Below are 56,735 nucleotides of genomic sequence, written 5' to 3' on the forward strand. Positions count from 1 at the left end.
TCTTGCGGCGACGGTCAACGCGGAAATACAGGATGTCTTTCGGATCAAACTCAAAGTCGAGCCAGGAACCACGGTAGGGGATGATGCGCGCCGAGAACAGCAATTTGCCCGAACTGTGCGTTTTGCCCTTGTCGTGCTCAAAAAACACGCCAGGTGAGCGGTGCAACTGCGACACGATCACGCGCTCGGTGCCGTTGATGACAAAGGAGCCTTTGTCGGTCATCAGGGGCACTTCGCCCATGTAAACCTCTTGCTCTTTGACCTCCTTCACCACCTTGTTTTGGGTGGTGGACGATTCGCGGTCATAAATGATCAGTTGCACCTTGGCGCGAACGGCAGAGGCATAGGTTAAGCCACGGGTTTGGCACTCACGCACGTCAAACGCTGGTTTGGCCAGGTTGTATTCGAGATACTTCATCTCGACAAAACCATTGTGGGAAACGATCGGGAAGGCAGCGCTGAACGCGGCTTGCAGGCCTTCGGTCGAACGCTTTTTGGGCGCTACATCAGACTGGAGAAACGCGGTGTAGGCGTCTTTTTGCATCTGCAACAGGTAAGGGATTTCCAGCACGCTGTCGCGAGTGCCAAAATTTTTACGAATTCGTTTGCGTTCGGTGTATGAGTAAGCCATGAAATCTCCGGGCAACTGAGGAACCTGGTGGGTCCTGGACGACTATTTCTTGGTGATTGGCCGCTACCAATCTATGGCGGACAGTTGCACATTGCATGCAACCCGAACCAAGGCATCTTCTTCTGTCGGGATGAGAAGACACTGAAAAACGTTCAACTACAACGTTTTGCGGTGTGTTCTATAGAAACACCAAAGGCTGGAGGCCTGTCGTGGCGCTCCAGCCCTTTGACTCAGCTCAATTACTTGAGTTCAGCCTTGGCACCAGCGTCAATCAATTTCTTCAAAGCTGCGTCAGCGTCAGCCTTGGAAACGCCTTCTTTGACGTTCTTCGGTGCGCCATCAACCAAGTCCTTGGCTTCTTTGAGGCCCAGACCAGTGATTTCGCGCACAGCCTTGATGACCTGCACTTTTTGAGCGCCAGCTTCAAGCAGAACGACGTTGAATTCGGTCTTTTCTTCCACCACCGCAGCAGCAGCACCGCCGCCAGCTGCGGGGGCCGACATAGCGGCAGCGCTCACGCCAAACTTCTCTTCGATGGCTTTCACCAAGTCGTTGAGTTCCATGACCGTCATGCTGTCCAGCGCGGTCAAAAATGCGTCTTTATCGAATGCCATTTTGATTTCCTACAGTTAGTTGGGGACAGAGCTTCGCTGCGCTTCGGGCTGTCCCACAAGTTTTCACACTAATTACTTTTTGCTGCGAGCGGTCAGGCTGCAACTGCTTCTGCGGGCTGGTCTGCGGGTGCTTCTGCACCGCCACCACGTTGCTCTGCCAATGCAGCCAACACACGCGCGGTGCGCGAGATAGGGGACTGCATCAAGCCCAGCAATTGCGCCAGCAGAACTTCCTTGGAGGGAATACTGGCCAACTGCTTCACGCCCTCGACGTCCAAAGCTTTACCGCCGTATGCACCAGCGCGAATGACCAACTTGGCGTTGGTCTTCGCGAAATCCGCCACCACTTTCGCGGCAGCTACTGCATCTTCGGAAAAGCCGTAGATCAACGGGCCGGTCATCTGGTCAGACACAACTTCAAAGCTGCTGCCGGCAACAGCACGGCGGGCCAAGGTGTTTTTCAACACACTCAGGCTCACGCCATTGCTGCGCGCGGTGGAGCGCAATTTGGTCATGTCGGCAACCGTGATACCCCGGTACTCCGCCATCACGAGCGTTTGAGCTTTAGCGGCGAGGCCAGTCACATCACTGATGACCGCTTCTTTCTCACTGCGATTTAAACTCAAGGTCAACTCCTTCTAAATGTGTCTTTCAGTGGCTACTTTGTTCGCCACTTCCATTCACGCCATATTTAAGCGACCAACTGTTAAGAAACCTATCGATTTATTAGCAGCGGGGTCGCCATCTGCGTTGGCGGCTAACTCATTAAGTGCAAATTCTGCAAAGCAGTGATGCACACCAACGGTCTTGGATGGCCTGCCAGCACCAGAAGGTGCCAGCAACCCACCACGTCAGGCACTCTTTGCAGAGCGCCCAATTTCTTGCATCAAGCGGCGATGGTTTGCAGGTCGACGCGAACACCGACACCCATCGTGCTTGACAGTGCAACTTTGCGCAAATACAAACCCTTGCTGGTTGCAGGCTTGGCTTTGGCCAGAGCATCCACCAAAGCAGCCAAGTTGCCCTGCAACTTGTCGTTGTCAAACGAGCGACGACCAATGGTGGAGTGAACAATACCGGCCTTGTCGACACGGAACTGCACCTGACCCGCCTTGGCGTTACGCACCGCTGTTGCCACATCAGGCGTTACGGTGCCAACCTTCGGGTTAGGCATCAAACCACGCGGGCCGAGAATTTGGCCCAAGGTGCCCACAACACGCATAGCGTCTGGGGCCGCGATGACCACGTCGAAAGGCATGTCGCCCGCCTTGACCATAGCCGCCAAATCGTCCATGCCGACAATGTCAGCGCCAGCAGCGCGGGCTTCTTCAGCCTTGGCACCTTGGGCAAACACGGCCACACGTTTAGTCTTGCCAGTGCCGTTGGGCAGAACAACTGCGCCACGCACCACTTGATCAGATTTCTTGGCGTCAATGCCAAGTTGAACCGCCACGTCGATGGATTCGTCAAACTTGGCGCTGGCGCATTCTTTGACCAGACCCAGTGCGTCGCCGATGGGGTACAACTTGTTGCTGTCGATCTTGCCTTGGAAGGACTTTTGTTTTTTAGTCAAGCGGGACATTTACACACCCTCCACATTCACGCCCATCGAGCGGGCCGAACCTGCGATTGTCCTGACGGCTGCATCCATGTCAGCAGCAGTCAGGTCTTTCATCTTGGTCTTGGCGATTTCTTCAAGCTGAGCGCGTGTGATCTTGCCGACCTTGGTCTTAAGCGCGTTGGCCGAGCCCTTGTCAATCTTGACCGCTTTTTTGATCAGGATGGTTGAAGGCGGTGATTTGATGACAAAAGTGAAACTCTTGTCAGCAAAGGCGGTGATCACCACGGGCAAGGGCAGACCGGGCTCTATACCTTGGGTTTGCGCATTAAATGCCTTGCAAAACTCCATGATGTTCAGGCCGCGTTGACCCAACGCGGGGCCAATCGGGGGGGATGGGTTGGCTTTGCCTGCTGGTACTTGCAGTTTGACAAAACCGACGATTTTTTTCGCCATGCTTTACTCCTTTCGGGTGCTAACGCCTTGGTTTGAGTTCAACAAACTCGGGCTCCCCGGTGTGAACGACTCATTTGACAACATTCGCACCGAGTCGGAAAGTGCGAACAAATGCGTTGGGGCAGACAGGGTTGAACCATCTGCCGCGCCTTGGAAACGTTAAGTCTTTTCGACCTGTGAAAACTCGAGTTCCACCGGGGTAGAGCGGCCAAAAATAGTGACGGCCACGCGGACCTTACTTTTGTCGTAGTTCACTTCTTCGACTGAGCCATTGAAGTCCGCAAACGGGCCTTCCTTGACACGCACAAACTCGCCCACCACAAACTCGACCTTGTGACGCGGCTTTTCAGTGCCTTCCTGCATCTGGCTAACGATCTTCATGACCTCAGCTTCAGAAATGGGTGACGGTCGTGTCTTGCCACCACCCACAAAGCCGGTGACCTTGTTGGTGTGCTTGACCAAATGCCAGGTCTCGTCGTCCATCACCATCTCGACCAGCACGTAGCCGGGGAAAAATTTGCGCTCAGTGGTCTTTCTTTGACCGTTTTTGATCTCAACCACTTCTTCCATGGGGACCAGGATACGGCCGAACTTGGCCTGCATGCCAGCGCGGTTGATTCGCTCAAGGACGTTGCGCTCCACGGCTTTTTCCATACCGGAGTAAGCGTGAACAACATACCAGCGCAAATCGGGGTTGGCCGGCGGGGCAGCCAAGGTTTGGGCGGCCGTCAGCGTGCCTGGCTGGGGCGTATCAGCAACTTCTTTTATCATTTTTTCCATCCCAGGATCAGGTCGTAAAAAAGCCACTCGAGCGTTTTGTCCGTCAACCACAAGAACAAAGCCATGACAAAGACAAAGCCGAACACGTACAAAGTCATTTGGATAGCTTCACGCCGAGCCGGCCAAACAACTTTCTTCATCTCGCGAACGGCGTCTTGACCGAAGGCGACCAGCGCCTTGCCAGATTCAGAGGTCAGAAAGACGACCACCGCCACTGCCAGCCCAACCAACAGCCCGAGCCACTGAAATAATGGACCTTGCTTGCCTAAAGAGTAGTAAGCAACTAAAGACAGGATCACCAAAACCGCAGTTGCTGCCAGTTTGGCCTTGTCTGCGGTGGTGTTAACGGTTTGAACTTGAGGAGTAGCCATTGTCAATTGTGTATACGCTGGTGAACCAGATGTTGCTTAAGGCGCCCTACAGACGCACAAGCCCGCCGTTTTCACAGCGGGCTTTTCGAGCCACCTTTTGACCAAATCAGGTGGCAGGGGCAGTAGGAATCGAACCTACAACCTTCGGTTTTGGAGACCGACGCTCTGCCAATTGAGCTATGCCCCTACTTTAATTACGCAAGAATCTTGGCAACCACACCGGCACCAACCGTCTTGCCACCTTCACGGATAGCAAAGCGCAGGCCTTCTTCCATGGCGATTGGGGCAATCAGCTTCACAGTGATCGACACGTTGTCACCAGGCATCACCATCTCTTTGCCTTCTGGCAACTCGATGGCACCAGTCACGTCCGTGGTACGGAAGTAGAACTGGGGGCGATAGTTGTTGAAGAACGGGGTGTGACGACCACCTTCATCTTTGGACAAGACGTAGATCTCGCCGGTGAAGTGGGTATGGGGTTTGATCGATCCCGGCTTGCACAGCACTTGGCCACGCTGCACGTCTTCACGCTTGGTGCCGCGCAGCAGGATGCCGACGTTGTCGCCAGCTTGACCTTGGTCCAGCAGTTTTCTGAACATTTCCACACCGGTGCAGGTGGTCTTGACGGTGTCGTGGATGCCGACAATTTCGATTTCTTCGCCGACTTTGACGATGCCGCGCTCAATACGGCCGGTCACCACGGTGCCGCGACCGGAGATGGAGAACACGTCTTCAACGGGCATTAGGAAGGCACCATCCACCGCACGCTCTGGCAGGGGGATGTAGTTGTCCAAGGCGTCAGCCAGCTTCATGATGGCTTCTTCACCCAGTGGGCCCTTGTCACCTTCCATGGCAAGCTTGGCGCTGCCATGGATGATGGGGGTGTCGTCACCTGGGAAGTCGTATTTGTCGAGGAGCTCGCGAACTTCCATTTCAACGAGTTCGAGCAGTTCGGCGTCGTCGACCATGTCGCACTTGTTCAGGAACACGATGATGTAGGGCACGCCAACCTGGCGCGCCAGCAGGATGTGTTCGCGGGTTTGCGGCATGGGACCGTCGGCTGCGGAGCAAACCAAAATAGCGCCGTCCATCTGAGCAGCACCGGTGATCATGTTTTTCACATAGTCAGCGTGTCCTGGGCAGTCCACGTGGGCATAGTGGCGGTTGGCTGTTTCGTATTCGACGTGAGCGGTGTTGATGGTAATGCCACGCGCTTTTTCTTCAGGTGCGGCATCAATTTGGTCGTAGCCTTTGGCGGTGCCGCCGAACTTGGCTGCCAGCACGGTGGTGATGGCTGCTGTCAGGGTGGTTTTGCCATGGTCAACGTGACCAATGGTGCCCACGTTGACGTGGGGCTTGGTGCGTGCGAATTTTTCTTTTGCCATTTTGTGACTCCGAAAAGTAAAGAACCGTCAAACTAAAAAAATCTGGTGCCCATTCCGGGAATCGGACCCGGGACCTCTCCCTTACCAAGGGAGTGCTCTGCCACTGAGCCAAATGGGCTGAATCTTTGCAAACCAGTCAAACTTCGCAGATGGTGGAGCGGGGTAGGAGAATCGAACTCCTCGCTTTAGCTTGGAAGGCTAAGGTATTACCACTATACGAACCCCGCACGGGCTAGGCCTTCAAGCTATCGCTACAGCGTTCCCACGCCCCTACTGCTATCTAAAAAACAATTTGACACTGGTGGAGAGGGGTGGATTCGAACCACCGTACTCGTAAGAGGGCAGATTTACAGTCTGCTGCCATTAACCACTCGGCCACCTCTCCAAGGTGAACGCGAGATTATGCCATGGAGTTGGGCCGTTGTCACCGGGCGCCTAAGTTTTTCAGCGATTTTGTTGGCAAAAAAATGCGTGTGCAGTTGTCAAAACCGGCGCTACTGGGCGGCTTGATGCGTTTCCCGCCACGTGCGCGCCTGCGAAAAATGCCCACATCCAATAAAAGGCACGGGCGGGCGCAGTGCCGACAAAGGCGACGGGTGGTTGGCGCACAACACCAAGTGGCGCGAGGCATCGATCAATACGCGCTTGCTCTGCGCATGGTTGCCCCACAGCATGAACACCACCGGCGTATCGCCTTGAGAAACCGCCTGGATGATGGTGTCGGTCAACACCTCCCAGCCTTTGCCAGAGTGGCTGGCGGGCTGACCCTCTTCCACGGTCAGGCAGGTGTTGATCAGCAGTACACCGTGGCGCGCCCAACGTACCAGACTACCGCCGGGCACCGGAAACGGCGGCGGAGGTGCGCCCAGATCGCGCTGCAACTCCTTGAAGATATTGCGCAGGGAGGGCGGAATCGCCACCTCGGGGGCGACAGAAAAAGCCAATCCTTCTGCCTGACCACGTCCGTGGTACGGGTCCTGGCCCAATATCACCACCCGCACGCTGGTCAGGGGCGTGAGTTCCAACGCCCGCAGCGGCTGGGGTGGGAAGATGTTGGCCCCAGCATGCAAACGTTGTTGCAAAAACGCGAGGAGTGCGCTGCCTTTTTCAGAATCAAAAAAGGGAGCTACCAGCGCTTGCCAGTCGGGGGCTACAGGCCAATTTAATGGGTCAACCGAGGTGAGTTGATCAGTGGCTGGCATGGTCAGGGTAGGCGACAGCGCGTAGGTAGAAAATCAATCAAACAACGCTGCCAGCACCTCGCCGGGCTCTTCGGCGCGCATGAACGCCTCGCCGACCAGAAAGGCATTCACGCCCGCAGCGCCCATGCGTAGCACGTCTTGACGCGTGTGGATGCCGCTCTCACAGATTAGCAGGCGGTCGGCTGGAATGTCCTTCATCAGGCTCAGGGTGGTGTTCAGCGACACCTCAAAGGTCTTCAGATTGCGGTTGTTCACGCCGATCAGCGGGGTTTTGAGTTTCAGGGCGCGCTGCAACTCATCTGCGTCGTGCACCTCCACCAGCACCGCCATGTCCAGGCCGCGGGCGATGCGCTCAAACTCTTGCATCTGCGCGTCGTCCAGGCAGGCGGCGATGAGCAGAATGGCGTCGGCACCCATGGCGCGTGACTCGTAGATTTGGTAGACGTCCACCATGAAATCCTTGCGCAGCACCGGCAACTGGCACGACGCGCGGGCCTGTTTGAGGTAGTCCGCGCAACCCTGAAAGTACTCGGCGTCCGTCAGCACTGACAAGCAGGCTGCACCAAACTCAGCGTAGCTCTGGGCTATATCGGCGGGAATGAAGTCAGCGCGGATGATGCCTTTGGAGGGGCTGGCCTTCTTGATCTCGGCGATCACCGCCGGTTTGCCAGCGGCGATTTTCGCGCGCAGTGCACCGACAAAGTCGCGGGTGAGCACCCGGCTTTCGGCGTCGGCGCGCACCAGCTCCAACGATTTGCGGTTTTTGGCAGCGGCGACTTCCTCGTGCTTGGTGGCCACAATTTTGTTCAGAATATCAGTCATTTTTGTTGGGTCTCGGTAGGGTCAGCAGCGGCGCTCTCGCTTTTTTTCAGGATATTCACAAACACACGTTTCATCACCACGCCGGCGATGATGAAAAGCACCGAGACGCCGATGGCGATCCAGGCGCCGTCGGTGTCGAGTAACTTCATCATGCTGCGCTGCTCAGGCTGTGGGCCAGCGTGACCAACTCGCCCAGCTTGGCTTTGGCTGCTCCTGATTCAAGAGCAGCTCGCGCATGTGCGATACCGGCTGCGACCGAATCAGCCACATTGGCAGCGTAGAGCGCCACACCGGCGTTGAAGATCACAATTTCTTTGGCTGGGCCGTCCGTGTTGTCCAGCACGTCCAGCAGCATGGCGCGTGACTGCTCGGGCGTTTCCACCTTGAAGGCGCGGCTGCTGGCCATGGCCAGGCCAAAGTCTTCGGGGTGAATTTCGTACTCGGTGACTTTGCCGTCTTTGAGTTCGCCCACCAGCGTGGCGGCACCCAGGCTCACCTCGTCCATGCCGTCTTTGCCATACACCACCATGGCGTGGTCGGTGCCCAGGCGCTCCAGTGCGCGCACCTGAATGCCGACCAAGTCAGGGTGAAAAACGCCCATCAAGATATTCGGCGCACCGGCCGGGTTGGTCAGTGGGCCGAGCAGGTTGAAAATGGTTTTGACGCCCATTTCGCGGCGAACTGGTGCGACGTTTTTCATGGCCGGGTGGTGGTTCGGCGCAAACATGAAGCCCACACCCACCTGTGCAATGCACTGGGCGATGGCTTCGGGTTTCAGGTTGATGTTGACGCCCAGCGACTCCATCACGTCGGCACTGCCGCTCTTGCTGCTGACACTGCGGCCACCATGTTTGCTGACCTTGGCCCCGGCGGCGGCGGCCACAAACATGGCGCAGGTAGAAATGTTGAAGGTGTGTGAGCCATCACCACCGGTGCCGACGATGTCGACCAGATGTGTTTTGTCAGCCACCTCCACCTTGGTGGAAAACTCGCGCATGACCTGTGCGGCGGCGGTGATCTCGCCGATGGTTTCCTTTTTCACGCGCAGGCCGGTAATGAACGCGGCCAGCATCACCGGCGACCATTCGCCTTGCATGATCTGGCGCACGATGTAGAGCATTTCGTCGTGAAAAATCTCGCGGTGCTCGATAGTGCGCAGCAGCGCTTCCTGCGGGGTGATCTTGAGGGTGTGCGTCATGATTTTCCTGAAATTGACAAGGTTGACAGGGCCGGGTGGGGGCGTGCGGGTCAGTGCGACGGATTGTCCATTAAGGCCAGTTTCAGCCCAAAACCGATGAACATTGCGCCCGCGGCGCGCTCCAGCCAGTGCAGACGCTGGCGAACCCAGACCCAGCGCGGTGACTGCGCGCCCGCAAAAGCCGCGCCCATGGAGGCCCCGAGCCAGCCGTAGCCCAGGTTGACCCACAAGCTGTTGAGGTTGAACACCAGACCCAGCATGAAAAACGCCAGCGTCTTGTGGGATGCGTCAGGGGCGATGAATTGCGGCACAAAGGCCAGAAAAAACAGCGCCACCTTGGGGTTCAGCGTGTTCGTCCAGAAACCGTTGATAAAAATAGTTCTTAAGCTTTGTTGGCCTGCAGCCCTTGACGCATATGCGTGAGTAGCTATTGTTTTTGCTGCCCTCTTGGTGCGCAACATGCCCCAGCCCACATAAGCCAGGTAGGCCGCGCCAAGCCATTTCAGTGCGGTGAAGGCGGTGCTTGACGCGGCCAGCAGCGCGCTCACACCCAGCGCGGCGGCGGTGATGTGCACACAGCAGCCCGCCACAATCCCCAGCGCTGCCGCACTGCCAGCGCGCGCGCCGCTCTTGGCACCTTGCGCCAGGATGTAGAGCACATCTGGCCCCGGTGTGAGGTTCAGCAAAATGCCCGCCGCGACGAACAAGCCCAAGTGGTCAATGCCCGAGGCCGCTAGCACAGCGCGCGCAGCGTCCATCAGGCCTTGTCTTCAAAAAAGGTACGGACCAAGGTCACCGCGCGGTCAATGCCGGCGGCGTCTACATCGAGGTGGGTGACAAAGCGCAGCCGGTACAAGCCGGTGGCCAGCACGCCGTGAGACTTCAAATAGGCGAGCAGCCCAGGCGCTTTGGCCTTGGCTTCACCGACGACATCAATGAACACCATGTTGGTTTGTGGCGGCTCCACCAGCACGCCGGGCAGGCCTTGCAGGCCAGCGGCTAGCCGCGCCGCCAGCGCATGGTCGTTGGCCAAACGGGTGAGGTGATGCCCTAACGCGTAGCTGCCGGCCGCGGCCAGCATGCCGGCCTGACGCATGCCGCCACCGGCCATCTTGCGGATGCGGTGTGCGCGGGCGATCAGGTCTGCGTTGCCACACAGCACCGAACCCACCGGCGCGCCCAAGCCTTTGCTCAGACACACCGACACGCTGTCAAAGCATTGGGCGATGCGGCGCGCTTCAGCGACGATGGCGGCTTGGCTGTGCAAGGCGGCGACGTTGAGCGCCTTGGCTGGGTCTTTTAGTGCAGCTACCGGGGCTGCTTGAAGTGTTGCACTTCGTTTTGCGAAATCATCAGAATGAATAGCTACCTGCGCACGTTCAATAAGGGTTGAAGACTGATTTGATACATTTTTTGCAACGAGTTGCACGGCCTGCGCCACCGCTGCGTTGAACAGCCGTGCGCCGTCCAGATGCCGCCCCAGCCCGTGTTGGCGCGCCAGATCGGTGGCGGCTTGCACATAGTCAAACGGCAGCAGCTTGCCGCCCAAGGTGTTTTCCAGCGTCAGCAGCCGGGTTTTGGCAAAGTGCGCGTCGTCAGGCTTAATGGCGGCTTCGATGTCTTGCAGCGCCAGCGTGCCGTCGTCCTGATGGGCCAGCGGCTGCGGTTGGATGCTGCCCAGCACCGCTGCGCCGCCACCTTCCCAGCGGTAGGTGTGCGCCATCTGGCCGACGATGTACTCGTCACCGCGCTGGCAATGCGCCATCAGCGCGCACAGGTTGCTTTGCGTGCCGGTGGGCACAAACAGCGCTGCCTCAAAACCCAGCATGGCTGCCAGCTGGTCTTGCAGGGCGTTGACGCTGGGGTCGTCGCCAAACACATCGTCACCGACCGGGGCGGCAGCTATCACGGCGCGCATGGCGGCGGTGGGTTGGGTGACGGTGTCGCTGCGCAGGTCGACGATTTTCATCATGCTTATATGCATTTTTACCCTCTAGCCCTTATGGAATAAGCGTGAGTAGCTATTGTTTTAAGAGCTTCTGGACTGCAGGAAGTTGGCCAACATCGCATGGCCATGTTCGGTGAGGATGCTTTCGGGGTGAAACTGCACGCCTTCAATGTCCAGTGTGGTGTGTTTCACGCCCATGATCTCGCCGTCATCGGTCCAGGCGGTGACTTTCAGGCACGCCGGGCAAGTGGCGCGCTCAATCGACAGCGAGTGGTAGCGGTTCACGGTGAAATGCGCGGGCAGGCTGGCAAACACACCTTCTTGCGTGGTGCTGATCACCGAGGTTTTGCCGTGCATGAGCTGTTGCGCGCGGATGATCTTGCCGCCGAAGGCTGCGCCAATCGCCTGGTGGCCCAGGCAGACGCCCAGAATGGGCAGCTTGCCGGCAAGGTGCTCGATGGCTGCTACCGAAATACCGGCTTCGGCTGGCGAACACGGGCCGGGCGAGATCACCAGCCGGTCCAGTTGGCCTGCCGCCAGCAGCACGTCAATGTCGTCAAGGGTGATTTCGTCGTTGCGTGCCACGGTGACCTGCGCTCCCAACTCGCCCAGATACTGGACGATGTTGTAGGTGAAGCTGTCGTAGTTGTCGATCATCAGGAGTTGGATGGGTTTGCTCATGATTTACTCCAGCCCTTCTTCAACGAGTTCTGCTGCCCGCAGCAAGGCGCGCGCCTTGGCTTCGGTCTCGCGCCATTCAAGTTCAGGCACCGAATCGGCCACCACCCCGGCAGCGGCCTGCACATAAAGCATCTGGTCCTTGATGATGCCGGTGCGAATCGCAATGGCCACGTCCATATCACCGGCGTAACTCAGGTAGCCACAAGCGCCGCCGTAGAGGCCGCGTTTGGTGGGCTCCAGTTGGTCGATGAGTTCCATCGCGTGCACCTTGGGCGCGCCGGTCAGGGTGCCGGCCGGGAAAGTCGCTTTGAGCACGTCCATGCTGCTCATGCCGTCCAGCAAGGTGCCTTCGACGTTGCTGACGATGTGCATCACATGGCTATAGCGCTCCACACAGAACGCGTCGGTGACCTTGACGCTGCCAACGGTGGCGATGCGCCCAATGTCGTTGCGCGCCAAGTCGATCAGCATGACATGTTCGGCGCGCTCCTTGGGGTCGTTGATGAGTTCGACCTCAGCGGCTTTGTCCAGCTCGGGCGTAGCACCGCGCGCTCGGGTGCCAGCCAGCGGGCGGATCGTGACCTTTTGTAGCGTTTTGCCATCCTGCGTGACCTGCTCCTGGCGCACCAGAATCTCCGGGCTCGCCCCCACCACATGAAAATCAGCGCCGCCGTCCATGGCCCCGCTGAAGTTGTAGTAATACATGTACGGGCTGGGGTTGAGCGAGCGCAGCGCGCGGTACAGGCTCAGCGGGCTCTGGGTGTAAGGCTTCTTGATGCGCTGGCCGACCTGCACCTGCATGAAGTCGCCACCGGCAATCAACTCCTTGGCGCGCAAGACGGCGGCAATGTAATCGGCCTTGGCAAAGTCGCGCACAGCCGGCTGGCCAGGGCTCGGCAAGATCTCGGGCGCTTGCACGCTGCCGCGCAGCAGGACTTTCAGCTGCGCTAGTCTTTGAATAGCAAGATCATATGCATTGGCAAGGGCTGGGTCGACATAAACCATCAAATGCAGCTTGCCTGACAGGTTGTCGATCACCGCCAGTTCTTCACATTGGAGCAGCAGGATGTCGGGCGTGCCGAGCTCGTCGGGCGGGCAGCTGTGCTGCAGCTTTTTCTCGATGTAGCGCACTGCGTCATAGCCAAAATAGCCCGCCAGTCCGCCGCAAAAGCGCGGCATGTTGGGCTGCAGCGCCACTTTGAAACGCTTTTGGTAGTCGGCAATGAAGTCCAGCGGGTTGGCGCGGCTGGTTTGCACCACCCTGCCATCGGTCACCACCTCGGTCCGGGCATCGGCACCAAAACCGCTGGCGCGCAGTAGTGTGCGTGCGGGCAAGCCGATGAAGCTGTAGCGGCCAAAACGCTCGCCCCCCACCACCGATTCCAGCAAAAAACTGAAGGCGGCGCTGCGGGTGAGTTTGAGGTAGAGCGACAGCGGCGTTTCCAGGTCGGCAAATGCCTGGGCGGTGACCGGTATGCGGTTGTAGCCCTGCTGTTTGAGGGCAATGAAATCAGATTCAGAGATCACAGGAAGGTTCTTTCCATAAAGTGCTGACGGTTCTCAGGCGCTGTGTTGTCGCCAAAACAAGCGTGGAACTCAGACCAAATCAGCGGCAGCAAGGCGCTGCGGGAGGGTTTTTGAGCAGGCGCGCATTTGTGGTGCCGCCAGCGGCATCAGTTATGCCCGCCAGAGCCAGGCTCCCCGGCTGCTGCAACCCGTGATGTTGATTTGGTGGATGAACATTTTTTGAGTGTATCAAACAGCTTAAGACTTGCTGGGCCGCTCTATGATGTTGCTCATCCATTTGCACTTTCTCAACTTGATGCCATGAAACATTTGAAAATCTCCACCCGCCTGTTCCTCGGCTTTGGGGTCATTACGCTGGCTTTTTTGGTGCTCTCAGCCGTCACCGCGTGGCGCATGCAGCAGGTGTCGCAAGCCACAGCGCAGATGGAAACCGAGATGGTGCTGCTGGATCTGGCAGAAAAATGGCAGGCCGACGTTCGCCAAAACTCCGCGCGTTCTTTGGCTGCGGCCTATTCACCGGGGCCAGCCATGTTTGAGTTTTTCAAAGCTGACATGGCTGCCACCAGCGCCCAGACCACGGTGACGCAGAAGAAATTCCTGGAATTGAGCCAAGACGAGGCCGCGCTCAAGAAAGCCCAAGCGGTAGGAGACGTTCGCAAGACCTGGCTGGAGATACGCGAGCAGGCCAACGCCTTGAAAGCGACGGGTGATGAAGCAGCAACCCAAGCGCTGGTGCGTGACAAGTTCGTGCCCGCCACGGCGGATTACATCCGCGTGACCCAATCGCTGGTGGACGGTCAGCTCACCAGCGTCCGTGACACCCGCAAAGGCATTGAAGCCCTTTTCAATCAGATCTATCTGGTCGGCAGCGCGTTACTGGCGCTGTGTATCGGCATTGCGATTTTTGCCAGCTGGAGCATTTCCAGGGGCATTGCCAAAGGCATTGACATGGCAAGCACCGCCGCACAGCGCATTGGGGAAGGTGATTTGAGCCAAAACCTGCCGCAAGACGGCAAGGATGAAATTGGCCATCTGATGCAAGCGCTGGCCAAAATGCAAGCCAGCTTGGCAAATGTCGTGCACGACGTTCGCCAGGGCAGTGAGAGCGTTTCCACCGCCAGTGCTGAGATCGCCCAAGGCAACCAGGACTTGTCCAGCCGGACCGAGTCACAGGCCAGTGCGCTCGAGGAAACCGCCGCCAGCATGGAAGAGCTCTCGTCCACCGTCAAACAAAACGCCGACAACGCCCGCCAGGCCAACCAGCTGGCGGTGAGCGCCAGCCAGGTGGCCGAGCAAGGTGGCGCGGTGGTGGCGGAAGTGGTGGACACCATGCGCGGCATCAACGAAGCCAGCCGCAAGATTGCCGACATCATCAGTGTGATTGACGGCATTGCGTTTCAGACCAACATCCTGGCCCTGAACGCGGCGGTGGAAGCGGCGCGCGCCGGTGAGCAGGGCCGTGGTTTCGCGGTGGTCGCCAGTGAAGTGCGTTCGCTGGCCGGGCGCAGCGCAGAGGCGGCCAAGGAAATCAAGGCGCTGATCAACGCCAGCGTGGAGCGTGTGGAAACCGGCAGCGCGCTAGTGGACAAGGCCGGGGTCACCATGGCTGACGTGGTGACCTCCATCAAACGCGTCACCGACATCATGGGTGAGATCAGTGCTGCCAGCACCGAGCAAAGCCTTGGCGTGGGTCAGGTGGGTGAGGCCGTCATCCAGATGGACCAAGTCACCCAGCAAAACGCTGCGCTGGTGGAAGAAATGGCTGCTGCTGCGAGCAGCCTGAGATCTCAAGCGCAGGCGTTGGTGCAAACCGTGGCCGTGTTCAAGCTCGGCGCGGGTGACCACAGCAGCGCCAGCCCCTTGCCCCCAGCCGCCGTGCGGGCGCATCCGCCCAAAGCGATGGCGTTCAAAGGTGTTGACCGGCGCGCAGGCGGCGTGCCCAAAGGGGCGGCTGCGCGCGGTGCTGCGCCTGCGCAGCCTCGGCCAGCGAAGGCTGCGGCGGTTCCCTTGGCGGCGCCAGTTGCCAAAGCACCCGTGCCCGCCAGCGGCACTTCTGACGCGGATTGGGAGACCTTCTGATAGTCGGCTTTCCCGGTATAAATCTGCGGCTCGCCTCAAGTGCCGGGGCGTAGAATTTGACGCTGTTTAGAAGGAGATTGCCCCATGAAGTTCAGCTCCCGCATTGCCGCTTTTGGCATCATTCCTTCGGTCATTTTCATCGTTGCGCTGGTTGCAAGTATTGGCGCCTTGATCAATGCGCAGCGCGAGTTTGACCGCTATATCCGCACCGAGCAAGCGGTGGAGCAGTCGCTCTCTGACATGTATGCCCAGGGCCTGCAGATGGGTCAGGCCATGCGCAACATCTTGCTCGACCCGCAAAACCCCAAGGCCTTTGACAATCTGAAAACGGCTCAGGCCGACTACGACAAGGCTTTTGCCCGTGCCCAGCAAGCTGCCAAGGGTGGTGAGCTTGACGCCGCCTTGACCAAGCTGCCTGCCCTGCGCGCCACGCAGCAGCAGGCGCAAGAGAAAGTGCTGGCGCTGGTGGCTGCCAGCGCCGATGCCAAAGAGGTCATCAATACAGAGGAAACCCCGGCTTGGCGCGCGCTCAAGGCGGAGTTGCTCAAGCAGGGTCAGGCGGCGTCCAAGACTTCGCAGGACACCTACCAGGACTTCACCCGCTCGATCAGTCTGGCGGTGACCGTCTCCGGCACTCTGGCACTGCTGGCGGTATTGATCACGCTGGTGCTGAGCCTGCGCATGCGCGCCACCTTGCGTCGTGAGCTGGGCGGCGACCCGGCGGACGCGCGAAGCGCCCTGCACGCTATTGCCAAGGGTGACCTCGCGGTCAGCCTGCCGAACCAAGGCGGCGCCGACAGCCTGATGGGTGTGATGGCCGAGATGGATGCCGCGCTGAAAAAGCTGGTGACCGACGTGCGCGACTCTGCCGAGGGCATTGCCACCGCCAGCGCCGAGATCGCCCAGGGCAACCACGATTTGAGCAGCCGTACTGAGAGTCAGGCCGCTGCGCTAGAGCAAACCTCTGCCAGCATGGAGCAACTCAGTGACACGGTGAAGCAAAACGCTGAAAACGCCCGCCAGGCCAATCAACTCGCGCTGAATGCCAGCAGCGTGGCGGTGCAGGGTGGCGCGGTGGTGTCGCAAGTGGTGGACACCATGCGCGGCATCAACGATGCGTCGCGCAAGATTGCCGACATCATCAGTGTCATTGACGGTATTGCTTTTCAGACCAACATCCTGGCCTTGAACGCTGCCGTGGAAGCTGCCCGTGCGGGTGAGCAGGGCCGTGGTTTTGCGGTGGTGGCCAGCGAGGTGCGCTCTTTGGCCGGACGCAGCGCTGATGCAGCCAAAGAGATCAAGACGCTGATCAGCGCGAGCGTGGAGCGGGTGGAGCAGGGCAGTGCGCTGGTGGACCAGGCAGGCAGCACCATGCAAGACGTGGTGACCTCGATCAAACGCGTGACCGACATCATGGGCGAAATCAGCGCCGCCAGCACCGAGCAAAGCCAGGGCGTGAGCCAAGTGGGTGAGGCGGTCTCGCAGATGGACGAAGTGACCCAGCAAAACGCTGCGCTGGTGGAGCAAATGGCCGCCGCCGCCAGCAGCTTGAAGGTTCAGGCGCAAGAACTGGTGCAAACCGTGGCGGTGTTCAAGCTGGGTAACGCCAGCAGCGCAGGCCCGTCTGGCGTGGGCGGTTCGGGTGCGGGTTTGTCGGTGGCGCGATCGCGTGCCCACCCGGCCCGACCCAGCACTTTCAGCGGTGTTGACCGCCGAGCAGTGGGCGTGCCTCAAGGGGCTGCCGCGCGCGGTCGCGTCAAGCCACAGGGCCAGGCTTTGCCAGCCGCGCCTACCACGCCGCCTGTCAAAGCCCCTGCGCTGCCGACTCCGGCGGCGGCCACCGGTACCAGTGATGCGGACTGGGAAACCTTTTAAAATGCTGCGTTATTTATAGCTGCTGGCGCTTATTGAATAAGGGCTAGAGGCTGTTTTGGCCTATAAATTAGGGGCTGAGCGCGCCCTCAATCACTTCCAGCACCGCATCACCATAGGCTTCGAGCTTGCGCACTCCCAGGCCACTGATGCCTTGCAACTCCAGCCGCGACTGTGGTGCGGTCTGGGCGATGGCCACCAGTGTCGCATCGTGAAAAATCACATAGGCGGGCAGGTTGTGCTCCCGGGCCACCTCGGCGCGCCAAGCTTTCAGCGCGGCAAAACGCTGCTGCTCGGCCGCATCCAGCACGGCAGCCACCTTGGGCGCGGGCACCTGGCTGGTGCGCCGGGTTTTGCGCGCAGCGGCTTTGGGTTGCGTCACGCGCAGGGTGATGGGCACCGCGCCTTTGAGCACCGCACGCGACACCTCGGTGAGCGCCAGCGTGTTGAAGGCCTGCGCATCCACCGCTACCGCGCCAATCGCCAGTAACTGACGCAGTACGGCGCGCCATTGGGTCTCCGACAAATCGGCACCAATGCCAAAAGTGCTCAGGGCCTGGTGCCCGCGCTGGGCGACCTTCTCGGTGACCTTGCCGCGCAGGATGTCGACGATGTGACCGGCGCCAAAACCGAAACCGCTCATCTGCTGCACCCGGTAAACGGTGGACAGCAGCTTGCGTGCGGCGTCAGTGGCGTCCCAGACATCCGGGCTTTGCAGACAGTTGTCGCAATTACCGCATTCCGTGCTGGCTTCATCAAAGTAGCGCAGCAGGCGCACGCGGCGGCAGTCGGTGGCCTCACTCAGGCCCAAGAGCGCGTCGAGCTTGCCGCGCAGGCCTTGTTTGAAGGCTTCTTCGGCGGGGCTCTCATCAATCATGCGGCGCTGGTTCACCACGTCTTGCAGGCCGTAACACATCCAGGCGTCGGCTGGCTCGCCGTCGCGCCCGGCGCGGCCGGTTTCCTGGTAATAGCCTTCAATGTTTTTAGGCATATCCAAATGCGCCACAAAGCGCACGTCGGGCTTGTCGATACCCATGCCAAAGGCGATGGTCGCCACCATCACAATGCCTTCGCTGCGCAAAAATTGGTCCTGGTTGGCCTGGCGCACTTTCACGTCTAACCCGGCGTGGTAGGGCAGGGCGGCAATGCCGTTGTCGCACAGCAGGTCGGCGGTGTCTTCGACCTTTTTGCGCGACTGGCAATACACCACACCGGCATCGCCCATGTGCTCGTCCTGGATGAAGCGCAGCAGTTGCTGGGTGGCTTCACGCTTTTCAACAATCGTGTAGCGGATGTTGGGCCGGTCGAAACTGCTGATGAACAGGCGCGCTTCCTGCAGTTGCAGGCGCTCAATAATGTCGGCGCGCGTCAGCGCGTCGGCGGTGGCGGTTAGCGCTACCCGCGGCACGCTGGGGTAGCGCTCATGCAGCAAGGTCAGCGCGCGGTATTCAGGCCGGAAATCATGGCCCCACTGGCTAACGCAATGCACCTCGTCAATGGCAAACAGGCTTAACAGCCCGCGTTCGAGTAACGAGTCCAACTGCGCCAGAAAACGAGGTGTGTTCACACGCTCTGGTGCGGCGTAAAGCAGGGTGATGTCGCCGGCCAGCAGGCGCCGCTCGATCTGGCTGGCTTGCTCGAAAGACTGCGTGGAGTTTAAAAACTCGGCCTTGACACCGGCCTCATGCAGCGCGCCGACCTGGTCGTGCATCAGCGCGATCAGCGGCGAGATCACCAGGGTAATGCCCTGACCTGCCTGCTGGCGGGCAATGGCGGGAATCTGGTAACACAGGCTTTTGCCGCCGCCGGTGGGCATCAGTACCAGCGCATCGCCGCCAGCGGTCACGTGCTCGATGATGTCTTGTTGCGGGCCGCGAAAGGCTTGGTAGCCAAAGACTTCGGCAAGGATGGTGTGAATGGACACAATTATGTTGCTACTTAAATAGTAGCTTTAACCGCACTGTTTATAAGGGTTAGAAGGTCAAATGGCATGATATTGTAACCACTTGGCGGCTTGCACATCAGGCCGCTTTAAAGCGCCAGCCTTGTCAGTCATTACCCAAATTGTGGCATTGCAAAAGTGCGAGAATCCGCGCCGCGGCAGCTTCTAGACACCTTAGGATATCTCCATGACCTTGTTAACTTTTCTGGCTGGACTGGCGCTTCTTGTCCTGGGTGCCGAACTGCTCGTTCGCGGCGCCTCCAAACTGGCGCTGTCGTTTGGCATATCGCCCCTAGTGGTGGGCTTGACGATTGTGGCGTTTGGCACCAGCGCACCCGAGATGGCGGTATCCACCGGCGCCGTGCTCGACGGCAAGACCGACCTGGCGTTGGGCAACGTGGTCGGCAGCAACATTTTTAACATTCTGTTCATCTTGGGCCTGTCCGCGCTGATCACCCCGCTGGTTGTCAATGTGCAACTGATTCGCCAAGAGGTGCCGGTGATGGTGGGTGGCGCGCTGCTGCTGCTGGCGCTCAGTCTGGACGGCCAGATTGGCCTGGCCGATGGCGCCATCCTGATGGGGCTGATGCTGGCTTACACCGCGTTTTTGGTTGTCCAGTCGCGCAAGCAAGTCAATCAAACGCAAGGCGACTATGCGGCTGACAGCGCACCGGCGGCACCGGGTGGCTGGGACGCCAAGCTGCCCGCCCAACTCGGGCTGATTGTGGTGGGCCTGGGGCTGCTGGTGCTGGGGTCGGAGTGGTTAGTAAGTTCGTCGGTCATTTTTGCCAAAGCCTTGGGCGTTAGCGACCTGGTCATTGGCCTGACCATCGTGGCGGCGGGCACCTCCATGCCTGAGGTGGCCACCTCCATCATGGCTGCCCTCAAGGGCGAGCGTGACATTGCCGTGGGCAATGTGGTGGGCAGTTGTACCTTCAACACCTTTGGCTGCCTGGGTCTTGCGAGTTTGGCGGCGGGTGATGCCGGTCTGATGGTGCCAGCGGCGGTGCTCAACTTTGACCTGTGGGTGATGATTGCCGTGTCGCTGGCCTGCCTGCCGGTGTTCATCACCGGGCGTGAAATTGCCCGCTGGGAAGGCGGCGTTTTTCTGGCCTACTATCTCGCGTATGTCACCTACTTGGTGCTGGCCAACCAGCGTCATGATGCGCTGAGCGCGTACTCTTGGACAATGATGAGCTTTGTCATCCCCCTCACGGTGATCACGCTGGTGGTGTCGCTGCTACGCAGACCCATCACGGCCCAACCCACCAAAACCAACTGACAAAATTCCGCCATGACCAAACCTATCTACACCCGCGCACAGGCGCTGCCCGCGCTTCTTGAGCAACGCATTCTGGTCCTTGACGGTGCCATGGGCACCATGATTCAGCGCTTTAGGCTCACCGAGGAACAATACCGGGGCGAGCGCTTTAAAGACTTTGGCAAAACCCCAGGTCAGCACAAAGACGTGAAGGGCAACAACGAGTTGCTAAGCCTGACCCGCCCGGAGGTCATTGCCGACATCCATGAGCGCTACCTGGGCGCTGGCGCCGACATGATCGAGACCAACACCTTTGGCGCCACCCGCGTTGCCCAGGCGGATTACGACATGGCGGATTTGGCATTTGAGATGAATCTGGCCTCGGCCAAGCTGGCGCGCGCTGCCTGCGACAAGTTTTCTACCCCCGAGAAACCGCGTTTTGTGCTGGGCACGCTAGGGCCCACACCCAAAACCGCCAGCATCAGCCCCGACGTGAACGACCCCGGCGCGCGCAATGTGACTTTTGAAGAACTGCGCGCCTCGTATTACGAACAGGTGGAGGCCCTGGTGCAGGGCGGCTCCGACGTGCTGCTGGTAGAAACCATTTTTGACACCCTCAACGCGAAAGCGGCGCTATTTGCCATTGACGAGTTTTTCGAAGCCAGCGGCGAGTGCCTGCCGATCATGATCAGCGGCACCGTCACCGACGCCTCCGGGCGGATTTTGAGCGGCCAGACGGTCACCGCCTTCTGGCACAGCGTGCGCCACGCGCAGCCGCTGACTATCGGCCTGAACTGCGCGCTGGGCGCCGCGCTGATGCGTCCGTATATTCAAGAGTTGAACAAGTGCGCCCCCGACACCTTCATCAGCTGTCACCCTAACGCCGGCTTGCCCAACCCGATGAGCGAAACCGGCTTTGATGAAACCCCAGAAGTTACCAGCCGACTGGTGGGCGAGTTTGCGGCGGACGGTTTGGTCAACATCGTCGGCGGCTGCTGCGGCACCACGCCGGATCACATCGCTGCCATTCACGACAAGGTGGCGCCGCTGGCCGGCCGCAAATTACAACGGGCGTTTTTCTATAAAGAGGCGGCTTAACGGAAAAATAGGATAATGCTCGTTTTTCACCAACTCGCCGGAGCCCATTCATCATGGCCAAAGAATTTCGTACCGAAGCTGAGCGCAAAGCAACCCCTCGTCCCGCGGCCCCCAAGGGCGTCTGCTTTACTGCCCCCCGCGGCCAAAAGCGCAGCCTCGAGCGCGGCCTGGCCACCAACAGCAAGAAAAACCCCGGCAAGCGCTGCGGCCAAGGCGGCTAAGTCGTCTTACGGCCGCTGTACGCGGCCTGCAATAAAAAAGGCCCGGTGAGGGCTTTTTTTATTGAGCTTGTGTGTTTTATGCCTCTAGCCCTTGTCTTGTAAGGGCTGGTAGCTATCGTAAAGACAGCAAATCGCCTTACATATTGCGCCGGTACTGCCCACCCACTTCGAAGAGTGCATTGGTGATCTGGCCCAGTGAGCACACGCGCACCGCATCCATCAGCACCTCAAACACGTTCTGGTTGTCGATCACCGCTTGTTGCAGGCGTTTGATCTGCGCCGGGCTTTCGGCTGCGTGGCGTGTGTGGAAGTCGGCCAGCCGTGCCAGTTGCGACTGTTTTTCTTCGTCGGTTGAGCGGGCCAGTTCCAGCTTGTCGTTGACCGGGTCGCCATGCGGGTTGCGGAAGGTGTTGACGCCGATGATGGGCAGCTCGCCGGTGTGTTTGAGCATTTCGTAATGCATGGATTCATCCTGAATCTTGCCGCGCTGGTAGCCGGTTTCCATGGCGCCGAGCACACCGCCGCGCTCGGTGATGCGCTCAAACTCCAGCAGCACAGCTTCTTCCAGCAGCTCGGTCAATTCTTCGATGATGAACGCGCCCTGTGACGGGTTCTCGTTCTTGGCCAGGCCCCATTCACGGTTGATGATGAGCTGGATCGCCATGGCGCGGCGCACACTGTCTTCGGTGGGCGTAGTGATGGCTTCGTCAAAGGCATTGGTGTGCAGGCTGTTGCAGTTGTCGTAAATGGCAATCAGCGCCTGCAGCGTGGTGCGGATGTCGTTGAACTGGATTTCCTGTGCGTGCAGGCTGCGCCCGCTGGTCTGGATGTGGTATTTCAGCTTCTGGCTGCGCTCGTTGGCACCATACTTTTCTTTCATGGCCACGGCCCAGATGCGCCGTGCGACTCGGCCCATCACGGTGTACTCGGGGTCCATGCCGTTGCTGAAGAAGAAGCTCAGGTTGGGCGCAAAGTCGTCAATGTGCATGCCGCGCGCCAGGTAGGCTTCGACAAAGGTGAAGCCGTTGGATAGCGTGAAGGCCAGTTGGCTGATCGGGTTGGCCCCGGCTTCGGCAATGTGGTAGCCACTGATCGACACGCTGTAGAAGTTGCGCACGTTGTGGTGCACAAAGTAGCTGGCAATGTCGCCCATCACCTTCAGGCTGAATTCGGTGCTGAAGATGCAGGTGTTTTGGCCTTGGTCTTCTTTCAGAATGTCGGCCTGCACGGTGCCACGCACATTGGCCAGCACCCATTCCTTGATCTTGGCAGCCTCGGTGTCGGTGGGGTCACGGCCGTTGTCGGTGTTAAATTTTTCCAGGTTCTGGTCGATTGCGGCATTCATGAACATCGCCAGGATGCTCGGCGCCGGCCCGTTGATGGTCATGCTCACGCTGGTGTTGGGGCTGCACAGATCGAAACCACCGTAAAGCACTTTCAGGTCGTCAATGGTGGCAATAGAGACCCCGGAGTTGCCGACTTTGCCGTAGATGTCCGGACGCGGATCGGGGTCGTTGCCGTAGAGCGTGACCGAGTCAAATGCGGTGGACAGCCGCTTGGCGGCCATGCCCGAGCTAAGCAGCTTGAAGCGCTTGTTGGTGCGAAACGGGTCGCCTTCACCGGCGAACATGCGGGTGGGGTCTTCGCCTTCGCGCTTGAAGGCAAAGGTGCCGGCGGTGTAGGGGTAGCTGCCAGGCACGTTGTCGAGCATCAGCCATTTCAGGATTTCGCCATGGTCCTCGTATTGGGGCAAGGCCACTTTGCGAATCACCGTGCCGCTCAAGGACTTGGTGGTGAGCGCGGTGCGGATTTCCTTGTCGCGGATCTTCACCACGTACACATCGCCTGCGTAGGCCTTTTGCATTTCGGGCCACTGGGCTACCAGTTTCCTGGCTGCCGGGTCCTGGTTTTGTTCGCGCCGCTGGGCCAGTTCGGTGGCGGCCTGCGCCGCATCACCCTGGCTGGGCTTGTCTTGCGTCAGCAGGGTGGCGGCACCGTGCAGTTGCTGAATCTCGCGGGCCAGGCGCGCCTGGGCCAGCGCGTTGCGTTTGTAGCCACGCACCGTGTCGCTGATCTCGGCCAGGTAGCGGGTGCGTGCGGCAGGCACCACCGGCATCTGGTTGGAGCTAAAGCGCACCGCCACACAGGGCAGAACACTTGTCTTGACCGGCATGCCCAGCGCCTGCAGACGTGCCAGCAAGGCTTGGTACAGCGCGGTGACACCGTCGTCATTGAAACGTGCGGCCATGGTGCCAAACACCGGCATCTCGTCGACGGGCGTGGTCCAGGCTTCTTTGTTGCGCTGCACTTGTTTGGATACATCGCGCAGCGCATCGCTGGCGCCCTTGCGGTCAAACTTGTTGATGGCGACAAACTCGGCAAAGTCGAGCATGTCGATTTTTTCCAGCTGGCTGGCCGCGCCAAATTCAGGCGTCATCACATACAGCGGCACATCCACATGCGGCACGATGGCCGCGTCGCCCTGGCCGATGCCGGACGTTTCCACAATGATCAGATCGAAACCCGCCACCTTGCAGGCGGCAATCACATGGGGCAGCGCGGCGCTGATCTCAGAGCCGAAATCGCGCGTGGCCAGACTGCGCATAAAAACCCGCGCGCCGGTATCGCCGTCGGGCCGCCCCAAGGCGATTCCAGCCCCCTCGGGGGGCAGCGAATCACACGCAGTGGGGAGCGTGGGGGCATGTTTTGTCCACGGCGTGATCGCGTTCATGCGGATACGGTCGCCCAAGAGTGCGCCACCGCTCTTGCGCCGACTCGGGTCGATGCTGATCACCGCCACCCGCAGCACGTCGCCTTGATCGAGCCTAAGGCGGCGGACCAGCTCGTCGGTGAGCGACGATTTGCCCGCACCTCCGGTGCCTGTGATTCCCAAAACCGGTATCTTTTTAGTAGCTGCTAGCGCTTGTATATCAAGGGTTAGCGCCTTAAAAGACTCTGAAAAATCACCTTTGTCGACGCCGGAGGCTTGTTCATTCTCCAGCGCAGTGATGAGCTGCGCCAGTGCGCGCCAGTTCTGGTCGGTGTGGCCCTGAATCGCCTCGATGCTGGTGGGGGCAAAGCCGCTGATGTCTGTGTCGCAGTGCATCACCATCTCGCCAATCATGCCAGCCAGACCCATGCGCTGACCGTCTTCTGGGCTGAAGATGTGCTGCACGCCGTAGGCATGCAACTCGGCGATTTCACTGGGTACGATCACGCCGCCGCCGCCGCCAAAGACCTTGATATGTTCGCCGCCACGTGCGCGTAACAGGTCCACCATGTATTTGAAATACTCCACATGCCCGCCCTGATAAGAGCTGATGGCAATGCCCTGCACATCTTCCTGCAAGGCGGCGGTGACGACCTCGTCGACGCTGCGGTTGTGGCCCAGGTGGATCACCTCCGTGCCCATGCTTTGCAGGATGCGGCGCATGATGTTGATGGCAGCATCGTGCCCGTCAAACAGGCTGGCCGCGGTGACAAAACGCACCTTATGGGTGGGGCGGTAGCTGGCGAGGGCCTTCAAATCGGTGGACAGGTCGGTCATGGGGTAGGTCTCTGTTGACTTGTTTTGCGAGGTTGACGTTGACGTAAACGTCAATGCAGGCGGCGATGTTAGCGGGTTTCGCGGCAAAAGGGGCGCAACTGCGCCCCTTTTGCCGAGACAGGTTGGCGCTGGCGCTATTTGTACAGAACCTGCGGCAGCCACAGGCCAATCGCCGGGAACAGGTACAACAGCACGATGGCAACCACTTGGATGCCCATGAAGGGAAGCATCCCGGCAAAAATCTGGTTCAGCGTGACATGCGGCGGGCTCACCCCTTTCAGGTAAAACGCCGACATGGCCACTGGCGGGCTCAGGAAGGCCGTTTGCAGATTCAGCGCCACCAGCAGGCCAAAGAACAGCGGGTCAATGCCAAAGTGCGGCAGCAGCGGGATGAAGATCGGCATGAAGATGACGATGATCTCGGTCCACTCCAGAGGCCAGCCCAGCAAAAAGATGATCACCTGCGCCATGATCATGAATTGCACCGGCGTCAAATCCATGGACAGCACCCAGGTGTTGACCAAGTCTTGCCCGCCCAGCAGCGCAAACGCTGCCGAGAAGATGCTGGAGCCAACAAATAGCCAGCAGACCATGGCGCTGGTCTTGGCTGTGAGGTAGACCGACTCGCGCATTACCGTCATGTTCAGCCGCCGGTAGGCTGCTGCCAACAGCAGCCCACCCATGGAGCCCATGGCTGCCGCCTCGGTAGGCGTGGCCAAGCCAAAGACGATGGTGCCTAGCACCGCCATGATCATCACTGCCAGCGGGAAGAAAGAACCCAGCAGCATCTTGAAGATTTCCAACTGCGCGAAGCTGAAAAACGCATAGAACAGCGCCAAACCAGCCACACAAATGACGACAGCCACCCAGTAGCTATTAGGCGTTGGCTGGCGCTCGGCAACGGCCACTGGGGTTGTGGCGTTGGGGCTGGCAGCGGCGGCCGACTGAGCGGTTGGCGTCGCCATTACTGTGGTAGCTGGGGCAGAGGGCGCAGCCGTTTTGACGGCATCGTCTGCCGCCAAGCCCATCGGTTCGGGTGCAGCATCAAACCCCATTGGTTCAGGCTCGAAATCTCCACCCAGGGACTGAAGTGCTTCGTCGGCGGGGGGCTCGCTTAAGCCTCCATCTACCTCTGGTTCTGCCAGGCCGCCATCGCCAGCAGAGCTGTCTTCGGCGCTGTCAAACGAACCGAAGCCCATGGCTTGCACACCCTCAGTTTCATCAACAGGCAATGGTGCGGTCAGTTGCATATAAGCCAGCCCCAAGGCGCCAGCTACAACCAGTGCTGGTAGCAGGGTGATGCCCAACTGGCCCAGCAGCGTGCCCATGGGCACATGCGCGTTGCACTTGCCCTTGAGGGCACCCAGCAGCCCACTGAGGGCCTTGCTGGTGCCAGACTCAGTGATGGCGGTTGCCAAAGGAGGCAAGGGCACATAGCGTTCCTCAGCCGACATCGGCGGTGCCATTTTGGGCTTCAGTTTAGCCAGAATGACCACGTACACGATATACAGGCAGGCCAGCATCAGGCCAGGGAAAAACGCCCCGGCGTAGAGCTTGACCACCGACACCCCAGCTGTGGCGCCATATACGATCAACATCACCGATGGCGGAATCAAAATACCCAGGCATCCGCCTGCGGTGATGGCCCCGGCTGACAGCTGCACGCTGTAACCCGCTTTGAGCATGGCGGGCAGCGCCAGCAAGCCCATCAACGTGACCACCGCGCCGACGATACCGGTGGCGGTAGCAAAAATAGCGCAGGTGATGATGGTGGCCACCGCCAGAGAGCCCGGCAGGCGCGCCGTGGCCAGGTGCATGCTCTTGAACAGCTTTTCGATCAGGTTCGCACGCTCGATCAAGTAGCCCATGAACACAAACAGCGGGATAGAGATCAGCACGTCGTTGGCCATGACCGCGTAGGTGCGTTGCACCATCAGGTCCAGTGTTTGCTGCACCGCCAGACTCGGATTTTCACTTTGATAGGCAAACCATGCAAACACCATGCCCATGCCCATGAGAGTAAAGGCGGTGGGAAACCCCAGCATGATCGCCACCACCACCAGGGCCAACATGAGCAGCCCCACGTGGCCATTGGTCATCGACTCAAAGGGCGGCAGTAGCAAAAAAGCAGCCAGAACCACGCCTGCCATGATGGTCAGACCGAACCAAACTTCGCGTCTCATGAAGGCTTCCTGTTGGGGTTGTCGATGTACTCGTCCAGCTTGGCAATGTCTTCGTCTTTGACATGCACCATGTCTTTGAGCTTCTTAATGTCGACCTCAGCCACGTCATCTCCGCGTGAGGGCCAGTCACCCACTTTCAGACAAATGATGCAGCGAATGATTTCTGCCAAACCCTGTAGCAGCAAAATCGCGCCAGCTATGGGGATGATGGTCTTGAACGGGTAAATCGGCGGGCCATCGGCGGTGATGTTCGAGTGCTCGTTGATGGCCCAGGAATCGGCGGCGAAGCTGTACCCAGCCCAAGCCAGCGCGACCACGCCCGGTATGAAAAACAGCAGATAAAGCGTCAGATCCAGGCCGGCTTGCAAGCGGGGCGGAAAAAAGCCGTACAGCACATCGCCCCGCACATGGCCGTTTTGCGACAGGGTGTAGGCCCCGGCGGTCATGAACAAGGTGCCGTACATCATGCTCATCACATCAAACGCCCAGGGGTGGGGGTTGTCCAGCACGTAACGCGAGAACACCTCCCAGGAAATCATCAGCGTGAGTGCCAGGATCAGCCAGGCGCAGGTTCGACCCACAAAGGCGCTGATCTTGTCTACCGACAGCAGAAATTTTTGCATCTTCAACCCACATCAAAAAATCAGCCATTCAGAGCAACCCTGAATGGCTGATGAACGAGCGCCTAGAACAGGCGATCAGGCTTTTTTGGCACCAAAGAAGTGGTTCACTGCCATGCGGCGGTTAACGTTGGTGTCCTGGTCCCACTTCACGGCGCGCATAGCAAACACACGTTGCGACTCAAGAATTTCCTTGAACATGGGGTTTTCGGCAGATTTCTTCTCGATGATCTCTGACCACAGCTTGAGCTGGTCTTGCAGCACCGTGTCGGGTGTTTTGTAAAACTTGACCTTATCTTTGGTTTGCAGCTCGACATAGTCCTGCGAGTAGCGGTCGATGGCTTTCCATGACATATCTGCCGAGGCCGCCTCGGTAGCCCCGGCGATGACGGCTTTCATCTTGGCTGGCAGCGCGTCGTACTTGGTTTTGTTGAACATGATCTCGAAGGTTTCCGAGCACTGGTGGAAGCTTTGCAGCATGCAGACTTTGGACACATCCGGGAAACCTAATATGCGGTCAGACGACGCATTGTTGAACTCGGCGCCGTCCAGCAAACCTCGGTCCATGGCGGGCACAATCTCGCCGCCTGGCAGCGCGTTCACCGCGGCGCCCATGGCCGTGAACATGTCAATGGCCAAGCCATTTGTGCGGAACTTGAGGCCCTTGAAGTCAGCCGACTTGGTGATGGGCTTCTTGAACCAACCCAACGGCTGGGTCGCCATCGGGCCATACAGGAAGGACTGCACGTTCATGCCAATAGACCCGTACAGCTTGGACAACAGCTCAGCGCCACCACCGTACTTGTGCCAGGCCAAGAGCATGTTGGCATCCATGCCGAAGGCCGGGCCGGAGTTCCACAGCGCCAGCGCGTTTTGCTTGCCGTAGTGATAACCCAGCACACCGTGTCCGCCGTCAAGCGTGCCTTTGGACACCGCTTCCAACAGGCTGAAAGCCGGCACCACCGAACCCGCAGGCAACACTTCAATTTTCAGGTCGCCACCGGTCATGTCGTTGACCTTTTTGGCATAGTCCAGCGCGAATTCGTGGAAGATGTCTTTGGCAGGCCAAGTGCTTTGCCAGCGCATGCTGATCGGGCCGGTCTGCGCCTTGGCGATCATCGGTGCGGAAACGGCACCAGCGGCAACAACGGCGCCTTTAAGTAGGCTGCGCCGGCGAGGGGTTTTGCTATCGTTCAAGGGAGTCTCCTGTGGATGGAATGGGAAGGGTTGATTTTTATCAGTATCCAGATAGCGCAGCGCTAGGGTTTTCACTCGTCTCGGGTGAAGCATTCAAAAAAGACTTTTTACTTTTTTGCAGGCTATGGCGTCCCAAACACCGTATTGCCTTGTCGTGTTGGTGACAATGGCGGCGCGGTCATTGGCTTGGCCTGGCATCTGTCGGTATATTTAAGGCCAGCGCCGTCGTCCGACGGCAACCCTGACTCTTTGTGATTTAACCAACCGGACTGCTCACCATGAAACCTATCCAACTGTTTGATACCGCCTCTTCAACCTTCACCTATATTTTGTTTGACGCCGCCAGCCGCGAGGCGGTCATCATTGACCCGGTGGACGACCAGGTGCAGCGCGACCTGGAGGTGCTGCGTGAGTACGGCCTGAAACTCATTTGGGCGCTGGAAACTCACGCCCATGCCGACCACATCACCAGCGCGGGTCAACTGGCCGAGCTGGCGGGTGCCAAAACCACGGCGCCTGCAGGCTGCGGCATCACCACCGCGTCAGTGCAGCTGGCCGATGGCGAGGTGCTGCGCTTTGGCGCCGAGCAAATCCGTGCGCTGCACACCCCCGGTCACACTGCGGGCAGCATGAGTTTTGTCTGGCGCGACCATGTGTTTACCGGTGACACGCTGTTGATCGACGGTTGCGGCCGCACCGATTTTCAATCAGGCAGCAGTGCGGCGCTGTTCCACAGCCTGACCGAGGTGCTTTTCAAGCTGCCCGACGACACCACCGTCTGGCCAGGGCACGATTACCAGGGGCTCACCCAGTCCAGTATTGGCCGGGAAAAAGCCACCAACGCCCGTGTAGCGGGCAAAACCCAGGCCGAGTTCGTCGCCATCATGGACGCTTTGAACCTGCCCCCGCCCAAGCGCATTCAGGAAGCGGTGCCTGCCAACCTGCAATCGGGCCTGCGGCACGACGCGCCCGTAGCGCACGAACTGGTGCAGCGCCAGGCTGACGGGTATGCGGGCGATGTGTCTGCCACCCTGGCTTACCAGTGGTTTGAGGCGGGTGAGGCGGTGCTGGTGGATGTGCGCACCGACGCCGAGCGCGCTTGGGTGGGCTTTGTGCCCGGCGCCGTTCCGGTAGCCTGGAAGCAGTGGCCCGGCATGGACATGAACCCTGAATTTGACAACCAGGTGCTGGCGGCCGGGCCCGCGGACAAGAAGGTGCTGTTTTTGTGCCGCAGCGGGGTGCGCTCAGTGGCGGCAGCCAAGCGTGCCACCGAGTTGGGCTTGCAGGCTTACAACATTCTGGAAGGTTTTGAAGGCGACCCCGATACGAACGCCCAGCGCAACCGCCGTGGCGGCTGGCGCTTCAACGGGCTGCCCTGGCGCCAGGGCTAGCAGCTTTGCCCCAAGTTGGGGCGCTTTTCGCCCCTGTTTTGTGCCGATAATCCGCGCCATGACTTTTTTGGCGATCGACATTGGCAACACCCGGCTCAAGTGGTCGCTGTATGCCTCGGCAACGCGTGACGCAGCGATGCTGGCGCAGGGCGTTGAATTTCTGGAGCACATCGAAAAACTGGCCGAAGGCGGCTGGGCCAGCATTGCCCCGCCGCGCCATGTGCTGGGTTGCGTGGTGGCGGGTGATACGGTGCGCCGCCGGGTTCAAGAGCAGATGGAGCAGTGGGACGTGTTCCCTCAGTGGGTGGTGGCCAGTAGCTATGAGGCGGGCGTGAACAATGGCTACGACTACCCGGCCCGCCTGGGTGCTGACCGCTGGGTGGCGATGATTGGCGCCTGGCACCGCTGTCTGGCGCGCGGCCCGGCCCGCCCGTTGGTGGTGGTGATGGTGGGTACCGCCGTCACGGTGGATGCCATTGACGCCAGCGGCCGCTTTCTGGGCGGGCTGATCCTGCCGGGCCACGGCATCATGTTGCGTGCCCTGGAATCTGGCACCGCCGGGCTGCATGTGCCTACCGGCAATGTTGTCGAATTCCCCACCAACACCAGCGATGCGCTCACCAGCGGCGGCACCTTTGCCATCGCCGGGGCAGTAGAGCGCATGGTGGCGCATCTGCGCCAGCGTTGCGGTGCTGAGCCCTGCTGCGTGATGACCGGCGGCGCCGGCTGGAAGATGGCCCCCAGCATGCCCAGCCAGTTTGAGCTGGTGGATAACCTGCTGTTTGACGGCTTGCTGGAAATGGCAGCCCGCCGGTTTGTGTAAATAAGCCGATAATCTAACTGTAAATAAATACAGTTAATGATGTCAAACATGAATTCTCTTGAACTCTGCGCTGGTGCTGGTGGACAGGCCCTAGGACTGGAACGCTCTGGTTTTGAGCACGAAGCTTTGGTCGAGATTGATGCGGCTGCCTGCAACACGCTGCGGCAAAATCGTCCGCATTGGAACGTGATTGAGGGCGATTTGTCGCAATTTGACGCGACTTCTTTTCGCGGTGTGGATTTGGTAGCGGGTGGCGTGCCTTGCCCCCCGTTTTCAAAAGCGGGCAAACAACTGGGTGCAAGCGACGCCCGTGACATGTTCCCCCAGGCGATTCGCATCGTCAGCGAGACACGCCCGCAAGCGGTCATGCTGGAAAACGTCAGAGGTTTGCTGGACGCAGCCTTTGCAGATTATCGGCAGCACATTGCGACGCAGCTGACAGCCATGGGCTACTGGGTCGACTGGCATCTCTTCAATGCAGCTGACTTCGGCGTCAGCCAACTTCGCCCGCGTGTCATTTGCGTGGCCCTTCGCCATGAAGTTGCTGAACATTTTCATTGGCCAGTTCCAAGTCTGCAACTGCCACCGACGGTGGGGAACCTTCTTGACGACTTGATGAAAGCCAAGGGCTGGAGAGGTGCTGAGGCTTGGCGCATGAAAGCCAACGGTATCGCGCCCACCTTAGTGGGCGGCAGCAAAAAGCATGGCGGACCAGACCTTGGGCCGACGCGCTCACGGCAGGCCTGGTTGACACTTGGCGTGGACGCAAGGGGCTTGGCTGATGAAGCGCCCGACGAGGACTTTACTGGCATGCCACGTCTGACCACGCGCATGTGTGCACGTGTTCAGGGTTTTCCTGATGGCTGGCAGTTTGCAGGAAAGAAAACCCCTGTCTATCGGCAAGTTGGCAATGCCTTCCCACCACCCGTTGCACATGCGGTCAGTGCCGAAATTGCGCTGGCCATTGAAAAAGCTGCGGCAACCCGACTGTTTAAAAGGGCGGCGTAATGGCCATTCCTAAGGTTAAACAACACGCCATAGCCAGAGGTGCACGCGCCAAGTTGAGGGCCTACTTTCTTGCGCATCTGGGTCTTGTGTTGGGATCAGATGAACTCCGATTGGTCGCAGGCAACATCAGTGAATGGGCGCGGCGCATTCGCGAGTTACGCTCAGAAGAGGGTTATCTCATCCTGACCCACAACGATAGGGCTGATTTGAAACCCGGCGAATACTTGCTTGAGACTGCCAAGCCCTAACCCGCTTTTGCCAGAGGCGTTTCCAAAGAAACCCGCGCCTTTGTACTGGATCGCAACGGGTTTACCTGTCAGATGTGTGGTGCCGTCGCAGGCGAAGCACATCCCTATGACCCAACCAGAAAAACCCGCTTGCACATCGGCCATGTCCTAGACAAGAGCTTGGGTGGTTCTGACGACGCCAACAATCTGAAAGCCATCTGTTCGGTCTGCAATGAAGGTGCCGCGAACGTCACCCTGCAACGCCCCGACCTGAACAAACTCCTGGTGCAAGTCCGACGCGCCACCGCTGCCGATCAGCGCGAACTGCTTAAGTGGTTGAAGACAAAATTCAAGGAATGAATTTGGCGGCAAATTTTGCGCGAATGTCATCGGCCTTAGTAAGCGGTGACGGTAATAACAACAGACAAAGCGATCATTTGCATAAAAAATGCCTGTAGCCCTTGTTCAGACTGCATATCGCGCTACAGTTTTGATAAGGGTTGCGTCAACCACTTTTGCGCCAGCCGCACCCAGTAAGTGGCCCCCAGCGGCAGCAGCGCGTCGTTGAAGTCGTAACTGGCGTTGTGCAGCATGCACGGCCCGGCGCCGTGGCCCATTTCGCGGTGGTCGCCGTCACCGTTGGCGATGAACGCATAGCACCCCGGCTTTTGCAGCAGCATGAAAGAAAAGTCTTCCGCGCCCATGGTCGGTTCCTGCACCTGGACCTTGTCGGCGCCCACAATGTCGGCCATCACCTGGCGGCAAAACTCGGCCTCAGCGGCGCTGTTGATGGTGGGCGGGTAATTGCGCCGGAATTCAAACTCGGCACTCAGGCCAAACGCCGCGCAGAGCTGTGTCGTCATGTCCTGCATGCGCTGCTCAATGGCATCCAGTACCTCCAGCGAAAAGGTGCGCACCGTGCCTTGCAGCTCCACTGTATTGGGGATGACGTTGGTAGCTTCGCCCGCGTGGATCATGGTGACCGAGATCACCCCAGCGTCGATCGGTTTGATATTGCGGCTGATGATGCTCTGAAACCCCTGCACCAGTTGACACGCCACTGGCACCGGGTCCAGCGCGTTATGCGGCATGGCGGCGTGGCCGCCTTTGCCTTGAATGATGATCTTGAATTCGTTGCTCGACGCCATCACCGGCCCGGCGCTGGCGGCAAAAAAACCGACATCGGAGCCCGGCCAGTTGTGCAGGCCAAACACGGCTTGCATGGGAAACTGTTCAAACAGGCCGTCTTTGATCATCTCGCGCGCGCCGCCGCCGCCTTCTTCGGCGGGCTGGAAGATCAGGTAAACCGTACCGTCAAAGTCGCGATTTTTTGCCAGGTACTGCGCAGCCGCCAGCAGCATGGCGGTGTGACCGTCGTGGCCGCAGGCGTGCATCTTGCCGGGCTCAAGGCTGGCGTGGGAAAAGGTGTTGGCCTCCTGCATGGGCAGCGCGTCCATGTCGGCGCGCAGGCCCAAAGCGCGGCCATTGGCACCGCCGTCACGCCCATGAACGATGCCGACCACGCCGGTGGTGCCGAGCCCGCGATGGATCGAGATGCCCCATTCGGTGAGCTTTTGCGCCACCACCTCAGCGGTGCGGATCTCTTTGAAGCACAGCTCCGGGTGGGCGTGAATGTCGCGGCGCAGGGTGGCGATTTCTGGGCTGTTCTGGGCGATGGCGTCGATGAGTTTCATGGCGGGTGGGGCAGGTTGCGTGGGGCCAAGTAGCTGGAAAGGCATTATGGTGCTGGGCTGGGAATCCTTTTTGTGGGTGGTGCTGTTGTGGCTTTAGGTTGTTGCTGGTGTTGGTGTTTTTGTGCATCGTTTGTGGGTCGTGGGTTGTGGGTTGTGGGTTGTGGGTTGTGGCTTGTGGCTTGTAGGTGCGCCGGGGTGGGTATGGCTGGGGGCCTCATGCTGGGGTTACCAGAAAAATCGGCCCCCAGCCATACCCACCCCAGCTTGACCGGCGACTCGGATGTGCGAAGGATGGGAGACAGAACACCGAGGGCCGACCACTTAAAGTTCGATGTTGTATCTGACTTGCGGTCGCAGCCACAACCACAGCCACAGCCGGCTTGGTCGTTGCGCCTACCGTTACGTTCACCGTCACCGTCACTTCTGCCGTCTGATTTTGGCAACTGGTTTTCAAACCTCCGCGCCCCAAAGTCGTTGGTAGCACTGGGGCTGGCAGGGCCGGGTGCCGATTTTTCTGGTACTCCAGCATGAGGCGCCCGGCCCTGCCTGCCCCAGTGCCACCTGAGCCAGACGCACCACCCGTGCCCCAGTGCCACCTGAGCCAGACGCACCACCCGTGCCCCAGTGCCACCTGAGCCAGACGCACCACCCGTGCCCCCAGTGCCACCTGAGCCAGACGCACCACCCGTGCCCCAGTGCCACCTGAGCCAGACGCACCACCCGTGCCCCAGTGCCACCTGAGCCAGACGCACCACCCGTGCCCCAGTGCCACCTGAGCCAGACGCACCACCCGTGCCCCAGTGCCACCTGAGCCAGACGCACCACCCGTGCCCCAGTGCCACCTGAGCCAGACGCACCACCCGTGCCCCAGTGCCACCTGAGCCAGACGCACCACCCGTGCCCCAGTGCCACCTGAGCCAGACGCACCACCCGTGCCCCAGTGCCACCTGAGCCAGACGCACCACCCGTGCCCCGGTGCCACCTGAGCCAGACACACCACCCGTGCCCCAGTGCCACCTGAGCAAGCGGTTTCACCGGTTTCCCTGTGCCCCAATGGCTCCAACTGCACGACCCGCAAGTTGGCAGTTTGGCTGTTGTGGATGCTCAAACCGGGATATGCTCTTTCCCACCTTTTCGCCCCGAAACAGCCCACCATGCCCCACAGCAATCCCCGTCCCGGCCCGCAATCGATTCAGATCATCGGCGCCTGCCCGCACGACTGTCCGGACACCTGCTCGATGCTCACCACCGTTGAAAACGGTGTGGCCGTCAAAGTGCAGGGCAATCCGAACCACCCGCATACCGACGGCGCGCTGTGTGCGAAGGTCTCGCGCTATACCGAGCGCACCTACCACCCTGAGCGCACCCTGCAGCCCATGAAGCGCGTTGGTACCAAAGGCAGCGGCCAGTTTGAGCCAGTGAGCTGGGACGAGGCATTGGGCGACATTGCCAACCGCCTCAAAGCCATTGCCGCGCAAGACCCGCAAGCCATTCAGCCCTACAGCTACGCTGGCACCATGGGCCTGGTGCAGGGCGAGGGTATGGCCGGGCGGTTTTTCAACAAGCTGGGTGCGTCAATGCTGGAGCGCACCATCTGCGCCTCTGCTGGCGGGGCGGGGCTGGTGCACACGCTGGGCGCCAAGGTTGGCATGCGGGTGGAATTTTTTGCCGAGGCCAAGCTGATCATCATCTGGGGCAGCAACTCGATCACCAGCAATTTGCACTTCTGGCGCTACGCCAACCAGGCCAAACGCGCCGGCGCCAAACTTATCTGCATCGACCCGCGCAAAAGCGAAACGGCTGACAAATGCCATGCGCATATTGCCCTTCTGCCCGGTACAGACGGTGCTTTGGCGCTGTCGATCATGCAGCAGCTCGTTGTCAATGACCGGCTCGACCATGACTACCTGGCGCGTTACACGCTGGGTTGGGCGCAGCTGCGTGAGCGCGCTCTGCAGTGGCCGCCAGAGCGCGCCGCTGCCGTCTGCGGCATTGAAGCAGCGCAGATTGAAGCGCTGGCGCGCGACTACGGCGCGTGTGCTGCCAGCGCCAGCCAGTCCACAGGCGCGCAAGGCCCAGCCGCCATCCGCATGAACTATGGGCTGCAGCGGGTGCACGGCGGTGGCAACGCGGTACGGCTGATCGCCATGCTGCCGGCGCTGATCGGCGCTTGGCGGCATCGCGCCGGGGGCGTGTTGTTGTCGAGTTCGGGCGCGTTTGCGGTGCAGCGCGCCAAGCTGGAGCGGCCTGACCTGCTGGCCGGGCGCACGCCACGCACCATCAACATGACCACCATTGGCAACGATTTGCTGCGCCCGGCCAGCCCCGAGTTTGGCCCGAAGGTGGCGGCGTTGATCGTCTACAACAGCAACCCGGTGGCCATCGCACCAGACTCGGCCAAGGTGGTGGCGGGTTTTGCGCGTGAGGATTTGTTCACCGTGGTGCTGGAGCATTTTCAGACCGACACCGCCGATTACGCCGACTACATCCTGCCCGCGACCACCCAACTGGAGCACTGGGACGTGCACTCAAGCTACGGCCATACCGACGCGCTGTTGAACCGCCCAGCCATCGCGCCGCTGGGCCAGGCCAAGCCCAACACGCAGATTTTTCGTGAGCTGGCCGCGCGCATGGGGTTCGATGAGCCATGTTTTCAGGACACCGACGAAGCCCTGTGCCGCCTAGCTTACGGTGATGCGGTCGATTTCAATGCGCTGCTGGAAAAAGGCTTTGTCACCTTGCCCATGTCCGAGGCCCCGTTTGCCCAGGGCAACTTCCCCACGCCATCGGGCCAATGCGAGTTTTTCAGCCAGCGCCTGGCAGACCGTGGGCTGGACGGCTTGCCCGACCATGTGCCGAACCACGAAGCGGCCCACAGCTCCAAAGCCTACCCGCTGGCGATGATTTCACCGCCGGCGCGCAACTTCCTGAACTCGACCTTTGTCAACGTGACCAGCCTGCGCAACAGTGAAGGCGAGCCACTGCTGGAAATGCACCCCGTAAACGCCGCAGCCCGCCAGATTCAGGACGGCAGCACGGTGCGCGTTTTCAACGCGCGTGGCGAGCACCGCTGCCGCGTCAGCCTGAATCACCGCGCCCGTGTTGGCGTGGTGCACGGCCTGGGCGTGTGGTGGCGCAAGTTTGGGCTGGACGGCACCAATGTCAATCAGCTCACCAGTCAGGCGCTGACCGACTTGGGTAACGGACCGACGTTTTACGACTGTCTGGTGGAAGTGCAGGCGGCCTGAGCTGCGCCCCGCGATGAAAGCAGAGTCACCTCAGCCGCGCAGTAGCAGCACCGCCAGCGACCCCATCACCAGCGCAATCAGCGCGTCGAGCGCGCGCCAGGCGGTGTCGCGCTGGAACAGCGGCGCCAGATAGCGTGCGCCAAACCCCAACGCTGAAAACCACAGCACGCTGCCAGTAGCAGCACCGGCGCCAAACACCCAGCGCCCGGCTTCGCCATGCTGGTTGGCAAGCGCGCCCAGCAGCACCACCGTGTCCAGATACACATGCGGGTTCAAAAAGGTGAAGCCAAAGCAGGCTGCCAGCGCCCGGCCCAGTGTGGCGCCCTGTCTGGCATCGAGGTTCATGTGCCCGCCCACCCAGGCGCGCCGCGCTGCCAGCAGGCCGTAGCTGGCCAGAAACAGCGCGCCGCCATAGCGCGCCAGGGCCAGCAGCTTGGCATTGCCCTGGATCAGCATGCCCGCGCCGCCAATGCCAGCGGCAATCAGCAGCGCGTCTGATAGAGCGCAAAACAGCACGATGGGCAACACATGCTCGCGGCGGATGCCCTGGCGCAGCACGTAGGCGTTTTGCGAACCAATGGCGACGATCAGCGCCAGCCCGGTGGCAAAACCACTCCAGAAAATCACCGATCGGACTCCGGGCTGGAGGTGAAAGCTATATACAAAATCAGGCTCTATCCCTTGAAGCTAAAGCGGTGATAGCTATCTAAAAAAGAGCAATCAGGGCTTGAAAAATTCAAGGCTTGGATAACGTGGCGCTTTCAATCAGCACTTTGTAGGTATAGCCCATGCCCAGGTCGACGTTGCTGCGTAGCGTGCCAGACACGGTGAGCACGTCGCCAATTTGCGCGCTGGCGCTCGAGGTGGCCAGAATGTCGTGGTTTTGGGTGACCGCGCTGCCGCTGCCGTCTTGCAGGTGCAGCCAGTTTTTGCCCATGATGTCGGCGCTGAACTTGACTACCGTGGCGCTCAGGCGCACCGGTTTGTTATTGAGCTGCCCCGCCTTGGCATACAGATCGGCCACGGTGTAGGCGTTGTTGCCGCTGGCCTTGGCCAGTTTGGCGACCGCCACGGGTGCGACCTGGGCGACTCCTTCATGCGGGTTGCCTGCCCCGGCGGGCGCACCCACGAGGCTGCCAAAAACGATGCTGGTGAAAGTTTTGCCGAGCGATTTGCTCTCAAAGTTGTCCATCACCATCTGCGCCTCGACGCTTACGGTGCTGCCTTTAGCCACAGCCGCCTTGTCCACCACCGCCCATTGCTCGCCCTTACCTGTTTTGATGCGAAGGTAGGTGTAGGGCGCCACGTCACGCACTTGCAGCACCACGCCGGTGATTTTTTCGCCAGCAGTCGGCTTGGCCGATGGCGTGGCGTGCAGCAAGGGCGCAGCGGCGATCAGGCCGACGCCCAGAAGTTTGTGCAGAGTGAACAGTTTCATAGTCGCTTTCATATCAATGGGTCGATCGGGTGCAAGGTAGGGTGCAAGGGCTTCGCCTTGTCTTCGGGCAATTCGATCAGGCTCAGCAGCCGCGTCAGCGCATGTTGAACGGTAGCCTGGCGCACGGCGGCGCGGTCGCCATCAAAGTGCCTGACTTCGCTTGTCACGCCAGCCGGTGTGGCCCAGCCAAACCACACGGTGCCAATCGGTTTTTCCGGGCTGCCACCGCCCGGGCCAGCCACACCGGTGACCGCTATCGCCACCTGGGCGTGTGAGTGCGCCAGCGCACCGGCGGCCATGGCGCGTGCCACGGGCTCGCTGACCGCGCCAAACTGGTCAATCAGGCTGGCGTCCACAGCCAGCAACTCGGTTTTGGCGGCGTTGGAGTAGGTGACAAAACCGCGCTCAAACCAGTTGCTCGACCCTGCCAGATCGGTGCAGGCCGCAGCAATCATGCCGCCAGTGCAGCTCTCAGCGGTGGCCAGCAGCCACTGGCGTTTACATAAGAAATCGGCCACTAGCCCGCATAGCGCTTGCGTGGATAGCTCTTGATTTAAGAGTGTTTCAGACATGCTTTTTACCACCAGACGCGCCACAGCGCGATCACCAGCAGCGTGCAAAACGCGGCTACCAAGTCGTCCAGCATGATGCCCCAGCCCGCTTTGCGCCAGGCGGCAGGGTCGGTGGCCGGGTCTACGCCATGGTAGAGCTGGTCGGCCCAAGCCACCGGGCCGGGCTTGGCGGCGTCAAAAAACCGGAACAGCGCAAACGCCGCCGCCTGGCCCCAAAACTCCATCGGGCTGGCCAGCCACAACACCCCCCAGAAGGCGGCAATTTCGTCCCAGACGATGCTGCCCGGGTCCATCACCCGCATGTGCCGCGCGGTGATCGTGCAGGCCCACCAGCCGAGCAGCACACTGACGGCGATCAGCACGCCCCATTGCGTGTCTGACAAGCGGTTTTGCAGCAGCGCAAAGCTCAGCCAGGCCCACAGCGTGCCAGCGGTGCCGGGCGCTTTGGGGCTCAGCCCCGAGCCAAAACCCAGCGCCATCACATGCGCTGGGTGCGCCATCATGAAGCGGCTGGTGGGCGCAATGGGGTCCAGCGGCGCGTCGGCTCCGCGATAGGGTACGTCCTGGGCGGTTGACGAGTCGGTTTGCATGGCGCAATTATCGGTTTCAAACTTGCGCTTGTTGATGCCGTGCGCTTATCGCATGCGCCTCGGTTTAATATCAGTGCCGCCCTGCCCACACGCCTCACCTGCTGCTGCCATGCTTCGCCCGCCCGCCTGTCCCTCCTGCAAAACCGTCATGACGGCACATTCCCTGCCCAGTGTGGCGGGGGGGCAGGTCGAGATTGACCTGTGTTTTTCCTGCCGGGGACTCTGGTTTGACCCAATGGAAAATCTGAAGCTCTCCCCGGCCGCGGTGGTCGAATTGTTCAAGGTGTTGCACGCCCACCGTCATGAGGGGGTAACGGCGCTGGCGCAAAAGCTGGCTTGCCCGCGCTGCAACCGCGTGCTCGTCCAAGGCTTTGACGTGGTGAAAAGTGGTCGCTATATCACCCAGCGCTGCCCGCAGCGGCATGGCCGTTTCAGCACCTTTTCCGCTTTCATGATCGAAAAAGGCTTTGTGCGCCAGCTCACCGCGCTGGAGATTGACGACATGGCGCAGCGCCTGGGGGTGATCAACTGCAGTAATTGCGGCGCGCCGGTGGACTTGCGCAAAGACCAGGCTTGCCCGCATTGCCGCTCTGCGCTGTCGCTCTTGGACCCACAGGCAGTGGAGCGGGCGCTGGTGGGTTACGAGTCTGCCGCGCGGGCGTCAGAAGGCGTCAAATTGCCGCAACTGGCCGACGCGCTGGTGATGCTGGAGCGCGACCGCGTGCAGGCTGCGTGCGAAGCCAAAACCCACCAGACGGGCCGCCTGACCTGGCCCGATGGCCGTGCACAGGGCGCGGTGGATTTGTGGGCGGCCGGCCTGTCGCTGGTGTGGAAGGTGTTGAAGTAAGGGACTTCAAGGCGACGGTTTAACGTGAAATACAGCCGTTATTGCGCCCCCCGCTGCGTCGTTGCGAACGCATTGAAACCATCCATGTCGGCGCATTGCATGGATTGCAGCGTCGCTACGCTCCTCGCAATGGCGGTTTTTTCATGTGTCTGGGTAGCTGATTGAACCCGCCGTTTTAAGCAAAGTGATCAAACGACGTGTAGCTGTTGGCCAGTGGCTGGCCCTGGCTGTCAATCAGCCGCAGCCCGGGCTCGGCGTTGATCTGGCCGATGCGGGTCACCGGGGTTTGGCTGGCGCGGCTGGCGGCCTGCACCGCCTCACGCAAGTGCGCTGGGGCGGTGAACAGCAGTTCGTAATCATCGCCGCCAGACAGCGCGTAGCGGCGCCACTTGTCTTCTGATAAATTTATATTAAATTGGCCTCTAACCCTTATGGATAAAGCGCGAGTAGCTATTAAAGATGTAGCGACATCAGCATCCACAGTGGCACCCATGGCCGAGCTTTCCAGGATGTGACCTAGGTCGCCGAGCAGGCCGTCGCTCACATCTAGCGCTGCACTGGCGACGTCGCGCAAAGCCAGCCCCAGGGCGACGCGGGGTGTGGGCTGCTCCAGCCGCAGGCGGGTGGCGACCAACACGTCATCCGGCAGGACCGTTTTGCCGAGCAAAGCGTCTAGCGCGAGCCGGGCATCACCCAGCGTGCCGCTCACATAGATGTCGTCACCCGGCTGCGCACCCGAGCGCAGCAGCGCCTGCGAGCGGCCAGCCACGACAGGCACCTCGCCAAACACGGTGATGCAAATATTCAGCGGCCCGCAAGTGGTGTCGCCGCCGATCAGCTCGCAGCCATGCGCGTCTGCCAGCGCCAACAAGCCTTGTGCAAAGGCCGCCAGCCAGGACTCGTCCACTCTGGGCAAAGACAGCGCCAGGGTAAAGGCGAGCGGTTGCGCGCCACAGGCCGCCAGATCGCTCAGGTTTACTGCCAAAGATTTGTGACCCAGCCGGCAAGGGTCGGTCTCAGTCAAAAAATGGCGGCCTGCCACCAGCATGTCGGTTGAGATGGCCATCTGCGTGCCCGGGCGCGGTTGCAGCAGGGCACAGTCGTCACCCACGCCCAGCACCGCACGGCGCGCCGGGCGTTTGAAGTAGCGGGCGATCAGGTCAAATTCACCCATGAACTCACTCCTGCGTGGTGCCATCTTTAGTGGTTTGGTTTGCAGCGTTGGGCGGCGCTGCCGGGGTATGGGCGTGGGTGTCGGTGTCGGTTACCACGCCAGCGGCTTCGGGTTCTGGCAAGAAAAAGCTGCGAGTGCGACGGCGAAGGCGTTGGCGCAGGGCCGCATAGATGTTGTCGCGCTGCACGCCGGTCAGGTTGTGCGCGCGCAGGGCCAGCTGGAAAGCCATGTAAAAACTCACCCCCACGTTGAGCAAACCCGTCACCACGATCCCAAGCACGCACCACCAGAAGGCACTTTGGTAAAAAATCTCCAGCCCCAAGCTGGCCGCGGCAGCGGCCAGCTGTCCGGTGGACAGGGTGACGTGGCGCACATCCAGGCCGAGCCCGAAAAACCCGGCAAAGGCCGGCACCAGCCCGAGCATCAGCCCCAGCGACACATTGGCGCTCAGGCCCGAGATGTTGTTGCGCATGAAGGTGGCCCAGCGGTCGGCACGCGCAGTGCCCAGCACCGCAGTGAAGCGCGGGTTGTAGCGCATGGCCGATTCCAGCCGGTGCAGGGCAAACCAGTTTTCGGTCCAGCCCGCGATGATGCTCGACGCAAACAGCAGCACACCGGTGAAGGCGGCAAACAGCGCGGTGGGGCCCAGCAAGGTCAATTCGTTCAGCACATGCTCGGCCGTCGCCGCATCGATCATCGGGCGGCCGACGCTGAACCACAGCACGGTGCTGATCAGCAGCACCGCAGGCGCAACCAGCGCCAGGTTGCCCACAATGGCAGCCGCCTGTGAGCGCACCAGGTGCGCTACCTCGTCCACAAAACCGTCGATGGCACCGGGGTTGCTCAGGTCTTTGAGCTTGGCCGCCATCGCCGGTGCCGTCATGGCCGGCTGTTTGGTGGCCACCGTCCAGTGCAGCAGTTGGATCAGTACAAAGCTCAGCGCGTAGTTCATGCCGGCGAAAAAACCGCCCCAGAAGGCCGACAGACCTGCCGACAGCACCACAAACTTGACCAGTGTGGTGATCGACATCACCGCACCGCCGCCTGCGGCGTCGCGCAGCATCTGCATGTACTCGCCGCGGTTGCGGGTGATGTAGTGCTCGCCGGTTTCCGAACTGCGCTCAGCCACCTTGGCGGCCAGCATGGAGGAGTTGGTGGCGATCAGCGCGCGCAGGCTCCGGCGTTTCTGCCCGACGGTGACCAGGTGCGCCAACAACTGCGCGGTGTCACGCTGCGGCGTGGCGGAAAACAGGCAGTCCAGCAGAGCGCGCACGCGCAGCAGCCGCTCGCGCAACTGGCGCAACTGGAACACCAGATTGACCGAGATGCCGTGCGCCTGCAGATGGGTGTACACCGATGCCGCCGCCTGGCGGCATTGATCCAACTGCTTCCGGTAGTGCTGCAGCGCGTGCTTGCACTGCTGCGTGGGTTGCTGCGGGTTCTCGCGCCAGGCGCTGAGCAGTGTCTCCAGGTCTGAGGTCAGGGCATGAAACTGTCCCGCATCGCGCGCAGATGCACTCATGCGCAGGCGCAACTCCGGTGAAAACCCGGCGGCGCGGATCTGGCTGGCGCAGAAGTTGACGGCTTCCATCAGCTCCGCCTGCCAGGTGCTGGGCTCTGTGTGCGCGGTGTCCTGCGCTTGGGCGGGCGGGGGGCATTCGTTGCGCAGCAGGTCGCCTAGGCGCGCCAGCAGCGTGGCGTCCAATTTGCTCAACCATTGCGCGTCCATCGGATGGTTCAGCACCAAGGTAAACAGGGTCGAGGCGTCAGTGGTTTCCGGGGTGCCGGGTAGCAGCTTGAGGCGGATGCGCTCCAGCAACTCGCTCAGGAAGGCGCTGCGCGAGGCAAACCCGTGGTCGGCCAGCAGGGCGGTGGCATCAACCGTGTCAAGCAGGCGCTGCCACCAGAGTTGAAAGCGCACCCGATCCGTGGGGCGCTGCTGCAGTGCGTCTAGCAGCAGGCTCACCCGGGCGTGTGTTGCAGTGACTGAGCGTGCATCGCCGCGCAACCAGGCCACCAGCTTGATCAGCCACAAATGGCGTTGCACCCCGCTAGCGTCGGGGTCAAGCTGGGTCAGCAGTTCGCACAGGTCGGTGGATGACGGCTGCATGCAGGTTCAGGGTCAGTCCCGTTGGCCCGCGCTGGCGCTCAGGGCGTCCAGCACAAACATGGGCACATCCACATCGAACTTTTCGCCGTCTTCGGCCACGCAGAAATAACTGCCGTGCATGGTGCCGGTAGGTGTCTGCAAGCGGGTGCCGCTGGTGTACTCAAACGCTTCGCCGGGCTGTAGCAGCGGCTGGCGCCCAACCACGCCCAGGCCCTTGACCTTTTCGTGGTGGCCGTCGGCGTCGTTGACGTTCCAGGTGCGCGAGATCAGCTGCGCCGCCAGCGTGCCAGTGTTGCGCACCGTGATGGTGTAGGTGAAAAAATAGATCGCCTGCGCAGGGTCAGACCGCTGTGGCTGGTAACGCGGCTTGACCTGAACGTGGAACTGATAAGTGGGTGGTTTTGGCATGGCAGTGCAAAGGGCCAACAAGAGGTTCAGACCGCACCAGCGCCCCTAAAGGCGTGTGTGCAGCGGCGAAAGCGGATTATGAACGCAAGCGCAAAGGAGCTGAAGTGGCCTAGCCAAGTTAGGGTGATGCATATGCGTTTAAGCATCAAATAAGCCTCTAGCCCTTATTCTATATGCGCCAGCAGCTACATATTAAATAGCTACCAGTCGACCAAACTGAGCCCTACGCTGAGCACGGTGCGCCGGCGGTTGTAGTCAATGAGCGAATCACCGTAGCCTGAGAACACTTGGGTGTGCAATTGCAGGCCACCGGGTTTGCCGCCGCCGTCGTCGGTGCTGTTGAGCTTGCGCAGCCACTCCAGCTTGACCGAGCCGTTGGCCTTGGAGCGCAACGAATGGCGCATGGTCAGGCCAAACGTGTTTTTCAAGTCAGGGTTCCACAGGCCTGTGAGCTCGCTGCGGCCGACTAGGTCGCTGATCTCGGGGTTGTCGTCGCTGCCACTTTTCTCGGGCAGGCGGTACCAGAGCTTGCCGAGCAGCTGAAACTCAGGGCCGTTTTCCAGCCCGGCCATCAGTATGGCGCGGTTCCAGCTGCGTGACAGCGGCAGCGGCTGGCCGTTGGAATTGTGGTTCAGCGCCAGCCCGGCGTAGCGCAGCCGCCAGTTGCCCGGCAAATCCAGGTCGGTCGGGTAGATGTAGATCAGCTCAGGCTCGTGGTCGGTGGTGCGAAACGGGCGCGACAGGTCGCCGCTGAAGATTTGCCAGTTGGACTGCTGGGAGTAGCCAAACCACAGCGAGTCGCGCTTGAGCGGCTGGTTCTGCGTCAACATGCCCTCGGCGATTTTTGTGCGCACCGAGAGCTGGATACGTGTCTCGGTGGTGCGGAAAGCCAGCGCGCTGGTGGCCCGGTGGTCGGGCAGCACCGAGTCGGGTTGGGTGTTGACGCTGTTCGAGCCAATCACCGACAGACTGATCGGCTTATAGCCGCGTATGCCAAAGGTGCCGCAATTTGTACCGGCTTCCAGTTCCCAAAAGCGAGACAGTTCCGAGAATTGAGCGTCTTTGCAGTCATGGGCGGTGGGCGCCACCATGGCGATAACCACTGGCGCGGTGGCGGGCTGTGGGGGTGCTTCAGGCGCAGACGCAAGAGGTGGCGGGCTGGCTTGCGTCGCCGCCCACTGGTCAAAGCAGTGCAGGCGAGCCGCGGTGTCACCGCTCAAGGCGCTGCATTGCTGCCAGCCGGGTACCTGAGTTTTTGTGGCATTTTCGGCTGTAGCCCATGTGGGTAATGCGGTTATAGCTATTAATAGTGAAGCAAATAAAGGTTTCATGACGGGTGGCGTTGCGGTTGATCCGGTGCCGTTTGAGTCGCTGGCGGCAAGGGATAAGGCTCACATTTTGCCTTGTGGCGATATCAGCGCTGTGCGCCGCCCTCGCGCCACGTGCGCGGCTGCCTAACCGGGCGGGTACGCCGACGCACGGACGCTGTGTGGGCGCAGCACCTACAAACAGGGCTGAACCCACCCAGCCAGCCGACCGCGCTGGTGGTTGGCCCCGTCCCTCCACTTCAAAGGCGCGTCATCATGAAAACATCCGTCTCCATCCTCGCACTCTCCTTGGCCGGCGCTTTTGCGGTTCATGGGTCGGCCACCGCCCAAGTGGCGGGCACCACCACCACCACCGGCGTCAGCATTGTGGAATCGACCCAGCTTGCACTGGGCTGGAGCGTCAAGAAAACTTTGCTGGGCGCCACCATCTACAACGAAACTGGGCAGAAGGTTGGCAACGTGCAGGACATCATCATTGCGCCGGACCAATCCGTGTCCTACGTCATCGTCGGTGCGGGTGGTTTTATTGGCATCGGTCGGCACGACGTGGCTATTGCCGCCACACAGATCCAGAGTCAGGCGGGCAAACTGGTGATTGCCGGCGCTACGGTCAATCTGATCAGAGCCATGCCGCAATTTGAATACGCCGACGACAGCGACATTGCACGGCGCGCCCAGTTTGTGAGCGCCGCTGAAAAAGACATCACCCGCGGCAGGGCCCTAGCTGGCTGAACTGGACAGGATGGCCGCTGACGCCAGCGCCGACGCCAAAGCCAAGATCGACCTGGACATCACCACCCTGCGGCTGGACGTGGAGTCTGCCCAGGCCAAGGTGGCCAAGCTCAACCAGGCGGCAGCGAACCGCTGGCGTGAATTTGAAGCCAGCGTGAGTGACGCCACCGCACGGCTGCGTGAGTCCATCGAACAGACACGGGCACAGTGAAGTAGCGCGCCAGCGGCCGGTAAACGGCTGCTGGCTGGGTCACTCAAGTTGGCAGTTGCCAGCCCGTAGGCCGTACTGGGCAAAGTACTTGCGCGCGATCACGACCAACTCGGCCTGCGAGGGGTGGCCCACCCTTTCATACCCAGCGATGAGCTTGGCGGTGTGTGGCCGGTGTTGGTCAACAAAGCGCCCAAAGTCCGCCAATACCTGCTGCCTGCCGCTGATCAATGCCTGGGTAACGCCATCAAGGGCATCACAGACCTCACCAAAAAATGCGTGCTTTGAGTGCGTGTCGTTGGCGTGCTGGCATGTCACATGCTGAGGCACCTGCGACTTGTCGTCCTGGGGATGTCTGCGGCCAAACCGCACCACCAAGGCGCAATGGTCATCGACAAAGACCACGGCGTGCAAGAGGTTCATAGCTATGGCGTCGTTCATCAAAAACTGATCCTGGTTTGAAACCTCCCCCTTCAGGGGGATAGAATTCATTTGGGAGAGGGGTAACCTCTTCCAAATTCGCCCCGTAAGGGGCGTGGATTGAAACATAAACGGCTTGGCAAGTAGGAAATGCGCTGTGGCGGGGCGCCAGTGGTTTAGAAGAAGTCGGACCTTAGACCTGCTGCGGCTTGTGATCTGTGCGATAGAACACTGAGTTCACCCCGGCGTGATTTCCTCGCTCCAGACGATGCATTCTTTCATGGTGTTCGGGGGCCAAGGGTGCTGGCCAGTGCCGCATCTCGACATTGCGCCAGCGCGCCATCGCCAAAGAGGCGCGGTCGCGGCACATGCCCTGGCGAGTTAACGCGCCAGCGCCCGCGCCGCCGCGCCGTCAGCGGCCCTTAGTGCAAATTCGGCGCGTAGCGCCTTGAGCTTGGCGCGCGGGTCTTCTTTGGTGGTGGTCTGGTCCAGCCCCATTTCGGCAATAAAACGGCTGGGCTGCGCTGCCACCATCTCGCGGCCTTTTTTGCGCTTGCGGGTCCAACTCACCGCCAGACTGCGCTGGGCACGGGTGATGCCCACGTACATCAGGCGGCGTTCTTCCTGCAAATGGCTGGTGAGCGTTTCGCTGGCGGCTTCCTGGGCCAGTGCTTTTTGCGCGGCAGAGGCTGGGCCCGCCGACTCCGCCTCTGGGTTGTCGCGCAGTTTGAACGGCAACATGCCCTCGGTCACGCCCACCAGCATCACATGCGGCCACTCCAACCCTTTGGAGGCGTGCAAGGTGGACAGCGTGACCACGTTCTGGTCTTTTTCCTGCTCGGAAATCGTCGAGATCAGTGACACGGTTTGCGCCACTTCCAGCAGCGACTTGATCTCACCAGCGGCATTCACCCCGGTGGCGTCTTCAATTTGCCCGCCGCAGCGCCCGCTCATCCAGTCGATGAAGTCCATCACATTGCCCCAGCGCGCCGCGGCCACCTGTTCGCTGTCTTCGCCGTCGTACAGATATTTCTCGTAGCCGATGTCTTTGAGCCAGTCCAGCAGAAAGGCTTTGGCAGCCTCGGCCCCCAGCGTGTGGCGCGCGCGAAACTCCAGGTCATTCACCTCGCGGCCAAACTCGTGCAGGCTGCCTAGCGCCTTGCCAGAGATCACCGAGCCCAAACTGCTGGAAAACAGCGCGCCAAACATGCTGACTTTGTATTTGCTGGAAAAGTCGCCCAAAACGCTAAGCGTCTGGTGGCCAATGCCGCGTTTGGGCGTGGTCACCGCGCGCAAAAAGGCCGGGTCGTCGTTGTTGTTGATCCACAGCCGGAACCAGGCGCACAGGTCTTTCACCTCGGCGCGGTCAAAAAAGCTGGTGCCACCCGACACCTTGTACGGAATCTGCGCCCGGCGCAAAGCCTTCTCAAACGGTTTGGCCTGGTGGTTGGCGCGGTACAGCACCGCAAAGTCCCTGAACTCCTTGAACTGCGGCCCGGCGTGCGGCAGGCCGTTGATTCGCAGGCTCTGGATGCGGGCCACAGCGCGTTCGGCTTCGTGTTCTTCGGTGTCGGCATCCACCACCCGCACCGGCTCACCTTCGCCCAGGTCGCTCCACAGGTTTTTTGGGAACAGCTTGGGGTTGGGGCCGATCACGTTGTTGGCGGCGCGAAGGATGGCGGAAGTCGACCGGTAGTTCTGCTCCAACTTGATCACTTTCAGGTTGGGGAAGTCGATGGGTAGCTTTTTCAAGTTGTCCAGCGTGGCACCGCGCCAGCCGTAAATGCTCTGGTCGTCATCGCCCACGGCGGTAAAACGCGCCTGAAGGGGGCCTTTGCCACCGACCAGCAGTTTCAGTAACTCGTATTGCGTGGCATTGGTGTCCTGGTATTCATCCACAAGCAAATGACCCGCTAGCCCTTGCCACTTATGCCTCACCTGCTCATGATTTTGTAGTAATTTGAGCGGCAGACCAATCAGGTCGTCAAAGTCCACGGCCTGAAAAGCGGTGAGGCGTTCTTCATAGTGCGCCATCACCCGGGCAATGATGCGCTCGTTGTCGGTGGCAGCAGCGGCTAGGGCGCTGGCGGAGTTGAGGCCCTGGTTTTTCCACAGGCTGATGGTCCATTGCCAGCTGCGCGCGGTGGCTGCATCGACGCTGCCGCCCGCGTCTTTCAGAATGCTGGTGACGTCGTCACTGTCCAGAATGCTGAAGTTGGGTTTCAGGCCGAGTGCCGCACCGTCTTCACGCAGCAGGCGCACGCCAAGCGCGTGAAAAGTACAGATCACCGCGTCCCTGGCGGCTTTGCCGATCAGGGCTCGGGCGCGCTCGCGCATTTCCGCGGCGGCCTTGTTGGTGAAGGTGATGGCAAAAATGCGCTTGGGCACCACGCCAGACTGGATCAGCCGGCCAATCTTGTGCGTGATCACCCGGGTTTTGCCCGAACCGGCACCCGCCAGCACCAGGCACGGGCCGTGCAGGTAGTTCACCGCTTCTTGTTGGGCGAGGTTGAGACCGGTGTTGGGGGAGGGGGGCATGAGCGGACTTGGGGCGGGGGGACGAATCATAGCTAGCGCGGGTTTTACTGATGGCTGCTGTAGTGGCGGTCTTACAGTGTTACTTGATTGAACACCAATTCTTGACCAATGAGGGCATTGGGTTTGTCAGAGTGCCTACCGATAGTTGGCGCATACAGCGGTTACTGAAACTGGAAAGTGCCTCTATCTGCAGTTGGTCGGATCCTTATTTTCAGCTTGCCGGGTCCAATGAGCGCAAACGCAGCATTGTTGACGTTGACTGCCTGAGTCCGAGTGCGGGCCGCGGATCCAAACCAAGCAGTTTGAGTCGAGCAGAGAGGCTATGCTGAACTGATCGCACCAAAAGTCCAGTTCTGCGGCCGCCATGCGTCATCCACCGCCGGAATGTCACACAAACCTGACGCACCTCAAGACCATAGACCGGTAAAGCCGCTAACCTGCTGCCTTACTCCCTGATAAAACACCCCCGATCAGCTCTGATCGCAAAGGAAACGCATGCTCCCCTGGTTGACCTATACCGTGTTTGGCGTCGTGGCGGCGCTGGCCAGCTTCGCGCTGTTCTTTTTCGTCTTGACCCGTGGTGCGCTGCTGGTGCGTGCAGCCCGGGGCCGGATGCAGCGCGATGCTGCGCACGTTTATCCGCTGTATTCAAATATGCGGCTGATCCGTTTTGTCGACTTTCAGCCGGTGATTGCCGCCATTTTGCTGTTTCAATACAGCCGCTTGGTGTCGATCATTACCGAGGGGTTGCAAAGTGCCGACCTCAAGGGCAAGCAAGTGTTGATCACCTCCTGCGCGTTTGGCAATGTGATGCCGCGTGTGGTGAAGGCGGCAGTGCAGGCGGGTGTGCAAAAGGTTCTGGTGGCTGACCTCATCCAAAACGAACTCGACCATGCCAAAGGCAAATTGACGGCATATGCCGGCAAGGTGGTTTACCAGCGCGACAACGCCATTGCCATGAAGCAGGCAGACCGCTCGGTCAGCGCCAACGTCATCTTCTTTTTGCTGCATGAGTTGCCGCACCACCTCCAGGGCGAGGCCGTCAGCGAAGCGGTTCGGGTGCTGGCGCCCGGTGGCCGGCTGTATCTGGCTGAATTTCACCGGCCTCATGGCTGGCTGCTGCGCCTACTGAGCTGGACCTATTTCAAGGTGTTTGAGCCCTTTGGCTTGGCCCTGTGGGACACCCACGACCCGGTGCAGCAGTTGCAAGCCATGCCCGGTGTGACCTGCGAGCGGCATACCGTGTTTTTTGGCAACTTCCAGGTCATTGTGGCAACAAAAGCAGCCTGAGCCCTTACGCAGTAAGCGCGAGAAGCTCTTAAATTAAGAGCGGGTCAACATCCACCGCCCAGCGCAGCAGACCTTTGCACTCGGGTTTTGCGCGGGAGGCGTGCAGGGTGGTTTGCCAGCCGCTCAGAAAACGCTGCAACGCGGTGCGCGACGAGCATTCCAGCAGCATCTGGGCGCGCTCCACATTGGCCACGCGCGCAATACTCATCGGCACCGCTGGGTACAGGCTGACGTGGGCACGCCACGCGGCCAGTTCGGGCACCTCTAGGCTGGCTTGACTGGCGGCGTTCAAAAAGGCTTGCGCGGCCTCTTGGGTGCGGGCGTCGGCGCGCACCAGCGCCTGAAAGCTGAACGGCGGCATGCCCGCCTGCTCGCGCTCCACCAGTTGCGATTGGGCAAACGCTGGGTAATCGTGCTGCTTCAGGGCTTCATACAGCGGGTGCGTGGGGTGGAAGGTTTGCACCCACATTTCGCTGCGGCTGGTGTTGCTGGCATCGCGCCCGGCGCGCCCTGCGGCCTGCATCAGCAGGCCAAACAGCCGCTCGGGCGAGCGGAAGTCGCTGGAAAACAGCGCGCCGTCGGGGTTGATGGCTGCCACCAGGGTGATGCGGCGAAAGTCGTGGCCCTTGGCAATCATTTGTGTGCCCACCAACACATCGACCTCGCCCGAGTGCACTTGCGCCAACTGGGTTTCCAGCGAGCCCTTGAGTTTGGTGGTGTCGGCGTCGATGCGGGCAATGCGCACCGCGCTGCCGTCTGGCCGGCTGATGCCGCCCAGCAGCAAGGCCAGTTGTTCTTCAAGCCGCTCGGTGCCACGCCCGACCGGGGCAATGTCCAGGCTGCCGCAGTCTGGGCAAGCGCGCGGCACGCGTTCGCTAAAGCCGCAGTGGTGGCAGCGCAGGCTGCGGTCAATCTTGTGGAAAACGCGGTAGGCGCTGCAATGTGGGCAGGTGCTTTTCCAGTCGCAATCACTGCAGCTCAGTACCGGGGCGTAGCCGCGCCGGTTCAAAAACACCATGCTTTGCTCGCCACGGGCGATGCGCTGGCCGATGGCATCGAGCAGCGGTGGCGAGATCACGCAGCCCTTGGGCTGGTGGCTCATGTCGACGCGGCGCACCAGTGGTAAAACGCCTGCGGTGCTGGGTAAAACACCTGCGATGTTGGGCAGAACCGCGTTGGCGCCAACCCGGCTGGGCATCTCCAGGCGCAAGTAGCGCCCGCCCTCAGCGGCGGGGCGGCTGTGGTACCAGCTCTCCAGTGACGGGGTGGCTGAGCCGAGGATGACCTTGGCGCCATTGAGGCGGGCGCGGTACACCGCCAGGTCGCGCGCCGAGTAGCGTGCGCCCTCACCGCTTTTGTAGCTGGGGTCGTGTTCCTCATCCACCACAATCAGTTTGAGGTGCGGCATGGAGGCAAACACAGCCATGCGCGTGCCCAGCACAATGCGCGCCACGCCGCTATGCGCCGCCAGCCAGCTCTTCAGCCGCTGTGCCGGGGTCATGCCGCTGTGCATCGACACCACCGCATCCATGCCGTAGACAGCGCAGAAGCGCGCCTGAAAGCGCTCTTCCAGCTGGGGTGTAAGGTTGATCTCGGGCACCATCACCAGCACTTGGGCGCAGGCGCTGGCGGCCAGTGCGTCTGCGGTGCAGCGCATGAAGACCTCGGTTTTGCCGCTGCCGGTGGCACCAAACAGCAGAAAAGGACCGGGATTTATAGAAAAATGGTCGATAGCCCTTGTCTGCTCTGCGGTAAGTGCTATTAATTCAGTAGTTTCTGACCCGCTGCCGCTGCCGCTGCCGCTGCCGCTGCCGCTGCCGCTGCCGCTGCTGCTGCTGTTGCTGTTGCCGCTGTTGCCGCTGTTGCCGCTTGCGACTGCCTGGTCGCTGTCCGGCTGCCCTGCGGACAGAGCGGTGGCGGTGGCCTTTGCCGCTTCGGCCTTAAGCTGCGCTGCCGCCTTCTTTTTCAGCTTGCGCGCCAGCTGCAGGCCAGTGATTTCACGCAGTTGTGGCGGCAGGGCCGCCAGCGCCACTTCACCGGCCGAGCGCTGGTAGTAGCTCGCAGCAAAGCTGATCAGCGCGCGCCAGCTCGGGCTCAATGGGGTCAGCGCGTCGAGCACGGCCGTCACCGGGCGCAGCTTGGCGGGGTCGAGTGCGGGCGCAGGGTTGCCTTGGGGCGTGTCCCACACCACGCCGAGCAACTCACGCTGCCCCAGCGGCACCCGCACCAGAGTACCGGCGGGCAGCGGTTGGGGGCTGAGGTAGGTCAGCGCACCGGCCATCTGGCTGTAGGCTGGCGTGTGAACCAGTACCGAGACCTGGACGGGCTCGGTTGGGCTGGTTTGGGGTGTTTTGTTCAAGTGAACTTGCGAAATTCGCCTTAAGTCATTGATTCTGCGGGGTTTTAAAGGTCATCCAAGTTTTCTGTGGATAACTTTGTGGATACCTCGTCAATAGACCGTGCTGAGCCTTGTAAATCAAGGCTTTTGTTAATTTGCCCAAAAATGAAGCAAAAATTAATTTCCTTTAAAATCAAGCACTTACATGTGCTATGCGTTTAATAGTACAGCTGGATGAATACTTGACTTACCGCAAGGTAGCACACCATTTTTGTGCATAAGTCATTCATTTTTTTGAGCGCTCAACACAAAAATGGGTGAAAAAGTGCTAGCCGACCCGCCTTGCCCTTCAGCAAGCGCCGCGCATCAGCCGCGAATGTTTGTGCACCGCTTCCACCAATGCTGCCACATGCTCAGGCGGGGTGTGCTGGCTGATGCCGTGGCCTAGGTTGAAGATGTGCGTCGGGCCCAAACCTGGGCCGCTGTGCGGTGTGCCAAAGGCGTTGAGCACCTTGATGACTTCGGCTTCGATCTTTTCCGGTGGGGCAAATAACACGTTCGGGTCCAGGTTGCCTTGCAGCGCCTTGCTGCCGCCCACCAGGGCGCGTGCCTTGGTCAGGTTGGCCGTCCAGTCCAGGCCCAGCGCGTTGCAGTCGAGATCGGCCATCTCGTCAAGCCACAAGGCACCGCCTTTGGTGAAGACGATGCTGGGAATGGTGGCGCCATTCCAGGTTTTGTGCAACTTGGCCAGCACACGGCGGGTGTAGGCCAGGCTGAATTCCTGAAACGCACCGTCGGCCAGCACGCCGCCCCAGCTGTCAAACACCATCACCGCCTGGGCGCCAGCTTCAATCTGGTGGTTCAGGTACACCGCTACCGCTTCGGCGTTGATCTCCAGAATACGGTGCATCAGGTCCGGGCGGCTGTACATCATGGTTTTGACTAGGCGGTAGTCGTCGCTGCCAGCGCCTTCAACCATGTAGCAGGCCAGCGTCCACGGGCTGCCGGAAAAACCGATCAGCGGCACCCGGCCGTTGAGCGCCTTGCGGATCGAGGTGACCGCGTCAAACACATACTGCAGCTTGGCCATGTCGGGCACTTCAAGCTTGGCCACCGCAGCTTCGTCGCGCACCGAATGGGCAAACTTGGGGCCTTCGCCCAAGGCAAACGACAGGCCCAGGCCCATCGCGTCTGGCACCGTCAGGATGTCGCTGAACAAAATGGCCGCGTCGATGGGGAAACGGTCCAGCGGCTGCAAGGTGACTTCGGTGGCGTAGTCGGTGTTGGTGGCCAGCCCCATGAAACTGCCGGCCTTGGCGCGGGTGGCGCGGTATTCGGGCAGAAAACGCCCGGCCTGACGCATCATCCACATGGGTGTGTAGTCAGTCGCTTGGCGCATGCACGCTCGCAGAAAGGTGTCGTTCTTGAGAGGGGCGAAAGTGGAGGTAGAGGTGGTATTCATAGGACGAATTGTCGCATTCTGTCGTGGTGGGTTGAAACTCGTAAACTCAAATTTGCCGCGATCCTTGATCTGGCGCAATTGGCCAGGTTACCGTGACACACAGGCCGCCCAGGCTTGAAGGGCCTGCCGCCACCTGCGCCCGGTAGACATCGGCAATACGCCGCACGATGGACCAGCCCAGGCCGCTGCCGCTTTGTGCCGTGCCCAGTCCACGGTAAAAGCGCTCCCCCAAACGCGCCAGATCGGCCGACGGCACACCAGGGCCACTGTCGTCAATCTGTAGCTTGACCAGGCCACCCTTGCAGGTCAGTGCCACCGTGACCTGCGCGCCATCAGGGCTGTAACGCAGCGCGTTGTCAAGCAGGTTGCGAATCAGCACACCGGTCAGCAACTCGTCTGCGGCGATGAGGCTGGGGGCGTCGCAATCGAGTGTCAATACCTGTGAGCGGGCCAGGGCGCCGGGTGCCAGATCGGCGGCAACGCGCCGGGCGATCTGGCATGCGTCCACGCGCACGCCTGGGGTGGTGTTGCCTGCGGTTTCCAGCCGCGAGAGTGTTAACAGCTGCGCCACCAAATGGGAGGCACGGTCGCAGCCTTCCAGTGTGTGGCGCAACGCCTGGTCGCGCTGGTCCACATCGTCCCCGGCTCCCTGTGCCACCTGGGCCTGGGCACGGACGGCGGCAATGGGGGTGCGCAATTCATGCGCCGCGTCGGCGGTAAAGCGGCGCTCGGTCTCCATCATCTGGCCGATGCGCGCCAGCAAGGTGTTGAGCGACTGCACCACAGGCACCATTTCGGTCGGTGTGTCGTCAATGACCAAGGGCACCACCGCTTGTGGCTGGCGTCGAGCCAACGCCTCGCTCAGCGTGCGCAGCGGTGCCAGGCTCTGACGCACCGCCAGCCAGCCCAGTACCGCCAAAATGGGCAAGGTCACCAGCAAAGGCATCAACACCGCCTGCATCACCGCCCACAAAATGGACTGGCGCGAGCGCAACTGTTCCCCCACAAAGACCTGCACATCACCCTCGTTGCCTTGCGCCCCGAAGACCCGCCATGCGCCGCCATCGGGTAAATCTACCGTGGCAAAGCCACGCACCTGCGGCGACATCGGTGTTTCTGGCGCGGTGCCGGAATGCAGCGTCAGCTTGCCGTCGTGAAACACCTGGAACGCCACCCGTGTGGCGTATTTGTGCAAGGTGGGTGCGTCCGGGTGGCGGTCGTCGTAAGTGTGCAGGCGATATGGCTTGTCGTCGCGCTTGGCCTCGTCGGTGTCGGTTTGTTGGGCCACCAGCAGTGCGGCAGACTGGGCCAGATGCGCGTCGAGCAATTCGTCGATCTCATGGCGGGTGTCGATCCAGGTCAGCGCTGCTGCCGAAATCCAGACACCGCAGATCATCGTCAGCAGGAGCGCCAAAAGGCGCGCCTGCAGGGATTCCAGCCGGTTGAACAGGATCATGGCGATGGCTCCCCGGGCGCAACTTTGGGTGGCATCAGCATGTAGCCCACACCCCGCACGGTCTGGATCAGGTCTGCCTGGAGCTTCTTTCGCAGGTGGTGGATATGCACCTCCACCGCGTTGCTTTCCACCTCGTAGCCCCAGCTGTAAAGCTGCTGCTCCAGTTGCTCGCGCGACATGACCCGCTGGGCATTGAGCATCAGCACGTGCAGCAGGTCAAATTCACGCAGCGACAGCACC

Annotated in this window: 52 protein-coding genes and 4 tRNA genes (2 of these 56 cut by a window edge); 15 read left to right on the forward strand and 41 right to left on the reverse strand. The window is 60.5% G+C overall.

Annotated elements, in window-relative coordinates; genetic code table 11:
- The 20 genes from rpoB to BLL52_RS07860 all read right to left on the reverse strand — a co-directional run.
- Window positions 1-631 carry the 5' end (the start) of a DNA-directed RNA polymerase subunit beta gene (gene rpoB / locus BLL52_RS07770; protein ID WP_075586126.1) on the reverse strand. 3,482 nt of this gene lie to the left of the window's left edge, so the window shows 631 of its 4,113 coding nt (coding positions 1-631); the start codon lies at window positions 629-631; its stop codon lies beyond the left edge, outside the window.
- Window positions 632-870: 239 nt separating this feature from the next.
- Window positions 871-1,245, reverse strand: coding sequence for a 50S ribosomal protein L7/L12 (rplL, locus tag BLL52_RS07775; protein WP_075586127.1), 375 nt, complete (start codon window positions 1,243-1,245; stop codon window positions 871-873).
- 92 nt (window positions 1,246-1,337) lie between these two features.
- Window positions 1,338-1,871 carry a 50S ribosomal protein L10 gene (gene rplJ / locus BLL52_RS07780; protein ID WP_075586128.1) on the reverse strand — a complete coding sequence of 178 codons (534 nt, stop codon included), beginning with the start codon at window positions 1,869-1,871 and terminating at the stop codon, window positions 1,338-1,340.
- Window positions 1,872-2,131: 260 nt separating this feature from the next.
- Window positions 2,132-2,827 (reverse strand): 50S ribosomal protein L1, encoded by a 696-nt coding sequence (gene rplA / locus BLL52_RS07785; RefSeq protein WP_075586129.1) that lies wholly within the window; start codon window positions 2,825-2,827, stop codon window positions 2,132-2,134.
- Window positions 2,828-3,259: a 50S ribosomal protein L11 gene (gene rplK / locus BLL52_RS07790; RefSeq protein ID WP_075586130.1), complete on the reverse strand. Its 432-nt coding sequence runs from the start codon at window positions 3,257-3,259 to the stop codon at window positions 2,828-2,830.
- Between the two features lie 159 nt (window positions 3,260-3,418).
- On the reverse strand, window positions 3,419-4,030 hold the full coding sequence (gene nusG, locus BLL52_RS07795; RefSeq protein ID WP_075586274.1) for a transcription termination/antitermination protein NusG: 612 nt from the start codon (window positions 4,028-4,030) through the stop codon (window positions 3,419-3,421).
- The gene (secE, locus tag BLL52_RS07800) at window positions 4,027-4,410 is read right to left on the reverse strand and encodes a preprotein translocase subunit SecE (RefSeq protein WP_075586131.1); all 384 of its coding nucleotides are present in this window, start codon (window positions 4,408-4,410) and stop codon (window positions 4,027-4,029) included. The genes nusG and secE overlap by 4 nt, the downstream gene beginning before the upstream one ends.
- A 111-nt stretch (window positions 4,411-4,521) precedes the next feature.
- A tRNA-Trp gene (locus BLL52_RS07805) sits at window positions 4,522-4,597 on the reverse strand.
- A 7-nt stretch (window positions 4,598-4,604) separates the two neighbouring features.
- A complete protein-coding gene (tuf, locus tag BLL52_RS07810; protein ID WP_075586132.1) occupies window positions 4,605-5,795 on the reverse strand; it encodes an elongation factor Tu in 1,191 nt (396 codons plus the stop codon).
- Window positions 5,796-5,838: 43 nt separating this feature from the next.
- Window positions 5,839-5,913: transfer RNA gene (locus BLL52_RS07815), tRNA-Thr, on the reverse strand.
- Between the two features lie 35 nt (window positions 5,914-5,948).
- A tRNA-Gly gene (locus BLL52_RS07820) sits at window positions 5,949-6,022 on the reverse strand.
- Window positions 6,023-6,094: 72 nt separating this feature from the next.
- A tRNA-Tyr gene (locus tag BLL52_RS07825) sits at window positions 6,095-6,180 on the reverse strand.
- Between the two features lie 109 nt (window positions 6,181-6,289).
- The gene (locus BLL52_RS07830) at window positions 6,290-6,997 is read right to left on the reverse strand and encodes a uracil-DNA glycosylase (RefSeq protein ID WP_075586133.1); all 708 of its coding nucleotides are present in this window, start codon (window positions 6,995-6,997) and stop codon (window positions 6,290-6,292) included.
- 33 nt (window positions 6,998-7,030) lie between these two features.
- Complete coding sequence (trpC, locus tag BLL52_RS07835; protein WP_075586134.1) at window positions 7,031-7,819, reverse strand: indole-3-glycerol phosphate synthase TrpC; 789 nt, start codon at window positions 7,817-7,819, stop codon at window positions 7,031-7,033.
- Window positions 7,816-7,971, reverse strand: coding sequence for a hypothetical protein (locus BLL52_RS20745; RefSeq protein WP_156876194.1), 156 nt, complete (start codon window positions 7,969-7,971; stop codon window positions 7,816-7,818). Before BLL52_RS20745 ends, trpC begins: the two co-directional genes overlap by 4 nt.
- The gene (gene trpD / locus BLL52_RS07840) at window positions 7,968-9,017 is read right to left on the reverse strand and encodes an anthranilate phosphoribosyltransferase (RefSeq protein ID WP_075586135.1); all 1,050 of its coding nucleotides are present in this window, start codon (window positions 9,015-9,017) and stop codon (window positions 7,968-7,970) included. The genes BLL52_RS20745 and trpD overlap by 4 nt, the downstream gene beginning before the upstream one ends.
- A 50-nt stretch (window positions 9,018-9,067) precedes the next feature.
- Complete coding sequence (locus tag BLL52_RS07845) at window positions 9,068-9,775, reverse strand: LysE family translocator (protein ID WP_075586136.1); 708 nt, start codon at window positions 9,773-9,775, stop codon at window positions 9,068-9,070.
- Window positions 9,775-10,986, reverse strand: coding sequence for a GntG family PLP-dependent aldolase (locus tag BLL52_RS07850; RefSeq protein WP_075586275.1), 1,212 nt, complete (start codon window positions 10,984-10,986; stop codon window positions 9,775-9,777). Before BLL52_RS07850 ends, BLL52_RS07845 begins: the two co-directional genes overlap by 1 nt.
- A gap of 60 nt (window positions 10,987-11,046) precedes the next feature.
- Window positions 11,047-11,646, reverse strand: coding sequence for an anthranilate synthase component II (locus BLL52_RS07855; RefSeq protein ID WP_083633847.1), 600 nt, complete (start codon window positions 11,644-11,646; stop codon window positions 11,047-11,049).
- Between the two features lie 3 nt (window positions 11,647-11,649).
- On the reverse strand, window positions 11,650-13,173 hold the full coding sequence (locus BLL52_RS07860; protein ID WP_075586137.1) for an anthranilate synthase component I family protein: 1,524 nt from the start codon (window positions 13,171-13,173) through the stop codon (window positions 11,650-11,652).
- A gap of 300 nt (window positions 13,174-13,473) precedes the next feature.
- Here BLL52_RS07860 and BLL52_RS07865 point away from each other — a divergent pair, with 300 nt between their 5' ends.
- Window positions 13,474-15,252 carry a methyl-accepting chemotaxis protein gene (locus BLL52_RS07865; protein ID WP_075586138.1) on the forward strand — a complete coding sequence of 593 codons (1,779 nt, stop codon included), beginning with the start codon at window positions 13,474-13,476 and terminating at the stop codon, window positions 15,250-15,252.
- Window positions 15,253-15,336: 84 nt separating this feature from the next.
- Window positions 15,337-17,127: a methyl-accepting chemotaxis protein gene (locus tag BLL52_RS21750; RefSeq protein WP_075586139.1), complete on the forward strand. Its 1,791-nt coding sequence runs from the start codon at window positions 15,337-15,339 to the stop codon at window positions 17,125-17,127.
- Between the two features lie 67 nt (window positions 17,128-17,194).
- On the opposite strand, the gene recQ is transcribed toward BLL52_RS21750, so the two are convergent.
- Window positions 17,195-19,054: a DNA helicase RecQ gene (recQ, locus tag BLL52_RS07875; RefSeq protein ID WP_075586140.1), complete on the reverse strand. Its 1,860-nt coding sequence runs from the start codon at window positions 19,052-19,054 to the stop codon at window positions 17,195-17,197.
- Window positions 19,055-19,253: 199 nt separating this feature from the next.
- On the opposite strand from recQ, the gene BLL52_RS07880 reads away from it, so the two are divergent.
- The 3 genes from BLL52_RS07880 to BLL52_RS20960 are packed head-to-tail and all read left to right on the forward strand — an operon-like array spanning window position 19,254 to window position 21,646.
- Entirely contained in the window at window positions 19,254-20,348 is a 1,095-nt protein-coding gene (locus BLL52_RS07880) for a calcium/sodium antiporter (RefSeq protein WP_075586141.1), read from the forward strand.
- Window positions 20,349-20,360: 12 nt separating this feature from the next.
- The gene (locus tag BLL52_RS07885; RefSeq protein WP_075586142.1) at window positions 20,361-21,425 is read left to right on the forward strand and encodes a homocysteine S-methyltransferase family protein; all 1,065 of its coding nucleotides are present in this window, start codon (window positions 20,361-20,363) and stop codon (window positions 21,423-21,425) included.
- Between the two features lie 53 nt (window positions 21,426-21,478).
- Window positions 21,479-21,646, forward strand: coding sequence for a hypothetical protein (locus BLL52_RS20960; RefSeq protein WP_173861769.1), 168 nt, complete (start codon window positions 21,479-21,481; stop codon window positions 21,644-21,646).
- 136 nt (window positions 21,647-21,782) lie between these two features.
- Here the strand turns inward: BLL52_RS20960 and icmF are convergent, their stop codons facing one another.
- From icmF to BLL52_RS07905, 4 genes are all read right to left on the reverse strand, one after another.
- Complete coding sequence (gene icmF, locus BLL52_RS07890; RefSeq protein WP_075586277.1) at window positions 21,783-25,193, reverse strand: fused isobutyryl-CoA mutase/GTPase IcmF; 3,411 nt, start codon at window positions 25,191-25,193, stop codon at window positions 21,783-21,785.
- A 134-nt stretch (window positions 25,194-25,327) separates the two neighbouring features.
- Window positions 25,328-27,376, reverse strand: coding sequence for a TRAP transporter large permease (locus BLL52_RS07895; protein WP_075586143.1), 2,049 nt, complete (start codon window positions 27,374-27,376; stop codon window positions 25,328-25,330).
- On the reverse strand, window positions 27,373-27,999 hold the full coding sequence (locus BLL52_RS07900; protein ID WP_075586144.1) for a TRAP transporter small permease subunit: 627 nt from the start codon (window positions 27,997-27,999) through the stop codon (window positions 27,373-27,375). Before BLL52_RS07900 ends, BLL52_RS07895 begins: the two co-directional genes overlap by 4 nt.
- 75 nt (window positions 28,000-28,074) lie before the next feature.
- The gene (locus BLL52_RS07905; RefSeq protein ID WP_075586145.1) at window positions 28,075-29,193 is read right to left on the reverse strand and encodes a TRAP transporter substrate-binding protein; all 1,119 of its coding nucleotides are present in this window, start codon (window positions 29,191-29,193) and stop codon (window positions 28,075-28,077) included.
- A gap of 278 nt (window positions 29,194-29,471) precedes the next feature.
- Here BLL52_RS07905 and BLL52_RS22130 point away from each other — a divergent pair, with 278 nt between their 5' ends.
- From BLL52_RS22130 to BLL52_RS20975, 5 genes are all read left to right on the forward strand, one after another.
- Entirely contained in the window at window positions 29,472-30,584 is a 1,113-nt protein-coding gene (locus tag BLL52_RS22130; RefSeq protein WP_075586146.1) for an MBL fold metallo-hydrolase, read from the forward strand.
- A gap of 58 nt (window positions 30,585-30,642) precedes the next feature.
- Window positions 30,643-31,407 (forward strand): type III pantothenate kinase, encoded by a 765-nt coding sequence (locus tag BLL52_RS07915; RefSeq protein ID WP_075586147.1) that lies wholly within the window; start codon window positions 30,643-30,645, stop codon window positions 31,405-31,407.
- Between the two features lie 48 nt (window positions 31,408-31,455).
- Window positions 31,456-32,415: a DNA cytosine methyltransferase gene (locus BLL52_RS07920; RefSeq protein WP_241839073.1), complete on the forward strand. Its 960-nt coding sequence runs from the start codon at window positions 31,456-31,458 to the stop codon at window positions 32,413-32,415.
- Entirely contained in the window at window positions 32,415-32,663 is a 249-nt protein-coding gene (locus tag BLL52_RS20965; RefSeq protein ID WP_198930613.1) for a hypothetical protein, read from the forward strand. The genes BLL52_RS07920 and BLL52_RS20965 overlap by 1 nt, the downstream gene beginning before the upstream one ends.
- A gap of 72 nt (window positions 32,664-32,735) precedes the next feature.
- Window positions 32,736-33,002, forward strand: coding sequence for an HNH endonuclease (locus BLL52_RS20975; RefSeq protein WP_198930614.1), 267 nt, complete (start codon window positions 32,736-32,738; stop codon window positions 33,000-33,002).
- Window positions 33,003-33,124: 122 nt separating this feature from the next.
- On the opposite strand, the gene BLL52_RS07930 is transcribed toward BLL52_RS20975, so the two are convergent.
- Both BLL52_RS07930 and BLL52_RS20330 read right to left on the reverse strand, forming a co-directional pair.
- Window positions 33,125-34,336: a M20 aminoacylase family protein gene (locus BLL52_RS07930; RefSeq protein ID WP_075586148.1), complete on the reverse strand. Its 1,212-nt coding sequence runs from the start codon at window positions 34,334-34,336 to the stop codon at window positions 33,125-33,127.
- Window positions 34,337-34,786: 450 nt separating this feature from the next.
- On the reverse strand, window positions 34,787-35,371 hold the full coding sequence (locus BLL52_RS20330) for a hypothetical protein (protein ID WP_139313341.1): 585 nt from the start codon (window positions 35,369-35,371) through the stop codon (window positions 34,787-34,789).
- A 119-nt stretch (window positions 35,372-35,490) separates the two neighbouring features.
- Here BLL52_RS20330 and BLL52_RS07935 point away from each other — a divergent pair, with 119 nt between their 5' ends.
- Window positions 35,491-37,584 carry a molybdopterin-containing oxidoreductase family protein gene (locus BLL52_RS07935; protein WP_075586149.1) on the forward strand — a complete coding sequence of 698 codons (2,094 nt, stop codon included), beginning with the start codon at window positions 35,491-35,493 and terminating at the stop codon, window positions 37,582-37,584.
- A gap of 30 nt (window positions 37,585-37,614) precedes the next feature.
- Here BLL52_RS07935 and BLL52_RS07940 read toward each other — a convergent pair whose 3' ends face one another.
- From BLL52_RS07940 to BLL52_RS07955, 4 genes are all read right to left on the reverse strand, one after another.
- Entirely contained in the window at window positions 37,615-38,208 is a 594-nt protein-coding gene (locus BLL52_RS07940) for a LysE/ArgO family amino acid transporter (protein ID WP_198930616.1), read from the reverse strand.
- A gap of 112 nt (window positions 38,209-38,320) precedes the next feature.
- Window positions 38,321-39,022, reverse strand: a complete 702-nt coding sequence (locus BLL52_RS07945) for a hypothetical protein (RefSeq protein ID WP_075586151.1) — start codon at window positions 39,020-39,022, stop codon at window positions 38,321-38,323.
- An 8-nt stretch (window positions 39,023-39,030) separates the two neighbouring features.
- Window positions 39,031-39,594 (reverse strand): CinA family protein, encoded by a 564-nt coding sequence (locus BLL52_RS07950; protein WP_075586279.1) that lies wholly within the window; start codon window positions 39,592-39,594, stop codon window positions 39,031-39,033.
- Window positions 39,595-39,599: 5 nt separating this feature from the next.
- Window positions 39,600-40,184 (reverse strand): phosphatidylglycerophosphatase A family protein, encoded by a 585-nt coding sequence (locus BLL52_RS07955; protein ID WP_075586152.1) that lies wholly within the window; start codon window positions 40,182-40,184, stop codon window positions 39,600-39,602.
- Between the two features lie 109 nt (window positions 40,185-40,293).
- On the opposite strand from BLL52_RS07955, the gene BLL52_RS07960 reads away from it, so the two are divergent.
- Window positions 40,294-41,031, forward strand: coding sequence for a zf-TFIIB domain-containing protein (locus BLL52_RS07960; protein ID WP_075586280.1), 738 nt, complete (start codon window positions 40,294-40,296; stop codon window positions 41,029-41,031).
- Window positions 41,032-41,206: 175 nt separating this feature from the next.
- On the opposite strand, the gene thiL is transcribed toward BLL52_RS07960, so the two are convergent.
- The 4 genes from thiL to BLL52_RS07980 all read right to left on the reverse strand — a co-directional run bounded on the left by thiL (window position 41,207) and on the right by BLL52_RS07980 (window position 46,054).
- On the reverse strand, window positions 41,207-42,205 hold the full coding sequence (gene thiL / locus BLL52_RS07965) for a thiamine-phosphate kinase (protein ID WP_075586281.1): 999 nt from the start codon (window positions 42,203-42,205) through the stop codon (window positions 41,207-41,209).
- 4 nt (window positions 42,206-42,209) lie between these two features.
- Window positions 42,210-44,315: a site-specific recombinase gene (locus BLL52_RS07970; protein ID WP_083633849.1), complete on the reverse strand. Its 2,106-nt coding sequence runs from the start codon at window positions 44,313-44,315 to the stop codon at window positions 42,210-42,212.
- A gap of 12 nt (window positions 44,316-44,327) precedes the next feature.
- Window positions 44,328-44,723 (reverse strand): Co2+/Mg2+ efflux protein ApaG, encoded by a 396-nt coding sequence (gene apaG / locus BLL52_RS07975; RefSeq protein WP_075586153.1) that lies wholly within the window; start codon window positions 44,721-44,723, stop codon window positions 44,328-44,330.
- A 200-nt stretch (window positions 44,724-44,923) separates the two neighbouring features.
- Window positions 44,924-46,054: a phospholipase A gene (locus BLL52_RS07980; RefSeq protein ID WP_075586154.1), complete on the reverse strand. Its 1,131-nt coding sequence runs from the start codon at window positions 46,052-46,054 to the stop codon at window positions 44,924-44,926.
- Between the two features lie 252 nt (window positions 46,055-46,306).
- Here BLL52_RS07980 and BLL52_RS07985 point away from each other — a divergent pair, with 252 nt between their 5' ends.
- Window positions 46,307-46,783: a PRC-barrel domain-containing protein gene (locus tag BLL52_RS07985; protein WP_083633850.1), complete on the forward strand. Its 477-nt coding sequence runs from the start codon at window positions 46,307-46,309 to the stop codon at window positions 46,781-46,783.
- A gap of 10 nt (window positions 46,784-46,793) precedes the next feature.
- Window positions 46,794-46,994: a hypothetical protein gene (locus BLL52_RS19940; RefSeq protein WP_083633851.1), complete on the forward strand. Its 201-nt coding sequence runs from the start codon at window positions 46,794-46,796 to the stop codon at window positions 46,992-46,994.
- 39 nt (window positions 46,995-47,033) lie between these two features.
- Here BLL52_RS19940 and BLL52_RS07990 read toward each other — a convergent pair whose 3' ends face one another.
- Window positions 47,034-47,432 carry a hypothetical protein gene (locus BLL52_RS07990; RefSeq protein ID WP_139313342.1) on the reverse strand — a complete coding sequence of 133 codons (399 nt, stop codon included), beginning with the start codon at window positions 47,430-47,432 and terminating at the stop codon, window positions 47,034-47,036.
- A gap of 360 nt (window positions 47,433-47,792) precedes the next feature.
- Window positions 47,793-49,949 (reverse strand): ATP-dependent helicase, encoded by a 2,157-nt coding sequence (locus BLL52_RS07995; RefSeq protein WP_173861770.1) that lies wholly within the window; start codon window positions 49,947-49,949, stop codon window positions 47,793-47,795.
- A gap of 495 nt (window positions 49,950-50,444) precedes the next feature.
- Between BLL52_RS07995 and BLL52_RS08000 the strand changes: the two genes are divergently transcribed.
- Window positions 50,445-51,239 (forward strand): class I SAM-dependent methyltransferase, encoded by a 795-nt coding sequence (locus BLL52_RS08000; RefSeq protein ID WP_075586157.1) that lies wholly within the window; start codon window positions 50,445-50,447, stop codon window positions 51,237-51,239.
- A 28-nt stretch (window positions 51,240-51,267) separates the two neighbouring features.
- Here BLL52_RS08000 and BLL52_RS08005 read toward each other — a convergent pair whose 3' ends face one another.
- From BLL52_RS08005 to BLL52_RS08020, 4 genes are all read right to left on the reverse strand, one after another.
- A complete protein-coding gene (locus BLL52_RS08005; protein WP_420852623.1) occupies window positions 51,268-53,547 on the reverse strand; it encodes a primosomal protein N' in 2,280 nt (759 codons plus the stop codon).
- Between the two features lie 379 nt (window positions 53,548-53,926).
- Window positions 53,927-55,039, reverse strand: coding sequence for a uroporphyrinogen decarboxylase (gene hemE / locus BLL52_RS08010; protein ID WP_075586158.1), 1,113 nt, complete (start codon window positions 55,037-55,039; stop codon window positions 53,927-53,929).
- Window positions 55,040-55,085: 46 nt separating this feature from the next.
- Window positions 55,086-56,495, reverse strand: a complete 1,410-nt coding sequence (locus BLL52_RS08015; RefSeq protein WP_075586159.1) for an ATP-binding protein — start codon at window positions 56,493-56,495, stop codon at window positions 55,086-55,088.
- Window positions 56,492-56,735, reverse strand: the end of a protein-coding gene (locus BLL52_RS08020; RefSeq protein ID WP_075586160.1) for a winged helix-turn-helix domain-containing protein. Its footprint extends 443 nt past the window's final position; only the last 244 of its 687 coding nucleotides appear in the window; its start codon lies off the right edge, out of view; the stop codon is at window positions 56,492-56,494. The genes BLL52_RS08015 and BLL52_RS08020 overlap by 4 nt, the downstream gene beginning before the upstream one ends.

Source organism: Rhodoferax antarcticus ANT.BR, assembly GCF_001938565.1.
Lineage (GTDB): Bacteria > Pseudomonadota > Gammaproteobacteria > Burkholderiales > Burkholderiaceae_C > Rhodoferax > Rhodoferax antarcticus.

Excerpts from the sequence above, each read along its gene's own strand:
- rplA (WP_075586129.1), bottom strand. The coding sequence starts at position 2,827 with ATGTCCCGCTTGACTAAAAAACAAAAGTCCTTCCAAGGCAAGATCGAC.
- BLL52_RS22130 (WP_075586146.1), top strand. The coding sequence starts at position 29,472 with ATGAAACCTATCCAACTGTTTGATACCGCCTCTTCAACCTTCACCTAT.
- BLL52_RS20960 (WP_173861769.1), top strand. The coding sequence starts at position 21,479 with ATGGCCAAAGAATTTCGTACCGAAGCTGAGCGCAAAGCAACCCCTCGT.
- nusG (WP_075586274.1), bottom strand. The coding sequence starts at position 4,030 with ATGATAAAAGAAGTTGCTGATACGCCCCAGCCAGGCACGCTGACGGCC.
- rplK (WP_075586130.1), bottom strand. The coding sequence starts at position 3,259 with ATGGCGAAAAAAATCGTCGGTTTTGTCAAACTGCAAGTACCAGCAGGC.
- BLL52_RS07895 (WP_075586143.1), bottom strand. The coding sequence starts at position 27,376 with ATGAGACGCGAAGTTTGGTTCGGTCTGACCATCATGGCAGGCGTGGTT.
- BLL52_RS07830 (WP_075586133.1), bottom strand. The coding sequence starts at position 6,997 with ATGCCAGCCACTGATCAACTCACCTCGGTTGACCCATTAAATTGGCCT.
- BLL52_RS08015 (WP_075586159.1), bottom strand. The coding sequence starts at position 56,495 with ATGATCCTGTTCAACCGGCTGGAATCCCTGCAGGCGCGCCTTTTGGCG.
- BLL52_RS07845 (WP_075586136.1), bottom strand. The coding sequence starts at position 9,775 with ATGGACGCTGCGCGCGCTGTGCTAGCGGCCTCGGGCATTGACCACTTG.
- trpD (WP_075586135.1), bottom strand. The coding sequence starts at position 9,017 with ATGACGCACACCCTCAAGATCACCCCGCAGGAAGCGCTGCTGCGCACT.
- BLL52_RS07885 (WP_075586142.1), top strand. The coding sequence starts at position 20,361 with ATGACCAAACCTATCTACACCCGCGCACAGGCGCTGCCCGCGCTTCTT.
- BLL52_RS07960 (WP_075586280.1), top strand. The coding sequence starts at position 40,294 with ATGCTTCGCCCGCCCGCCTGTCCCTCCTGCAAAACCGTCATGACGGCA.
- BLL52_RS07950 (WP_075586279.1), bottom strand. The coding sequence starts at position 39,594 with ATGTCTGAAACACTCTTAAATCAAGAGCTATCCACGCAAGCGCTATGC.
- tuf (WP_075586132.1), bottom strand. The coding sequence starts at position 5,795 with ATGGCAAAAGAAAAATTCGCACGCACCAAGCCCCACGTCAACGTGGGC.
- BLL52_RS21750 (WP_075586139.1), top strand. The coding sequence starts at position 15,337 with ATGAAGTTCAGCTCCCGCATTGCCGCTTTTGGCATCATTCCTTCGGTC.
- BLL52_RS07850 (WP_075586275.1), bottom strand. The coding sequence starts at position 10,986 with ATGAAAATCGTCGACCTGCGCAGCGACACCGTCACCCAACCCACCGCC.
- BLL52_RS07920 (WP_241839073.1), top strand. The coding sequence starts at position 31,456 with ATGAATTCTCTTGAACTCTGCGCTGGTGCTGGTGGACAGGCCCTAGGA.
- BLL52_RS07995 (WP_173861770.1), bottom strand. The coding sequence starts at position 49,949 with ATGCCCCCCTCCCCCAACACCGGTCTCAACCTCGCCCAACAAGAAGCG.
- hemE (WP_075586158.1), bottom strand. The coding sequence starts at position 55,039 with ATGAATACCACCTCTACCTCCACTTTCGCCCCTCTCAAGAACGACACC.
- BLL52_RS07955 (WP_075586152.1), bottom strand. The coding sequence starts at position 40,184 with ATGCAAACCGACTCGTCAACCGCCCAGGACGTACCCTATCGCGGAGCC.
- BLL52_RS08000 (WP_075586157.1), top strand. The coding sequence starts at position 50,445 with ATGCTCCCCTGGTTGACCTATACCGTGTTTGGCGTCGTGGCGGCGCTG.
- trpC (WP_075586134.1), bottom strand. The coding sequence starts at position 7,819 with ATGACTGATATTCTGAACAAAATTGTGGCCACCAAGCACGAGGAAGTC.
- BLL52_RS07900 (WP_075586144.1), bottom strand. The coding sequence starts at position 27,999 with ATGCAAAAATTTCTGCTGTCGGTAGACAAGATCAGCGCCTTTGTGGGT.
- BLL52_RS07990 (WP_139313342.1), bottom strand. The coding sequence starts at position 47,432 with ATGAACGACGCCATAGCTATGAACCTCTTGCACGCCGTGGTCTTTGTC.
- BLL52_RS20965 (WP_198930613.1), top strand. The coding sequence starts at position 32,415 with ATGGCCATTCCTAAGGTTAAACAACACGCCATAGCCAGAGGTGCACGC.
- BLL52_RS07980 (WP_075586154.1), bottom strand. The coding sequence starts at position 46,054 with ATGAAACCTTTATTTGCTTCACTATTAATAGCTATAACCGCATTACCC.
- BLL52_RS07915 (WP_075586147.1), top strand. The coding sequence starts at position 30,643 with ATGACTTTTTTGGCGATCGACATTGGCAACACCCGGCTCAAGTGGTCG.
- icmF (WP_075586277.1), bottom strand. The coding sequence starts at position 25,193 with ATGACCGACCTGTCCACCGATTTGAAGGCCCTCGCCAGCTACCGCCCC.
- BLL52_RS07855 (WP_083633847.1), bottom strand. The coding sequence starts at position 11,646 with ATGAGCAAACCCATCCAACTCCTGATGATCGACAACTACGACAGCTTC.
- BLL52_RS07930 (WP_075586148.1), bottom strand. The coding sequence starts at position 34,336 with ATGAAACTCATCGACGCCATCGCCCAGAACAGCCCAGAAATCGCCACC.
- BLL52_RS19940 (WP_083633851.1), top strand. The coding sequence starts at position 46,794 with ATGGCCGCTGACGCCAGCGCCGACGCCAAAGCCAAGATCGACCTGGAC.
- BLL52_RS07985 (WP_083633850.1), top strand. The coding sequence starts at position 46,307 with ATGAAAACATCCGTCTCCATCCTCGCACTCTCCTTGGCCGGCGCTTTT.
- BLL52_RS20975 (WP_198930614.1), top strand. The coding sequence starts at position 32,736 with ATGTGTGGTGCCGTCGCAGGCGAAGCACATCCCTATGACCCAACCAGA.
- BLL52_RS07935 (WP_075586149.1), top strand. The coding sequence starts at position 35,491 with ATGCCCCACAGCAATCCCCGTCCCGGCCCGCAATCGATTCAGATCATC.
- BLL52_RS07865 (WP_075586138.1), top strand. The coding sequence starts at position 13,474 with ATGAAACATTTGAAAATCTCCACCCGCCTGTTCCTCGGCTTTGGGGTC.
- BLL52_RS07970 (WP_083633849.1), bottom strand. The coding sequence starts at position 44,315 with ATGCAGCCGTCATCCACCGACCTGTGCGAACTGCTGACCCAGCTTGAC.
- secE (WP_075586131.1), bottom strand. The coding sequence starts at position 4,410 with ATGGCTACTCCTCAAGTTCAAACCGTTAACACCACCGCAGACAAGGCC.
- apaG (WP_075586153.1), bottom strand. The coding sequence starts at position 44,723 with ATGCCAAAACCACCCACTTATCAGTTCCACGTTCAGGTCAAGCCGCGT.
- BLL52_RS07945 (WP_075586151.1), bottom strand. The coding sequence starts at position 39,022 with ATGAAACTGTTCACTCTGCACAAACTTCTGGGCGTCGGCCTGATCGCC.
- BLL52_RS07880 (WP_075586141.1), top strand. The coding sequence starts at position 19,254 with ATGACCTTGTTAACTTTTCTGGCTGGACTGGCGCTTCTTGTCCTGGGT.
- rplL (WP_075586127.1), bottom strand. The coding sequence starts at position 1,245 with ATGGCATTCGATAAAGACGCATTTTTGACCGCGCTGGACAGCATGACG.
- BLL52_RS20745 (WP_156876194.1), bottom strand. The coding sequence starts at position 7,971 with ATGATGAAGTTACTCGACACCGACGGCGCCTGGATCGCCATCGGCGTC.
- thiL (WP_075586281.1), bottom strand. The coding sequence starts at position 42,205 with ATGGGTGAATTTGACCTGATCGCCCGCTACTTCAAACGCCCGGCGCGC.